Annotated in this window: 50 protein-coding genes (2 of these 50 cut by a window edge); 38 read left to right on the forward strand and 12 right to left on the reverse strand. The window is 32.9% G+C overall.

Going from position 1 to position 57,671, the window contains the following annotated elements:
- The 4 genes from EG814_RS07775 to EG814_RS07790 form a co-directional block, all read left to right on the forward strand.
- A protein-coding gene (locus EG814_RS07775; RefSeq protein ID WP_125720606.1) for a hypothetical protein crosses the window boundary here: on the forward strand, nucleotides 1–333 show its 3' portion. The gene continues 93 nt to the left of window position 1, outside the view; only the last 333 of its 426 coding nucleotides appear in the window; its start codon lies off the left edge, out of view; the stop codon is at nucleotides 331–333.
- A 143-nt stretch (nucleotides 334–476) separates the two neighbouring features.
- On the forward strand, nucleotides 477–2,243 hold the full coding sequence (locus EG814_RS07780; protein WP_235830929.1) for a hypothetical protein: 1,767 nt from the start codon (nucleotides 477–479) through the stop codon (nucleotides 2,241–2,243).
- Nucleotides 2,244–2,276: 33 nt separating this feature from the next.
- On the forward strand, nucleotides 2,277–2,816 hold the full coding sequence (locus EG814_RS07785; protein ID WP_125720608.1) for a DUF1697 domain-containing protein: 540 nt from the start codon (nucleotides 2,277–2,279) through the stop codon (nucleotides 2,814–2,816).
- A complete protein-coding gene (locus tag EG814_RS07790) occupies nucleotides 2,816–3,208 on the forward strand; it encodes a DUF4348 domain-containing protein (RefSeq protein ID WP_125720610.1) in 393 nt (130 codons plus the stop codon). The genes EG814_RS07785 and EG814_RS07790 overlap by 1 nt, the downstream gene beginning before the upstream one ends.
- Nucleotides 3,209–3,270: 62 nt before the next feature.
- On the opposite strand, the gene EG814_RS07795 is transcribed toward EG814_RS07790, so the two are convergent.
- Nucleotides 3,271–4,014, reverse strand: coding sequence for a Dph6-related ATP pyrophosphatase (locus tag EG814_RS07795; RefSeq protein ID WP_125720612.1), 744 nt, complete (start codon nucleotides 4,012–4,014; stop codon nucleotides 3,271–3,273).
- Between the two features lie 94 nt (nucleotides 4,015–4,108).
- On the opposite strand from EG814_RS07795, the gene EG814_RS07800 reads away from it, so the two are divergent.
- Entirely contained in the window at nucleotides 4,109–6,169 is a 2,061-nt protein-coding gene (locus EG814_RS07800) for a M1 family metallopeptidase (protein ID WP_125720614.1), read from the forward strand.
- Between the two features lie 191 nt (nucleotides 6,170–6,360).
- Nucleotides 6,361–7,269: a patatin-like phospholipase family protein gene (locus EG814_RS07805; protein WP_125720616.1), complete on the forward strand. Its 909-nt coding sequence runs from the start codon at nucleotides 6,361–6,363 to the stop codon at nucleotides 7,267–7,269.
- Between the two features lie 103 nt (nucleotides 7,270–7,372).
- On the opposite strand, the gene EG814_RS07810 is transcribed toward EG814_RS07805, so the two are convergent.
- Nucleotides 7,373–7,897, reverse strand: a complete 525-nt coding sequence (locus tag EG814_RS07810) for a DUF7935 family protein (RefSeq protein ID WP_125720618.1) — start codon at nucleotides 7,895–7,897, stop codon at nucleotides 7,373–7,375.
- Between the two features lie 124 nt (nucleotides 7,898–8,021).
- Here EG814_RS07810 and EG814_RS07815 point away from each other — a divergent pair, with 124 nt between their 5' ends.
- From EG814_RS07815 to EG814_RS07825, 3 genes are all read left to right on the forward strand, one after another.
- Nucleotides 8,022–8,789, forward strand: a complete 768-nt coding sequence (locus tag EG814_RS07815) for a sulfite exporter TauE/SafE family protein (protein WP_125720620.1) — start codon at nucleotides 8,022–8,024, stop codon at nucleotides 8,787–8,789.
- 506 nt (nucleotides 8,790–9,295) lie between these two features.
- Complete coding sequence (locus tag EG814_RS07820; RefSeq protein ID WP_125720622.1) at nucleotides 9,296–11,632, forward strand: ATP-dependent helicase; 2,337 nt, start codon at nucleotides 9,296–9,298, stop codon at nucleotides 11,630–11,632.
- A 76-nt stretch (nucleotides 11,633–11,708) separates the two neighbouring features.
- Nucleotides 11,709–12,329, forward strand: a complete 621-nt coding sequence (locus EG814_RS07825; RefSeq protein ID WP_125720625.1) for an L-threonylcarbamoyladenylate synthase — start codon at nucleotides 11,709–11,711, stop codon at nucleotides 12,327–12,329.
- A 187-nt stretch (nucleotides 12,330–12,516) separates the two neighbouring features.
- Here the strand turns inward: EG814_RS07825 and EG814_RS07830 are convergent, their stop codons facing one another.
- From EG814_RS07830 to EG814_RS07840, 3 genes are read right to left on the reverse strand one after another with little or no spacing between them, the layout of a single operon-like run.
- Entirely contained in the window at nucleotides 12,517–13,350 is an 834-nt protein-coding gene (locus tag EG814_RS07830) for an OmpA/MotB family protein (RefSeq protein ID WP_125720626.1), read from the reverse strand.
- A 32-nt stretch (nucleotides 13,351–13,382) separates the two neighbouring features.
- Nucleotides 13,383–14,402, reverse strand: a complete 1,020-nt coding sequence (locus EG814_RS07835; protein ID WP_125720628.1) for a glycosyltransferase family 2 protein — start codon at nucleotides 14,400–14,402, stop codon at nucleotides 13,383–13,385.
- A 20-nt stretch (nucleotides 14,403–14,422) separates the two neighbouring features.
- On the reverse strand, nucleotides 14,423–14,875 hold the full coding sequence (locus tag EG814_RS07840) for a type I restriction enzyme HsdR N-terminal domain-containing protein (protein ID WP_125720630.1): 453 nt from the start codon (nucleotides 14,873–14,875) through the stop codon (nucleotides 14,423–14,425).
- Between the two features lie 79 nt (nucleotides 14,876–14,954).
- On the opposite strand from EG814_RS07840, the gene holA reads away from it, so the two are divergent.
- The 3 genes from holA to ettA all read left to right on the forward strand — a co-directional run bounded on the left by holA (nucleotide 14,955) and on the right by ettA (nucleotide 17,974).
- Nucleotides 14,955–15,959 (forward strand): DNA polymerase III subunit delta, encoded by a 1,005-nt coding sequence (gene holA, locus EG814_RS07845; protein ID WP_125720632.1) that lies wholly within the window; start codon nucleotides 14,955–14,957, stop codon nucleotides 15,957–15,959.
- Nucleotides 15,960–16,021: 62 nt separating this feature from the next.
- Entirely contained in the window at nucleotides 16,022–16,204 is a 183-nt protein-coding gene (locus EG814_RS07850) for a CAL67264 family membrane protein (RefSeq protein WP_125720634.1), read from the forward strand.
- Nucleotides 16,205–16,282: 78 nt separating this feature from the next.
- A complete protein-coding gene (ettA, locus tag EG814_RS07855) occupies nucleotides 16,283–17,974 on the forward strand; it encodes an energy-dependent translational throttle protein EttA (RefSeq protein ID WP_125720635.1) in 1,692 nt (563 codons plus the stop codon).
- A gap of 149 nt (nucleotides 17,975–18,123) precedes the next feature.
- Here the strand turns inward: ettA and EG814_RS07860 are convergent, their stop codons facing one another.
- Together EG814_RS07860 and EG814_RS07865 are read right to left on the reverse strand one after the other, a co-directional pair.
- On the reverse strand, nucleotides 18,124–18,537 hold the full coding sequence (locus tag EG814_RS07860) for a thiol-disulfide oxidoreductase DCC family protein (protein WP_125720637.1): 414 nt from the start codon (nucleotides 18,535–18,537) through the stop codon (nucleotides 18,124–18,126).
- A 275-nt stretch (nucleotides 18,538–18,812) separates the two neighbouring features.
- A complete protein-coding gene (locus EG814_RS07865) occupies nucleotides 18,813–20,978 on the reverse strand; it encodes an endonuclease MutS2 (protein ID WP_125720639.1) in 2,166 nt (721 codons plus the stop codon).
- A 198-nt stretch (nucleotides 20,979–21,176) separates the two neighbouring features.
- On the opposite strand from EG814_RS07865, the gene EG814_RS07870 reads away from it, so the two are divergent.
- Nucleotides 21,177–21,842: a uracil-DNA glycosylase gene (locus EG814_RS07870; RefSeq protein ID WP_125720641.1), complete on the forward strand. Its 666-nt coding sequence runs from the start codon at nucleotides 21,177–21,179 to the stop codon at nucleotides 21,840–21,842.
- Between the two features lie 124 nt (nucleotides 21,843–21,966).
- On the opposite strand, the gene EG814_RS07875 is transcribed toward EG814_RS07870, so the two are convergent.
- From EG814_RS07875 to porX, 4 genes are all read right to left on the reverse strand, one after another.
- On the reverse strand, nucleotides 21,967–22,341 hold the full coding sequence (locus tag EG814_RS07875) for a DUF4258 domain-containing protein (RefSeq protein WP_125720642.1): 375 nt from the start codon (nucleotides 22,339–22,341) through the stop codon (nucleotides 21,967–21,969).
- Nucleotides 22,342–22,377: 36 nt separating this feature from the next.
- Nucleotides 22,378–23,577 (reverse strand): alanine dehydrogenase, encoded by a 1,200-nt coding sequence (locus tag EG814_RS07880; RefSeq protein WP_125720644.1) that lies wholly within the window; start codon nucleotides 23,575–23,577, stop codon nucleotides 22,378–22,380.
- Nucleotides 23,578–23,725: 148 nt separating this feature from the next.
- Nucleotides 23,726–24,133: a tRNA (adenosine(37)-N6)-threonylcarbamoyltransferase complex ATPase subunit type 1 TsaE gene (gene tsaE / locus EG814_RS07885; protein WP_125720646.1), complete on the reverse strand. Its 408-nt coding sequence runs from the start codon at nucleotides 24,131–24,133 to the stop codon at nucleotides 23,726–23,728.
- Nucleotides 24,134–24,402: 269 nt separating this feature from the next.
- Complete coding sequence (gene porX, locus EG814_RS07890) at nucleotides 24,403–25,956, reverse strand: T9SS response regulator signal transducer PorX (protein WP_125720648.1); 1,554 nt, start codon at nucleotides 25,954–25,956, stop codon at nucleotides 24,403–24,405.
- 223 nt (nucleotides 25,957–26,179) lie between these two features.
- Here porX and EG814_RS07895 point away from each other — a divergent pair, with 223 nt between their 5' ends.
- The 19 genes from EG814_RS07895 (at nucleotide 26,180) to EG814_RS07985 (ending at nucleotide 49,416) form a co-directional block, all read left to right on the forward strand.
- Complete coding sequence (locus EG814_RS07895; protein WP_125720650.1) at nucleotides 26,180–27,409, forward strand: HD domain-containing protein; 1,230 nt, start codon at nucleotides 26,180–26,182, stop codon at nucleotides 27,407–27,409.
- Nucleotides 27,410–27,448: 39 nt separating this feature from the next.
- Nucleotides 27,449–28,492: a UDP-3-O-(3-hydroxymyristoyl)glucosamine N-acyltransferase gene (lpxD, locus tag EG814_RS07900; protein ID WP_125720652.1), complete on the forward strand. Its 1,044-nt coding sequence runs from the start codon at nucleotides 27,449–27,451 to the stop codon at nucleotides 28,490–28,492.
- Nucleotides 28,485–29,873 carry a bifunctional UDP-3-O-[3-hydroxymyristoyl] N-acetylglucosamine deacetylase/3-hydroxyacyl-ACP dehydratase gene (locus EG814_RS07905; RefSeq protein WP_125720654.1) on the forward strand — a complete coding sequence of 463 codons (1,389 nt, stop codon included), beginning with the start codon at nucleotides 28,485–28,487 and terminating at the stop codon, nucleotides 29,871–29,873. The genes lpxD and EG814_RS07905 overlap by 8 nt, the downstream gene beginning before the upstream one ends.
- Nucleotides 29,874–29,947: 74 nt before the next feature.
- Nucleotides 29,948–30,733 carry an acyl-ACP--UDP-N-acetylglucosamine O-acyltransferase gene (gene lpxA, locus EG814_RS07910; RefSeq protein ID WP_125720656.1) on the forward strand — a complete coding sequence of 262 codons (786 nt, stop codon included), beginning with the start codon at nucleotides 29,948–29,950 and terminating at the stop codon, nucleotides 30,731–30,733.
- A 128-nt stretch (nucleotides 30,734–30,861) separates the two neighbouring features.
- Nucleotides 30,862–31,428 carry an elongation factor P gene (gene efp / locus EG814_RS07915; protein WP_125720657.1) on the forward strand — a complete coding sequence of 189 codons (567 nt, stop codon included), beginning with the start codon at nucleotides 30,862–30,864 and terminating at the stop codon, nucleotides 31,426–31,428.
- 121 nt (nucleotides 31,429–31,549) lie between these two features.
- A complete protein-coding gene (locus EG814_RS07920) occupies nucleotides 31,550–32,479 on the forward strand; it encodes a UDP-3-O-(3-hydroxymyristoyl)glucosamine N-acyltransferase (protein WP_125720659.1) in 930 nt (309 codons plus the stop codon).
- 1 nt (nucleotide 32,480) lies between these two features.
- Nucleotides 32,481–32,843 carry a nuclear transport factor 2 family protein gene (locus tag EG814_RS07925; RefSeq protein WP_125720661.1) on the forward strand — a complete coding sequence of 121 codons (363 nt, stop codon included), beginning with the start codon at nucleotides 32,481–32,483 and terminating at the stop codon, nucleotides 32,841–32,843.
- A gap of 86 nt (nucleotides 32,844–32,929) precedes the next feature.
- Nucleotides 32,930–33,802 (forward strand): succinate--CoA ligase subunit alpha, encoded by an 873-nt coding sequence (gene sucD, locus EG814_RS07930; RefSeq protein ID WP_057118027.1) that lies wholly within the window; start codon nucleotides 32,930–32,932, stop codon nucleotides 33,800–33,802.
- A 142-nt stretch (nucleotides 33,803–33,944) separates the two neighbouring features.
- Nucleotides 33,945–34,373: a hypothetical protein gene (locus EG814_RS07935; protein ID WP_125720663.1), complete on the forward strand. Its 429-nt coding sequence runs from the start codon at nucleotides 33,945–33,947 to the stop codon at nucleotides 34,371–34,373.
- Between the two features lie 450 nt (nucleotides 34,374–34,823).
- On the forward strand, nucleotides 34,824–35,429 hold the full coding sequence (locus tag EG814_RS07940) for an RNA polymerase sigma factor (protein WP_125720664.1): 606 nt from the start codon (nucleotides 34,824–34,826) through the stop codon (nucleotides 35,427–35,429).
- Between the two features lie 91 nt (nucleotides 35,430–35,520).
- The gene (locus tag EG814_RS07945; protein WP_125720666.1) at nucleotides 35,521–36,636 is read left to right on the forward strand and encodes a FecR family protein; all 1,116 of its coding nucleotides are present in this window, start codon (nucleotides 35,521–35,523) and stop codon (nucleotides 36,634–36,636) included.
- A gap of 217 nt (nucleotides 36,637–36,853) precedes the next feature.
- Nucleotides 36,854–40,579 (forward strand): SusC/RagA family TonB-linked outer membrane protein, encoded by a 3,726-nt coding sequence (locus tag EG814_RS07950; protein WP_125720668.1) that lies wholly within the window; start codon nucleotides 36,854–36,856, stop codon nucleotides 40,577–40,579.
- A gap of 11 nt (nucleotides 40,580–40,590) precedes the next feature.
- Nucleotides 40,591–42,069 (forward strand): RagB/SusD family nutrient uptake outer membrane protein, encoded by a 1,479-nt coding sequence (locus EG814_RS07955; protein ID WP_125720670.1) that lies wholly within the window; start codon nucleotides 40,591–40,593, stop codon nucleotides 42,067–42,069.
- A 17-nt stretch (nucleotides 42,070–42,086) separates the two neighbouring features.
- Complete coding sequence (locus EG814_RS07960) at nucleotides 42,087–42,944, forward strand: zinc-binding metallopeptidase (RefSeq protein ID WP_125720672.1); 858 nt, start codon at nucleotides 42,087–42,089, stop codon at nucleotides 42,942–42,944.
- Nucleotides 42,945–42,960: 16 nt separating this feature from the next.
- Nucleotides 42,961–44,301 carry a DUF4302 domain-containing protein gene (locus tag EG814_RS07965; protein ID WP_235830930.1) on the forward strand — a complete coding sequence of 447 codons (1,341 nt, stop codon included), beginning with the start codon at nucleotides 42,961–42,963 and terminating at the stop codon, nucleotides 44,299–44,301.
- A gap of 203 nt (nucleotides 44,302–44,504) precedes the next feature.
- The gene (gene fabG / locus EG814_RS07970; RefSeq protein WP_057119779.1) at nucleotides 44,505–45,251 is read left to right on the forward strand and encodes a 3-oxoacyl-[acyl-carrier-protein] reductase; all 747 of its coding nucleotides are present in this window, start codon (nucleotides 44,505–44,507) and stop codon (nucleotides 45,249–45,251) included.
- Nucleotides 45,252–45,365: 114 nt separating this feature from the next.
- Nucleotides 45,366–47,393, forward strand: coding sequence for a hypothetical protein (locus EG814_RS07975; RefSeq protein ID WP_125720676.1), 2,028 nt, complete (start codon nucleotides 45,366–45,368; stop codon nucleotides 47,391–47,393).
- An 85-nt stretch (nucleotides 47,394–47,478) separates the two neighbouring features.
- Nucleotides 47,479–48,375 (forward strand): LysR family transcriptional regulator, encoded by an 897-nt coding sequence (locus EG814_RS07980; RefSeq protein WP_125720678.1) that lies wholly within the window; start codon nucleotides 47,479–47,481, stop codon nucleotides 48,373–48,375.
- Nucleotides 48,376–48,450: 75 nt separating this feature from the next.
- On the forward strand, nucleotides 48,451–49,416 hold the full coding sequence (locus EG814_RS07985) for a YeiH family protein (protein ID WP_125720680.1): 966 nt from the start codon (nucleotides 48,451–48,453) through the stop codon (nucleotides 49,414–49,416).
- Nucleotides 49,417–49,418: 2 nt separating this feature from the next.
- Here EG814_RS07985 and EG814_RS07990 read toward each other — a convergent pair whose 3' ends face one another.
- Nucleotides 49,419–50,369: a hypothetical protein gene (locus EG814_RS07990; RefSeq protein ID WP_125720682.1), complete on the reverse strand. Its 951-nt coding sequence runs from the start codon at nucleotides 50,367–50,369 to the stop codon at nucleotides 49,419–49,421.
- A gap of 173 nt (nucleotides 50,370–50,542) precedes the next feature.
- On the opposite strand from EG814_RS07990, the gene EG814_RS07995 reads away from it, so the two are divergent.
- The 6 genes from EG814_RS07995 to hisH all read left to right on the forward strand — a co-directional run.
- Entirely contained in the window at nucleotides 50,543–51,541 is a 999-nt protein-coding gene (locus tag EG814_RS07995; protein WP_125720684.1) for a zinc dependent phospholipase C family protein, read from the forward strand.
- An 878-nt stretch (nucleotides 51,542–52,419) separates the two neighbouring features.
- Entirely contained in the window at nucleotides 52,420–53,277 is an 858-nt protein-coding gene (gene hisG / locus EG814_RS08000; RefSeq protein WP_125720686.1) for an ATP phosphoribosyltransferase, read from the forward strand.
- A 198-nt stretch (nucleotides 53,278–53,475) separates the two neighbouring features.
- On the forward strand, nucleotides 53,476–54,762 hold the full coding sequence (hisD, locus tag EG814_RS08005) for a histidinol dehydrogenase (protein WP_125720688.1): 1,287 nt from the start codon (nucleotides 53,476–53,478) through the stop codon (nucleotides 54,760–54,762).
- Nucleotides 54,763–54,843: 81 nt separating this feature from the next.
- Nucleotides 54,844–55,890, forward strand: a complete 1,047-nt coding sequence (hisC, locus tag EG814_RS08010) for a histidinol-phosphate transaminase (protein WP_125720690.1) — start codon at nucleotides 54,844–54,846, stop codon at nucleotides 55,888–55,890.
- A gap of 225 nt (nucleotides 55,891–56,115) precedes the next feature.
- Nucleotides 56,116–57,252 (forward strand): bifunctional histidinol-phosphatase/imidazoleglycerol-phosphate dehydratase HisB, encoded by a 1,137-nt coding sequence (gene hisB, locus EG814_RS08015; RefSeq protein ID WP_125720692.1) that lies wholly within the window; start codon nucleotides 56,116–56,118, stop codon nucleotides 57,250–57,252.
- 77 nt (nucleotides 57,253–57,329) lie between these two features.
- On the forward strand, nucleotides 57,330–57,671 hold the 5' portion of the coding sequence (gene hisH / locus EG814_RS08020; protein WP_125720694.1) for an imidazole glycerol phosphate synthase subunit HisH. 252 nt of this gene lie beyond the right edge of the window; only the first 342 of its 594 coding nucleotides appear in the window; it begins with the start codon at nucleotides 57,330–57,332; its stop codon lies off the right edge, out of view.

Below are 57,671 nucleotides of genomic sequence, written 5' to 3' on the forward strand. Positions count from 1 at the left end.
GACTATTACGGAAAATGGGTGCAGCATAATGAGCCTAAGAATGCAAACGATGCCTCATCAAATCAGTATTCTTATGTATTTAATAAAGATAATACATTTTCGAAAATGAGAGTTTATGAGAATATCAATGTAACGCTTACAGGAACTTTTGAGATTACAACCAAAGAAAATGTAACTCGTTTTGTATTAACTTATAAAGAAAAAAAGGAAAACTCATTTATTTCAAACTGTTCTGGTAGTTTGATTGAAAGTTTTACTCTAGACAAGTCGAGATATTTGGTAGATGATGCTCGTGCATGCGATGCAGCTTTTGTATTTGAGAAAGCAAATTAAAACTTTATAAGTAAAATTTATAAAACTCCGTTGGTAACTAACGGAGTTTTTATTTTTAGAGTCAGTAAAATTTTAATAAAAAAGATAATTGTTTAGATTTGTTAAAGCATTTAAATTATATCCCGAAACGTCGGGACAAAATTATGATTAAAGAAGAAAAAGTTCCATTTGAAACAATGGTGTTTTCGGGCATTACATTTAAAGTAATCAACCGACACGAAGCCCACACTATTATTGGAGATCTAACTGATTTCGGCAATAATAAAATCTACAATGTTTTTGAAGACACTTGGCGTTTTCCTGATTACGAAGAAAATCCGATATTTTTGTTAGCAGAACACGATGTCGAAATGGATTTTTTTGAAATGGATTTCAGTACAGAAGAACATCCTGATATTTTCATTTTAGGATTTATTTTTAAAGGAAACCTGACAGTTGCAAAATGGATCAGTTCTTACGACACAGACAATTCTCCCGCTTTAATTGTCTTAGGAAAAACAACCACAGTCAATATCAATTTATTCGGAAGCGTTCATTATTTGGGCGGAGGTCTGCAATGTGATACGTTAGCTGGAGAATACAATCACGGAGAACTTTTTGTAAAAGGAGATCTTAAAGCTTGGCTAGTTTACAGCGATGATATGGCGTTTCATTTTGAACGTTTTACAGACGTTCAGGCTATTATTAGTGCTGGAAGGCCAGATATTTTAATTTGCAGCAATGTTCAAGATACAGACGGATCTGTCATTACGGTTGAAAATTATTTGCCTTCAACACATCAATTATCTGATATTGTAGACAATGCATTTGTCGAAATTTCCGCTTATGGCAATGAAGTATTGGGCAATAATTATCTCGATGTTTTTAAAGACGGACTTTCCATTTTAGATTACGATAAAAAAGAGAAATATATGTATGCTGATTTCCGTAATCAGTTTATCAATATGGTCGAAGTTTTGTCTGAAAATGAGGAACTAAAAGAGAACGGCAATATTGTTAGACATATTTCTGGCACCACTTATTTATTCATTCCTTTTGATTATGAAGGCAAGAAATACAGCCAGATTTCTGAAGAAATTGCCAACGGTTTTGGTATAAGAATGCGTGCTTTATGGTGTCACGATGATCAAGAAATTATGCTTATTTTGGAATATCTTAATGAAGACGGAGATCCGAAATACCAATGGATGAATGACGAAAATGCACAAGGAATTGAGTTTTTCTGCGTAAAACAGGCGGCAATAAAAACGTTTGAAATGCTAACGGCTGAAGTTGTTGAAAATGATGAAGATGAAACTGAATATGCAGATTACAACAGCAGTTTTTCATTAGAAGAATTTGCCGTTCAATTTGGGGATTACAAACTTCCTCAAGATTTAGTTAAGTTATATGAATTCGAACAAGAATATGGCGTAGAAAGCTATTCTGAATGTTTCGGACTTACAATAACAGAGGATAAAACGGGCATAAAAACATGGTCTGAAGAAGAAGAATTCTATAACAGTTTTATCGAATTTGCAGGCGCAAACGGTTCAGGAAGTTCGTATGCGTATTGGCTTATTGATAAAGATTTGAATAATTGCCCGATTGTGGTTTTCGGCGACGAAGGCGGAGTTCACGTTGTAGCAGAGAACACTCAAAAACTGATGCAGCTTTTAACTTTGGATACTGAAATCTCTGTTGATTTTGATAAAGCTTATTTCTATAAAGACGAAGAATATTATGAAGAAAGCGAAAACAAAGAAGAATTTCAGAAATGGGTTAAAGAACAGTTCAATCTTGATGCGATAGAAGAAAACGAAGAAGCGGACGAAATTGTAGAACAAGCGCAAATAAAGTACAAGCAAAAGTTCAATGATTTCTTAGTGAAGTTTGATATTGAAATCAGCGAAGAAGACGATGATGAATAGTTTTTTTATCTTTGAATTTAAATTAGAACAAAAATGAAAACACATTTAGCACTTTTACGAGGCATCAATGTTTCTGGGCATAATATGATGAAAATGGAGGCTTTGAAAGCAATGTTGGAAAAACTTGGTTTTCAGAATATTCGAACGTATCTGCAATCTGGAAATGTATTTGTAGATAGTGAAGAAGAAGCTTCGAAAGTTGGTTTTATGATCAAACAGGAAATTTTTAAAGTTTTCGGCCATGAAGTTCCTGTTGTCATGATTACCAAAGAAAATTTAGAATCTTGTTTTGCCAATAATCCGTTTTTTAAAGAGAAAGATATTGATACCAAAATGCTATACGTTGCTTTTGTTTCAACGACTTTAAAAAAAGAAAATATAAACGATTTAAAAATTAGCCAGTTTAAGCCAGACGAAGCAAGTATTGACGAAAACAGAATTTTTATAAAATATGCAGTTGGCGCTGGTAAAACCCGTTTTGATCAAAATTATATAGAGAAAAAATTAAATGTAACCGCAACAATTCGAAACTGGAATACCGTTACGAACTTGCTTAAAATGTATAACGAATAATGAAAAAATTAATTACAATTCTATTTATTGCTGTTTTTTGCCAATTAGGAACAGCACAGCAAAAAGCCAAATCGAACAGCGAAAATTTTACCACCTTTCTTAAGAAATTCAATGAAGATAAAAACTTTCAATTGAGCCGTGTAAAATTTCCTTTTAAAATAAAAACAATTGACGATAATTTGGAAGATATTGAGGTTACAATGACTGAAAAGAATTATAGAATTCTAAAATTGGATGACAAAGGAATGGAGTTTAGACAAAAAGTTATCCTAAAACCAAACAAAGCCGTTATTGAACAACGCGGAATTGATACAGGCATTTACGCAGATTATATTTTCGAACTAAAAGATAATAAATGGTTCCTTAAAACTTGGCTTGATCAATCCATGTAATTTAATCTCGAAGCCATTTTTGCATAGCTGGAAAAGGAGATTTATTTTCTTTTTCAGCTTTTTCATTTTTTAATTAAATCACAATACCAAAATCCGAAATCAAATGCAGTTTCGTCATTGTTATCGCAGGCTGTATCTGATGAATCTTGTCTTTCTGGCTTTTCATATTTTCGATACACAATTTCGCCAATTTCAAAATCAATTGGTTTAGAAAAAATTGGACCGTCAAAAGTAAACGTATGGAATTCGCCGTTTTCACCACACACATCTACATTATTAGGCAAATCATTTATAAAATCTTGATCGATTATTCTTCCTACAAAACTTTTATCCAAATATTTTTCGTTGACGCAAACCACAATCGTTTTGAATCCCAGCGAAATAAACTCTTGAATTAAATCGTAAGTCGGAATTTTCCAAATCGGAAAAACACCTGTAAAACCAATTTTTGCCAGTTGATTTTCGCGATATTGTCGTAAATCTTCTAGAAAAATATCTCCAAAAATAGAATGTGTTATTCCGTTTTGTTTTAGTTCAATCAAAGTTTCGGTCATTACTTTTTCGTAAACTTCCATAGTCGGCATTTCGGGAACTTCGATAATTTTTAACGGAATTCCGATGCTTTCGGCTTGTTCCTGTAGTAATTCAACGCGAATTCCGTGCATCGAAATGCGCTGATATTGTTGGTTAACGCTTGTCAGTAAACATTCGATCTTAAAATCAGAATTTTGAAGCGTTTTGTATAAAGCAAGAGCAGAATCTTTTCCGCTGCTCCAGTTAAATAAGGCTTTTTGAGGTTCAGTCACGATTTGGCAGTTTTATATTGTAAACATACAAATTTCATTCTATTTGTAAAGGAAACCTTTGTAACTTTGGAATTTCGCCTTCAAATTCATTTCAATGAAATACATTTTTCTATTCTTCACCAGTTTTCTTTTTGCACAGCAAACCAAATACGTTGATTTTAAATCTGTTTCAGGTCAATTATCATTAAATCCGAAAGGAAAAACAATTTCAGGAACTGTCGATTTTCAATTTGAGGTTTTGCAGGATATTGATACCATTTCGCTTGACGCGAAAAACATGGAATTTTCGAATGTAAAAATCGATGAAAAAGAAATCATGTTTATCAATACCAATAAAGAATTGAAATTAATTTTTCCTTTCAAAAAAGGACAGAATCATTTGACTTTCAGTTACACGGCAAAACCAAAACAGGCATTGTACTTTGTTGATATGGAAAATGACGAAGTGCAAATCTGGACACAAGGGCAGGGCAGATATACCAGTAATTGGTTTCCTAGTTTTGATGATGTAAATGAGAAGCTGATTTTTAATTTAGGGATTTCTTATGATGCCACTTATCAGGTAGTTGCAAACGGAATTTTAAAAGAAAAAACGACAAAGGGAAATTTAAATCACTGGCAATTTCAAATGGAAAAACCAATGAGTTCCTATTTGTTAATGATGGCTATCGGAAAATTTGATAAAAAAGAATTTAAATCGAAAAGTAAAATACCTTTAGAATACTTTTTCGAACCTAAAGATGCCGATCGCTTTGAGCCAACGTATCGCTATTCCAAACGAATTTTTGATTTTCTTGAAAAAGAAATTGGTGTAAAATATCCTTGGAAAATTAACAGACAGATTCCGGTGAGAGACTTTCTGTATGCAGGAATGGAAAATACGACTTCAACGCTTTTTGCAACGCGCTATGTGGTAGATTCAACTGGTTTTTGCGATAGAAATTACACCAACGTAGACGCGCACGAATTGGCGCATCATTGGTTTGGCGATTTAATAACGGCCGAAAGCAGTACGCATCATTGGCTTCAGGAAGGATTTGCCACTTATTTTGCTTTATTGGCAGAAAAAGATATTTATGGAGAAGATTATTTTTACTCTAAATTGTACGACACGGCACAGCAAATTAAATTTGCTTCCCGTACCGATACTATTCCAGTTTTAAATCCTAAAGCCAGTTCGCTAACTTTTTATGAAAAAGGAGCTTGGGCGTTATTTGTTCTGCACGAATCAATTGGAGATAAAGCATTTAAAAAAGCGATTAAAAATTATCTCAATAAATATGCTTATCAAACGGTGAACACGCAAAATTTCTTTGACGAAATTAAGAAAGTCTCTGATTTTGATGTGGAAAATTTTCAGAAAACCTGGTTGGAATCTACCGCTTTTGATACGCCAAGAGCAAATGCGTTATTGAGTAAAAACAAAACAATTGAAAAGCGTTTAGAAATTGATAAACTGAAAAAAACACCTTTGGCTGAGAAAGAAGCTATTTTGAAAAAAACTTTAGAATCAGATGTTTATGAATCGGTAAAAGCAGCCGTTGTCGATCAGTTGGAAAATGAAAAATACGAAGACAAAAAAGCTCTTTTACTTTTGGCAATGCAAACTAATAATATTAGTGTCCGTCAGAATCTTGCGAGCTCTCTAACTAAAATTCCAGAAGATTTTAGAACAAATTACGAAACACTTTTGGATGATAAATCGTATCAGACACAAGAAATTGCGTTGTATTGGTTATGGAGAAATTTTCCAGATCATAGAACTGCCTATTTGGACAAATCTAAAAATTGGATTGGTTTTAATGATTTTAATCTCAAAACCTTATGGCTTTCTCTTGCTTTGTCAACACCGAATTACAGTAGCGACCAAGATTCTCTGGTAAACGAATTAATTGCATTTTCGTCTACTAAATACGAAGCCACAACAAGACAAAATGCTTTGGAAAAACTGATCGCTTTTAAAATAATTAACGATCAAGTTTTGAGCAACTTAGTTGGAGCTACAACGCATCATATGTGGCAATTTTCAAAATTTGGTAGAGATACGATTAGACTCTTGTTAAAAAATCCTGAAATGCGTGCTTCTTTTAATAGAATTTTACCTAATTTGACACCCGATGAACAGTTCCAATTGAATCGTTTGTTGAAAGAGTAAATTATAGAGGTAAGAGTATAGAAAATAGAAAATAGAAAATAGAAAATAGAATATAGAAAAGAGTTGAAAGAAGCGAGATGCAAGATTGAAGAGTAAAGAAGTCTTTGATCTATTTTCTATATTCTTTTCTCTAAAAACTATATTCTTTTCTCTAAAAAATAATCCCAAAAACAAAACCTACATTACAGTTTATGAGAGCATTGGTTATTTCAGGCGGTGGCAGTAAAGGCGCTTTTGCCGGCGGTGTTGCCCAGTATTTAATAGAAGAAAAAAAACACGAATACGACTTGTTTTTAGGAACTTCAACCGGAAGTTTATTGATTCCGCATTTAGCTCTCGGCCATATCAAAAAAATACATTCTGTATATACCAACGTAACAATGTCGAGTATTTTTAACATTTGTCCGTTTGTTGTAAAAACTAAGGATGGAGTTGATATTGTGACAATTAATCACTTTAATGTAATACGCCAATTTTTTAAAGGAAAACGAACTTTTGGAGAAAGTAAAGGTTTGAAAAAATACATTAGGAATAATTTTTCTATTTCTGATTTTAATAAACTCAAAAAGCTTAAAACAGATGTTATCGTTACGGTAACTAATTTTACCAAAAATGAGTCCGAATATAAATCGGTTAAAGATTGTACCTACGAAGAGTTTTGCGAATGGTCTTGGATATCGAGTAACTATGTTCCGTTTATGAGTTTGGTCGAAAAAAATAATTGTGAATATGGCGACGGCGGATTTTCAAGCTTGGTTCCGATCCGTGAAGCTATCAATCGCGGCGCCACCGAAATCGATGTGATAGTTCTAGAAACAGAAGTAAATACAACGAAAACTGTTATTGGTAAAAACCCGTTTTCTTTGATGATTGATTTATTCCGAATTGCTCTCGATCAAGTAGAGAAGCATGATATTGCTATAGGAAAACTTATGGCAAATAATAAGAATGTGAAACTAAATTTATACTACACTCCAATAAAACTAACTGATAATGCTTTGATCTTTAATAAAGAAGTGATGAAAGAATGGTGGGAGCAAGGTTATGAATATGCCCAAAATAAGTCTGAAACGATGAGTGATAATAAGATATTGATATAAGATATTGATATAAGATTTTAGATTGTTGATTTTAGATTTTAGATTTTAGATTGTTGCTGTTAAATGCCAGAATCTAAAATCTAAAATCAACAATCTAAAATTATTAATACCAAAGGTCTGCAACTTCAGCTTTAATAAAACTCAAAGCAGCATTACTTGGGGATTGTTTTTCTAACAAATCATTCAAAATAACTTCGCGAAGTTTATCTGCATTTTCAACTTTTTCGCTCATCGCTGCTTTACGAATCATTTGTATTGTTGCATTTTTTGCAGTTGTAATGATGGTCCAGCATTCTTCAGAAATATAAATTTGCTGTGTTAAATTATGTTCAAATTCTTGTTCAATTTGGTCGATCAGGAAATTCTCATAATCATGTTTTAATGGTGAAATTGGTGCAACTCTGATTAAAAGTTTAGTTAAATTAATACGTTCCAAAAACAAAGTCATGCGCTCGTAAGCTTGTAAACGTATTGGCAACGACTCTTTGTGCGCTTGTTTGTTTAATAAAAAAGCACGTTTTCTGTCATTGTTTTTAATGTGTAATTCAAAGAAACGATACGCTACAACTCCTGTAACTAAGGCTGGTAAAGTATAACTCGCAAGTTCGATTATTTTGTTGAAATCCATTGGAATAATTTTTAAGCAAAAATATACTTTTTGATCAAAAATCAACTTTAAATTTATGGTAATAAACAAAAAGGAAGCCGTACTTTTGCAACTTGTTTTTTACAGAGACTGAAAAATCTTTTTAATGGATTCATATATAATACTTTTTCTTTGTTTAGCGGCTTTTGCTGCAGGGTTTATTGATGCCATTGTTGGCGGCGGTGGATTGATTCAAACTCCGATGGGATTAATTTTATTGCCTAATCTTCCCGTTTCGACGGTAGTTGGAACGTTAAAAATTCCAGCGTTTAGCGGAACTGCTTTTGCTGCTTTTCAGTATTTGAAAAAAGTAGTAATTCAGTGGAAACTCTTGATTATTATGATGTGCTTAGCGGTTCCGTCGGCATTTTTAGGATCAACTATTTTGACAATGGTCAGCAATGATTTTATGAAACCGCTTTTGCTTGTGGTTTTATCTTTGCTTTTTATATATACTTACGCCAAGAAAAACTTCGGACAGCACGTTGCTAAAGATCATTCGGCAGCGACACAAATATTTTATGCAGTTGTTATCAGTATAATTATTGGATTTTACGACGGATTTATCGGACCTGGAACAGGAAGTTTTTTTGTTGTAGCTTTTATTGCACTTTTAGGTTTTGATTTTCTTCACGCTTCCGCGAATGCTAAAATGGTGAATCTCGCGACCAATTTTGGTTCGATTTGTTTGTTTATGATTAAAGGAAAAATCATTTGGACAATTGCCATTCCGATGGCAATTAGCAACGGAATAGGCGGATGGCTCGGTGCAAAACTGGCAATCAACAAAGGAAACGGATTTATTCGAATCTTCTTTTTAATTGTGGTTGTTGGGACTTTGATTCGATTTGCCTATGACGTTTTCTTTAAGTAAATTTTTAAACCATATAAGTTATATAAGATTTTATAAGTTTTTGTCTTGTTTGAAGTTAAGATCATATTAATTTTTTTAAATCATAATTAGCTCAATAAGCAAACATTATTAGTTGTGTTTGCTAAAGTTTTAAAATCATGTAAATTTTTAAACCATATAAGTTATGTAAGATATTTTAAGTTTGTTTAATAAGATTATAAATCATATAAGTTTTCCTAGTATTTAAAAATATCTAAAATGAACTTATATGACTTATATGGTTTAAAAATATTTAAAGAAAGCCAATTGTTTGTTTTTTAGCCCCGATTGAGGCGGTATCCTCGTATCCCGATGATAATCGGGAGGAGAGATATAGCCGAAAGCGGGAAACCATGCCTAATAAAATGCCTTTTGTTTGGCTTCAAAAAAAAAACTTAGTCCCGAAGCTTCGGGATAGTAGCTTAGCATCTTAGGAACTTTCTTTTTCCATCTTTAATTGCTATTTTTGCCTAAAAGGAGAAAATTTCATGCAAAAATATATTGACCAGCTCAACGAAGCGCAGAGAGCGCCTGTTTTAAAGAAAGACGGGCCAATGATTATTATCGCTGGTGCAGGTTCTGGAAAAACCAGAGTTTTAACGATAAGAATTGCTTATTTGATGCATCAGGGAATTGATGCTTTTAATATTTTGTCGCTGACGTTTACCAATAAAGCGGCGCGCGAAATGAAACACAGGATTTCGGATATCGTGGGAGCAACAGAGGCTAAAAACCTTTGGATGGGGACATTTCACTCGATATTTGCCCGTATTCTTCGTGCAGAATCTGATCATTTAGGATATCCTTCCAATTTTACTATTTATGATTCTCAGGATTCGGCTAGATTGATTTCTTCCATTATTAAAGAAATGCAGTTAGATCGGGATATTTATAAACCAAAACAGATTTTAGGACGTATATCTAGTTATAAGAATAGCTTGATTACAGTGAAAGCTTATTTTAATAATCCTGAATTAGTCGAAGCCGATGCGATGGCAAAACGACCAAGATTAGGAGAAATTTATCAGCAATACGTAGAACGCTGCTTTAAAGCTGGAGCAATGGATTTTGATGATTTGTTGTTAAAAACTAACGAATTATTGACACGTTTTCCAGAAGTTTTGGCCAAATATCAAAACCGTTTTCGTTATATTTTGGTTGATGAGTACCAGGATACAAATCACTCTCAGTATTTGATTGTTAGGGCTTTGTCTGATAAGTTTCAGAATATTTGTGTGGTTGGAGATGATGCGCAGAGTATTTATGCTTTCCGTGGTGCGAATATCAATAATATTTTGAATTTCCAGAAGGATTATGAAGGTGTGGTAATGTTTAGATTGGAACAAAATTACCGTTCGACCCGAAATATTGTGGAAGCCGCAAATACGGTAATGGAGCATAATAAAACCAAACTGGATAAAGTCGTTTGGACAGCAAATGATTTTGGACCAAGAATTAAAGTCCATAGAAGTTTAACAGATGCTGAAGAAGGGCGTTTTGTGGCAAGTACCATTTTTGAGCAGAAAATGCAAAATCAGTTGCATAATGGTGCTTTTGCAATTCTGTATCGTACCAATGCGCAATCGCGTGCCATGGAGGATGCGTTGAGAAAACGTGATATTCCGTATAGAATTTATGGCGGTTTGTCTTTTTATCAGCGTAAAGAAATTAAAGATGTTTTATGTTATCTGCGTTTGGTAATTAACCCGAAAGACGAGGAAGCTTTAATTCGTGTTATTAATTATCCAGCACGTGGAATTGGTGATACAACTGTAGAAAAATTAACCATTGCTGCCAATCATTACAAACGTTCGATTTGGGAAGTAATGGTAAATATCGATAAAATCGATTTGAAGCTGAATGCGGGTACAAAAAACAAATTGAAAGATTTTGTTACCATGATTCAGAGTTTTCAAGTTATCGACCAGAATCAGGATGCTTTTTATCTGACAGATCACGTGGCTAAAAAAACGGGTTTGGTTCAGGAATTGAAAAAAGATGCTACGCCGGAAGGAATGGCAAAAATTCAGAATATAGAAGAGCTTTTAAACGGTCTTAAAGATTTTGTTGAAGGACAAAGAGAAATTGATGGAGCAAGAGGCGCACTTTCTGAATTCATGGAAGATGTGGCTTTGGCAACAGATTTGGATAAAGATACGAGTGATGAAGATCGTGTAGCTTTGATGACGATTCACTTAGCAAAAGGATTGGAGTTTCCGCATGTATTTGTAGTGGGGATGGAAGAAGATTTGTTTCCTTCTGCAATGAGTATGAGTACGAGAAGTGAACTAGAGGAAGAGCGTCGTTTGTTTTATGTGGCATTGACTCGTGCAGAACATCAGGCGTATTTGACTTATGCTCAATCTCGTTATCGTTGGGGAAAATTGACAGATAGTGAACCGTCTCGTTTCATAGAAGAAATCGATGGACAATTTTTAGAATATTTGACACCTTCTGAAACGAATTATCGTTATAAATCTCCAATTGATGGGGACATTTTTGGCGATGTAGACAAATCAAAATTAAGGTTAAGCAAACCCGTTGGAGGAACTCCGCCAGCTTATCTTACGAATAATGAACCTAAACCAGATTTGAATATTCGTAAGCTAAAACCGGTTTCTGGAAATGCGCCATCTAGTGGAAATTCAAATTTATTTGACAGTAAATTGACAATAGGTAATATTGTGATGCACGAACGTTTTGGAAAAGGTGAAGTTATAAACCTCGAGGGAGTTGGTGCAGATAAAAAAGCAGAAATTAAATTTGAAGTTGGTGGATTGAAGAAATTGCTGCTACGATTTGCTAAGCTCGATGTAGTGGGATAAATGTAAATTTTAGTTTGAAGTATTTCGTAACTTTAAGAAACATGAAATTTGAAACCTTAAACTTAAAACAAAAAACATGGCTGAATTTATAAAAATATATCCCGATAAACCTAGTGAAGCTGCAATTGCAAAAGTGGTAAAAGTACTTCAGAATGGCGGTTTGGTAATTTATCCAACTGATACTGTTTATGGTTTGGGTTGTGATATTACTAATTCGCGCGCATTAGAAAAAATCGCAAAAATTAAAGGTGTTAAATTAGAAAAGGCAAATTTTTCATTTATTTGTCATGATTTAAGTAATCTGTCAGATTATGTGAGGCAGATCAATACTTCTACATTCAAAATATTAAAGAGAGCTTTGCCAGGTCCTTATACATTTATTTTGCCAGGAAATAATAGTCTTCCGAAGGAATTTAAAAAGAAAACGACTGTTGGTATTCGTGTTCCTGATAATAATATCATACTAGAAATTGTTCGTCAGTTAGGAAACCCAGTTGTTTCAACTTCTATTCGTGATGAAGATGACGTAATAGAATATACTACAGATCCAGAATTGATTTTTGAGAAATGGCAGCATCTTGTAGATATGGTAATAGATGGAGGCTACGGAGATAATGTAGGATCGACTATAATTGATCTATCTGAACATGAGCCAGTTATCGTAAGAGAAGGTAAAGGGGATATTGATATTTTGTAAAAAAATACACTAAAAGTATAAAAGTACAAAAAATTATGAGTAACTTTATTATGTTAAAATTTAGTTAGTTACTTAAAAATAATGCTATTCTTGATTTATATTTAATTGGTTATTAAAAAAATTAAGGATACATAAAAGCAGGTCTTTTGGACCTGCTTTTTCTGTTTTTATACTATGTAAAACAAGATTATTTAGCTTGTTTTTTCATTTCTTTTTCAATCATATCATAGAATTGATCGATTTTTGGCATAACTACGATACGAGTTCTTCTGTTACGAGCTCTATCTTCTGCAGTATCGTTAGAAACCAAAGGAACATAAGAACTTCTACCAGCAGCAATTAATTTAGCTGGGTTAACACCAAGATCGTTTGTTAATACACGAACGATAGAAGTAGAACGTTTTACACTTAAATCCCAGTTGTCTAAGATAATACCGTTGCTTTTGTATGGCACATTATCAGTGTGACCTTCAACCATACATTCGAAATCTGGTTTGTCATTTACAACTTTAGCAACTTTTCCTAAAACAGTTTTTGCTCTGTCGCTTACTTCATAGCTACCGCTTTTGAATAATAATTTATCAGCGATAGAAATAAATACAACTCCTTTTTCAACATTGATTTCGATGTCTGGATCGTTGATTCCAACAGCACCTTTTAAGCTTGTTACTAAAGCTAAAGTTACACTGTCTTTTTTAGTAAGAGCGTCTTGAAGTCTAGAGATTTTCAAATCTTTTTCTTTTAAACTTTCAAGAGATTTTTCAAGGTTTTCTGCACCTTTAGTAGTTAAGATTGTTAAATCTTTAGAGCTATTGATTAAGTCTTGATTATGTTGTTTGTAGCTGTCTGCTGTTGCAGCTAATCCAGCTTTTTCTTCTAAGCACGTGTTTAATTTTACAGTACAAGAGTTTAACAAATCTTGAGTCTCTTTGTTCTTAGCTTCTAACTCAGCATATTTCTTTTTAGAAACACATGATGTTAAAGCCATTAATACTGATAGTGCGATAACTATTTTTCTCATAAATTTAATTTTAATTAGACTTGATTACAAATTTAGTTTTTAATATTTTGAATACTGTTAAAGATTTCTTTAAATAAGCTCAGTTTCTTTATATAATAAAGGAAAACGATGCTTTTCACCGTATAGTATTGCTGTATCTGAAATTTTTTTCGTTTTTTTAAATATTTTAAAGATAAGCAATAAAAAGAGAAATGTGCCTTTAAAATGGCAAAAGTATGCTTGATTTTACCTTGTGTAAGAAAACGGATACCAGCAATCCCATCTAAAACCATGCGGAAAAATATCACAAAAAACAATCCTTTTGCAGGCAGATTTTTAACCAGCATTAATAGTGAATTTCTAAAATTCAAATACGTTTTTTTAGGATTTCCCTGTTGTAGCGTAGCGCCTCCTACATGATAAACAACAGATTGATAATTGTATTTTATAGTATGTCTTTCATTTTTGGCGCGCCAGCATAAATCTATTTCTTCCTGATGCGCAAAAAAACTTTCATCAAAGCCACCTAATTCATGAAAAACGTTCTTTCTAATGAAAAAACAAGCGCCAGAAGCCCAAAACAATTCAGCATTATCGTCATACTGGCCATTGTCTTTTTCGATAGTTTCAAATATTCTTCCTCTACAGAAAGGAAAGCCGTATTTGTCAATAAAACCGCCAGCAGCGCCAGCGTATTCAAAATATTCTTTGTTTTTAAAATCAAGAATTTTTGGCTGAATTATAGCGGTCTGTTTTTCTTTTTCGAAAGTATCAAGAATAGGTTGAAGCCAGTTTTCTGTAACTTCAATATCTGAATTGACTAATGCGTATATTTCGGCATCAATATGTTGTAAAGCATCATTGTAGCCTTTTGCAAAGCCATGATTGCCCGTATTTTTTACAACTTTTATGGTTGGAAAATTTTCTGTCACGAAAGCGACAGAATTATCTGTAGAATCGTTGTCTGCAACATAAATAGTCGCTCCTTCAGAAAATTGAATAATAGATGGTAAAAACTGCTCTAACAATTTTACACCGTTCCAATTTAAAATGACGACTGCTATTTTATCCAAAAGTTCTTAAATTATTTATTTTAATGGTTTTCTTTATAGTCAGGCAGATTTCTCAAAAACTCATATTTTTCGTTTTCAAAATCCATTTGACAATAAAAATGGTTTAGTCCGTTTGTCACTTTCAAAAACCGTGCCTGCATTGTCATATTGTAACGCGCAATTTGGTCAAAAGTTGCCTGAGATATTTTAACTTCTGGCGCTTTGCATTCTACTAATATATGTATAGATCCATCAGAATTAAATACCACAACATCATATCTTTTTCTTAATCCGTTGATAGTTAAAACTTTCTCTACGTTTATTAAAGATTTGGGGTATTTTTTTTCATTCATTAGAAAATGGACAACGTGTTGCCGAACCCATTCTTCTGGCGTAAGAATTATGAATTTTTTCCTGATTTCATCAAAAATAGACACTTTATTTTCGCTATTTTTGAATCGGAAAGTATAAGAAGGAAAATTTAGCTTTAACATAAAGCAAAAATATAAAATAAGTTTAAAGATTATAGTTTTCAATCTGAAATCTAAAATCTAAAATCTGCAATCGAGTTAAATGGACGAAGTAATAAAAATTGTTAACGATATTAAAGCCGGAGATATTAAACCGATCTATTTCTTGATGGGCGAAGAACCTTACTATATAGATAAGCTATCAGAATATATTGAGAGTAATGTTTTAGCCGAAGAAGAAAAAGGTTTTAATCAGACAGTCTTGTACGGAAGAGATGTTTCTGTAGATGATATTATTTCAACGGCCAAGCGCTATCCGATGATGGCTGAACGTCAAGTTGTTATTGTAAAAGAGGCGCAAGATCTATCAAGAACAATTGATAAAATAGAATCTTATGTAGATAACCCAATGCAAACAACAGTATTGGTTTTTTGCTATAAATACAAAACGCTGGATAAACGTAAAAAAGTTACTAAATTACTGGGCCAGAAAGGCGTAGTTTATGAAAGTAAAAAATTATACGAAAATCAAGTAGGAGATTGGATCAAACGTGTTTTAGCCGGAAAAAAATATACTATTGATCCAAAAGCCAATGCAATGCTGGTGGAATTTCTAGGAACAGATTTGAGCAAAATCAATAATGAACTAGAAAAACTGCAGATTATTTTACCGAAAGGGACAATGATTACCGCTGAGCATATTGAAGAAAATATTGGTTTTAGTAAAGATTATAATGTATTCGAACTGAGAAAAGCAATTGGAGAACGTAATCAATTGAAAGCGTATAAAATAGCTGATAATTTTGCTCACAATCCGAAAGAATATCCTTTGGTTATGACAACTGGTTTGGTATTCGGTTTTTTCGTTCAGCTTCTCAAATATCACGGACTTAAAGATAAAAGCCCTAAAAATGTTGCAACGGCTCTTGGCGTTAATCCGTATTTCTTAAAAGAGTACGATTTGGCAGTAAAAAACTACCCAATGCGAAAAGTGAGTCAGATTGTTGGAGCTTTGCGAGATATTGATGTTAAAAGTAAAGGGGTGGGAGCCAATGCCTTACCACAAGCAGATTTACTAAAAGAAATGCTTTATAAAATTTTTAATTAAGCCATTAAAATTCACGATATTTGCTTTTCTAAAATTTTGCCAATAAAAATATTTATACAATTATGGGAATGAATAAAAATACCATTTTAGGATGGGCCACTTTTATAATGGTACTTATGGGATTGTTGCTTATAGGTCTTGGAATCTTTAGATACAGTGATGTTTCGGGCTGGGGATTTGGAGCTGTTGGAGTTGGTTTTTTTGCTAATGCTTGGGTTTTCAATGCTTTGAAAGGTAGAGTTTAAAATTTAAAGATAATATCAATTGCAAAAATCAATTGCAGTTTAGTTAATAGAAAATAATCAAAATTTAAAATAAATAAAATGTCAGACGATAAGAAAGTAATTTTCTCAATGCAGAAATTGAGTAAAACCTATCAAGGAGCAGACAAACCAGTTCTTAAGAATATTTATCTGAGTTTCTTTTATGGTGCTAAGATTGGTATTTTGGGACTTAACGGTTCTGGAAAATCTTCCCTTTTAAAAATTATTGCAGGAGTTGATAAAAACTATCAGGGCGATGTTGTTTTTCAGCCTGGTTATACGGTAGGATATTTAGAGCAAGAGCCAATTTTGGATGATTCTAAAACTGTTTTAGAAATTGTTCAAGAAGGGGCTGCTGAAACAATGGCTGTTCTTAAAGAATATAACGACATCAATGACTTGTTTGGTCTTGAAGAAAATTATTCAGATCCAGACAAAATGGATAAATTAATGGACCGTCAAGCGGCTTTACAAGACAAAATTGATGCTCTTGGAGCTTGGGAAATTGATACCAAACTAGAAATTGCAATGGATGCTTTGCGTACTCCAGAAGGTGATACGCCAATTAAAAACCTTTCAGGAGGTGAGCGCCGTCGTGTAGCTTTATGCCGTTTGTTGTTGCAACAGCCAGACGTATTGTTATTGGATGAGCCTACCAACCACCTTGATGCTGAATCAGTTCTGTGGTTGGAGCAGCATTTAGCGCAATATGCGGGAACTGTAATCGCTGTAACGCACGACCGTTATTTCCTTGATAACGTTGCCGGATGGATTTTAGAATTGGATAGAGGAGAAGGTATTCCGTGGAAAGGAAACTATTCTTCTTGGTTAGATCAAAAATCAAATCGTTTGGCTCAAGAAGAAAAAGTGGCTTCTAAACGTAGAAAAACTTTAGAGCGTGAGTTGGATTGGGTTCGTCAAGGTGCAAAAGGTCGCCAGACAAAACAGAAAGCGCGTTTACAGAACTACGACAAATTATTAAATGAAGATCAAAAACAGCTAGATGAAAAACTAGAGATCTATATTCCGAATGGTCCTCGTTTGGGAACTAATGTTATTGAAGCTAAAAATGTTGCCAAAGCTTTTGGTGAAAAATTATTGTACGATAATTTGAATTTTGTTTTACCTCAGGCTGGTATAGTTGGAATTATAGGACCGAACGGTGCTGGTAAATCTACTATTTTCAAAATGATTATGGGCGAACAAGCTACTGATAGCGGAGAATTTTCAGTTGGAGAAACGGTGAAAATTGCTTACGTAGATCAGTCTCACTCTAATATTGATCCGAACAAATCTATCTGGGAAAACTTTGCAGATGGGCAGGAATTGATTATGATGGGAGGAAAGCAAGTGAACTCAAGAGCTTACTTATCTCGTTTCAACTTTGGTGGCGGTGAGCAAAACAAAAAAGTAGCAATGCTTTCTGGTGGAGAACGTAACCGTTTGCACTTAGCAATGACTTTGAAAGAAGAAGGAAACGTACTTTTACTGGATGAGCCTACCAACGATCTTGACGTAAATACACTTCGTGCATTGGAAGAAGGTTTAGAGAATTTTGCTGGTTGTGCCGTAATTATTTCTCACGACAGATGGTTCTTAGATAGAATTTGTACACACATTCTAGCTTTTGAAGGAGATTCTGAAGTTTATTTCTTTGAAGGAAGTTTCTCTGATTATGAAGAAAACAAAAAGAAACGTCTTGGCGGTGATTTAACTCCGAAACGTTTGAAATACAGAAAATTGATTAGATAAAATTCTTTTTAAATTTCAAAAACAAAAATCCCAACTTCCAATTTGATGTGAATTTGGGATTTTTGCTTTTGATTATGTTTCCGCTTTGTTCGAAATGACAAAAAAAAGAGAACTAAGTTGGAATTTGGAATTTTTAAATTAATTGGATTTTATAAAAACTTAGATTTCAACTCTGGCGTTGGAATCATACAGCTTTCTTTTTTGCCATACCAATTGTATCTATTTTTGGCAACGTAATCATAAATTCTGTCACTTATAAAAATCGGTACAATTCTAAAAATTGGAGTTAATTTCCAAAGCCCGCCAAAATTTTTCGCGATTTCGATAACAGCAGAAGATTTATAAAAATAAGCTGTTCCAGGATTGTATAAAATAATGCTATCCATTTTAGAAAAACTGATTCCCAAATGTTTGCAAATTGAAATTCCTAATTCAGATTGCAATGCTACAAATCTAAAAATATCTTTTTTGTCGTGTTTGATGATAAACTGTACAGCAGAACTGCAGAGATTACAAACTCCGTCAAAAAGAATTATTTTTTTATTTTTTGGAAGGCTTTCCATTTTATAGTTTTAAAAGTAAAGCTTTGTCAAAGTTCTAAACTTTGACAAAGCTACAATGTGTATAATTTTTTTATTAGTTTTATCTATCGATTTTTTATTTTGTATAAAACATTCTAATTAAAAACAGCTTTCATAAATTGGTTTAAATCGAATTTTAAAAATTAGTAATGATATTTTACTTTAAAATAGAAAACGTTTGTTAAATCGCTTTATTTTAATTTTGGTCTATTTTTTAGCAATTTTCATAACTGAAAACTGCCACTGAGACTGAAAATTTACTTTTTAACCGCTTCAACCAATTCCAATTCATCCAAACTTACTTTCGAAGTAAAAATGCCATAATTTACTGTTGCTTTATTTTTTTCGATAGAATCGATACTTCCAACAGATCTTCCGTCAAGCATTCTTACTCGGTCGCCAACTTTTAAAATTGGCTTTGGCTTTTCTACAACTGGTTTCAGTTTCTTTTCTTTTTTCTCTTTTCGAATTTCTTCGACTTTTACTTGAACTTCAGCAATAATCTCTTTTTGTTTTTCGACTTTTGCTTTTACTTCTTTTGGAGTTGCTTTTTTGCGTTTAGAATTTTCAATCTCAACAATTTTTAAAAATTCGCCAATCAGTTCTTTTTTATTCTTGTTGTTGAAATACTTCTCAGCAATATCATCAATTTTTTGTCCGATGTAAATAATCTTTTGATTACTGTCGTACAATTCCTGATAGCTTTCTAATTTTTGCTGAATTCTAGTATTGATGTTTTCCATCTTTTTACTTTCTTCACGAGCACGAGTTTCTTCTTCTTTTAAATTCAAAGAAGTTTTTTCCAGTTTAGATCTCTCTTTTTGAAGCGTTGCAATGGTTTTGTCAAAACGAACTTTTCCAACTTCGATTTTCTTTTTCGCACGATTAATCAATCCAAACGGAATTCCATTTTTCTGAGCTACTTCAAAAGTAAACGAACTTCCAGCCTGGCCAAGCGCTAACTTATACATCGGTTCTAAAGATTTTTCGTCGAACATCATATTTGCATTTGTAGCATAAGGTAATTCGTTCGCCAAAATTTTCAAATTAGAATAATGCGTTGTGATAATTCCGAAAGCCTCACGATGATAAAATTCTTCTAAGAAAATTTCAGCCAGAGCTCCACCCAATTCAGGATCAGAACCTGTACCAAATTCGTCAATTAAAAACATAGTTTTTCTATTACATTTCTTTAAAAAGTAATTCATGTTTTTAAGACGATATGAATAAGTACTTAAATGATTTTCAATAGATTGATTATCACCGATATCAGTAAGAATTCTATCGAACAAGAAAGTTTCACTTCTTTCGTGCACCGGAATCAAAATTCCAGATTGAAGCATTAATTGCAGTAGCCCAACCGTTTTTAAGGAAATGGTTTTTCCTCCAGCATTTGGTCCAGAAATAACAATGATTCTATTTTCTTGTTTTAGCTCAATTGTCTGCGGATGTGTAACTTCTTGTTTTTGTTTATTATTCAAATACAAAATCGGATGATAGGCTTCTCTAAAAAACAATCTTCTTTCTTCGGTAATCGTTGGTAAGATTCCGTTAATGCGGTTTGCATATTTTGCTTTTCCAGCAACTACATCAATATCACTTAAAAAATCCTGATATTCAACTAATAAAGGAAGATACGGACGAATTACATTTGATAAATTTTTTAAAATTCTCGTAATTTCTTCTTTCTCTTCGTATTCTAAATTGGCTAATTCTCGAGAATATTTCAAAGTAGCTTCAGGTTCGATATAAGCAATGCTTCCGGTTTTAGAACTTCCTAAAATAGAGCCTTTTACTTTACGACGATACATCGCTAAAACGGCTAAAACTCTACGGTTTTGCACAAAACTTTCTTTAATATCGTCCAAATACCCTAAACTATTGTATTGGGTTAATGCCACGCCAAAGCTTTGGTTGACTTTTCCGCGAACCAAATTCATATTCTGGCGAATTCCAGACAGAGTAGGAGAAGCGTTATCTTTTATTTCTCCATATTTATCTACAATAGCGTCAATTGCAGTTATGATATCTTTAGTCAATTCTACGCGAGAAGCTCTTGCATTTAGATTCGGATAATAGTCATCGAATTTTTTTAAGAAATTCAGCAAGACATTTGTGGTCGCAGAAAGATTAGCAATTTTTCTAAAACTTCCTACTTCAAGAAAACTGTCCTCAATGGCAAGAAACTTAATTTCATGCGTTATGGCATCAAATCCGTGATTCGGAATTGCGTTATTGTTTTGGAAAGAAGATACATACTCTGATGTCTGCATCAAAGATTGCATTAATTCTTCTTTGTCTCTAAATGGTTTTATCTGTAAAGCCTTTTCTTTTCCAATGTCGGTGTTGCAGCCATCTGAAATGGTTTCTAAAACTGTTGGAAATTGTAAGTCTTGTAATGTTTTTTCGGTAATACTGATCATTTAATTTCTTTATGAAAGTAAAAACAAAAGTACGAAAACATTCATCAATTGTGAATTATTAAAATTATAAGTTATGAGTTATAAGTTATGAGTTATGAATTTACTTAACTTTGGACTTTGGACTTAGGACTTAGGACTTTTGACTTTTGACTTTTTTGATTTTAAGTAATTATTTCTGAAATTCGCATAAAAAAAATTATGGACGTAAAAATGCATTCTTCTTGGAAACCTGTTTTGAATGAAGAATTTGAAAAACCATACTTCAACGATTTAATTGAATTTGTAAAATCAGAATATACAACAAAAGTTTGCTATCCAAAGGGAAACCAAATTTTCTCCGCTTTTGACCATTGCCATTTTGACGAAGTTAAAGTAGTTATCATTGGACAAGATCCGTATCACGGACCCAATCAGGCAAATGGTTTATGTTTTTCTGTAAACGACGGAGTATCATTTCCGCCTTCATTATATAATATTTTTAGAGAAATAGAAACTGATTTAGGAAAACCGCTTCCTAAAACTGGCAATTTAGAACGTTGGGCAGATCAGGGAGTTTTTCTTTTAAATGCAACTTTAACGGTGAGACAATCTGAAGCTGGAAGTCATCAAGGAAAAGGCTGGGAGAAATTTACAGATGCTGTGATTAAACAAATTTCTGCTGAAAAAGAAAATGTTGTTTTCTTGCTTTGGGGAGGTTTTGCTCAAAAGAAAGCGGCTTTGATTGACGCTTCAAAACATCATATTCTAAAATCTGGACATCCTTCGCCCTTGAGTGCCAATAGAGGATTTTGGTTTGGAAATAAACATTTTTCTCAAACAAATGAATTTTTGAAATCTAAGGGATTAAGAGAAATAGAATGGTAATTTGAGGTACAAAGTTGCAGAGTAACAAAGGAACAAAGGTGAAAAACTTGTGTCTTTGCGACTTTGCGAGAAATATTTAGCTAAAAAATCTTTTGAATCTGCGAGAAACAAAAGATTTTTTATTTTATTTTTTAATGATTTCTTCTAAAACAGCTTTATTCTCGTAGTTTACGACTTTTAAGATAATTTCTTGATCTTTAACTGTTTTGCCTTCAATGATGTAAAGTTTTCCTCCTTTTGTGGGAACGTTACTTTGATCAAAATCAACATCTCCGTACGTTAAAGTATTTTTGATATCTGCAGTATCAACCCATTTTTCGCTTAGAGTCTGAACGGCTTTTGGAGAATATTGAAAGGGTTTTGTTCTAAGATTATTTAAAACTCTTGCATTTGGAAAATAATTACAGCGAGTGTCTTTTCCTATAAAAAATCCTGATACAATAAAACATCCCATTACGAGACCAATCAGATAATATGCAAAACGGTGTACGAACTTCATGAAATAAATTTTTTGCAAAGGTACATTAAAGTTACCTTAAAATACAAGTAAATTAATATCGTTGTCTGGTAAATCGAACCAGTCGCCAATTGCTTTATTTGTTAGAATTCCGTGATAAAGATAGATTCCGTTTTTAAGGCCTTTATTACAGCGAATGGCACTTTCAATACCACCATCTTCGGCTATCTGATGCAGATAAGGGGTTAAGATGTTACTGATTGATAATGAGGCGGTTTTAGAATAACGCGAAGGAATATTGGGCACGCAATAATGTAATACGTTACTTTTTATAAAGGTTGGTTTTTCATGCGTAGTAACTTCCGAAGTTTCAAAACATCCGCCTGTATCGATGCTGACATCAACAATTACGGCACCTTTTTTCATGTGTTCCACCATTGTTTCGTTTACCACAATCGGACAGCGTTCTTTTCCGCGCATGGCGCCAATAGCGACGTCACAACGTCTTAAAGCTTTTAATAAGCCTTTTTGCTGTATAGTAGAAGTAAAAATTCTTTGATTTAAATTGTTTTGAAGACGGCGTAATTTTGTAATGGAGTTATCAAAAACTTTTACGTTTGCGCCTAATCCGATAGCGGTTTTTGCTGCAAATTCGCCAACAGTTCCAGCTCCTAAAATGACAACTTCAGTTGGAGGAACGCCTGTAATATTTCCAAATAAAAGACCTTTTCCAAATTCGTTAGTGATCATTAATTCTGCAGCAATAAGGATTGAGGCAGTTCCGGCAATTTCGCTTAAAGATTTCACAGCAGGATAAGATCCGTCTTCGTCTTTTATATATTCAAAAGCTAAGGCAGTAATTTTCTTTTTTGCTAAAGCTTCAAAGTATTCTTTCTTTTTGGTTTTAAGTTGAATAGCAGAAATAATAACCGTTTCTGGATTTATCATTTCGATTTCTGCCAATGTTGGCGGTTCTACCTTTAATAAGAACGGACAACCAAAAACTCTTTTGGTGTCTTTCGTAATTTCTGCGCCAGCATCTGCATATTCTTTATCTGTATAACTCGAACTTTCTCCGGCTCCAGATTCAATCATTACTCTGTGTCCTGCATAGGTTAAAGAATTGACAGCATCAGGCGTAAGACAGATACGACGTTCCTGATAACTTGTTTCTTTAGGAATTCCGATAAAAAGTTCTCTTTTAAAACGACCTACCTCAAGTTTTTCTTCCTGCGGTATTAATTGTTGTTTTGTAAATGGAGTTAACGTGATTGACATGGATAGCGCAAAAAATTAAGAGTACAAATTACGTAAAAAGTTTTAAAATTAATGCAAAAATTCTGCTAATACTCTAATTCAAAAGTTAAGAAATGTTTTAACATTCAATAAAGCTCTCTATATCTTTTATAAGAGTTCAAAAAAGTATTTAGACTAGTTTTAATTCTCTTTTTCCGTCCGAAAGCAATTCAATAGTAATTGTAGAATGTTGTTCTGGAATTAGATTTTCAATTTTTTCAGACCATTCGATAAAACACCAATTTCCAGAATATAAATAATCATCTACGCCCATATCCAGAGCTTCGGTTTCTTGCTTAATTCTGTAAAAATCAAAATGATAGACTTTTTTGCCGTTCGGAATCTGATATTCGTTTACCAAAGAAAAAGTTGGACTGCTTGTTGCGTCTGTAATTCCAAGGCTTTTGCACAATTGTTTGATTAAAGTGGTTTTGCCAACACCCATTTCTCCATTAAAAAGAATGATTTTATTAGGATTGGAATCTAAAATCTGCTGTGCAGTTTCCTTAATTTGATCTAAAGTAAATGTGATCGTCATTTTTGGTTATTTTTTATGCCACGAATTTCACTAATTTTCATGAATTGATAATTATAATTGCTAAAGAATTTGTAGAAATTATTAAAATTTTGATGGCTTTCGCGAAAGCGTAATTATTTTTTGCCACAGATTATAAGGATTAAAAAAGATTTTTATTTTATCTCTAAAATCTGCTAAATCTGCGAGAATAAATTTATTCTCGCAGATTTAGCAGATCAAGCGGATTTTTCTAATCCAAATAATCACTGTAATCTGTGGCAAAATTATTTTTATTTAGGATTAAAAACCAAGAATGGAATAATCATTTCTTCTAGAGAAATTCCGCCATGTTGGTACGTATTTTTATAATAGCTTACATAATGATTATAGTTGTTTACGTAAGCCAAAAAGAAATCATTTTTAGCAAAAATAAACGAACTGCTCATGTTTATTGCAGGTAAACCAATGGTTTTAGGTTCTTTAATTACGTAAACATCCTTTTGTTCGTAAGTTAAACTACGGCCAGTTTTGTAACGTAAATTCAGACTTGTGTTTTTATCGCCGACAACTTTCGACGGATTTTTTACATTTATTGTTCCGTGATCTGTTGTTAAAATCAGTTTGAAGCCCAAAAGTTGTGCCTGCTGAATAATTTCTAATAAAGGAGAATTTTTAAACCAGCTTAGTGTTAAAGAACGATACGCTTTATCGTCTGAAGCCAATTCTTTCACCACTTCCATTTCTGTTTTGGCGTGAGAAAGCATATCAACAAAGTTGTAAACCACCGTAACTAAGTCGTTTCCTTTTAAGGCTTTGAAGTTTTCGGCTAACTTTTTTCCTCCAGCGTAATTTGTGATTTTAAAATAATCTTCCTTAATATTTAAGCCTAAACGTTTTAACTGAGCCGATAAAAATTCTGCTTCATAAAGGTTTTTTCCTCCGTCTTCAACATCATTTTTCCAATATTCTGGATGCTTTTTTTCCATTTCAGCAGGCATTAAACCTGAAAAAATCGAGTTTCTGGCATATTGTGTGGCAGTTGGAAGAATAGAGTAGTATGGAACTTCTTTTTCTAGTTTGTAATAATTGGAAATTACACTTTCAAAAGCCTTCCATTGGTCATAACGAAGATTGTCAATTACAACAAAAAGAATAGGTTTTTCCTTCTTTTTAATTTCAGGAACTACCAATTCTTTAAAAAGAGTATTAGACATGATTGGTTTTTCTGCTTTTGGCTCAAACCAGTCTTCGTAATTTCTTTCGATGTATTTTCCGAATTGCGAATTGGCTTCTACTTTTTGAGACTCCAAAATTTCGATCATTGCTGTATCGTTGATATCTTCTAGCTTTAATTCCCAGAAAATTAGTTTTTTGTAAAGTTCAACCCAGTCTTCATAAGAATTAACCATCGCCAATTCCATCGAAATTTTTCTGAATTCTTTCTGATAATCTAAAGTTGTTTTTTCTGTAATTAATCTAGAATCATCCAAGTTTTTTTTCAAACTCAACAGAATCTGGTTCGGATTTACAGGTTTAATCAAGTAATCAGCGATTTTAGAACCAATGGCTTCTTCCATAATATATTCTTCTTCGCTTTTGGTAATCATAATCATCGGAATTGCTGATTTTTTTTCTTTCATTTCAGAAAGCGTTTCCAATCCGCTCATTCCGGGCATGTTTTCGTCTAGAAAAACAATGTCAAAATTATCTTCTTCAAATAGAGCGATCGCGTCAAGTCCGTTATTACAAGTGGTAACTTCGTAATTCTTTTTTTCGAGAAATAATATATGAGGCTTTAAAAGATCGATTTCATCGTCGACCCAAAGTATTTTTATCTTATCCATAAATCAATTTAATTTTACTGCAATTTAAAGTTATAGAACTTAAAAAGTATTAAAAATAGTATAAAATTACCAAATGCAAGGCATGAATTTATTTTGAATTTTAACAATTTTAAATGTATTTTATTGATAATCATCCTAATTTCAATTATTATTTTTAAATAAAAAACACCAGACTCTTTATACTTATTTACTTATATTTGTTGACCAAAAAAATAACCAGACTGTGACTCAGATCAATAAATTAAAAATATTCAATGATCCTATATATGGATTCATAACGATTCCGAACGAGCTGGTTTACGATTTAATTCAGCATCCTTATTTTCAGCGTCTACGCCGTATCTCTCAAATGGGGTTATCGTATTTAGTGTATCCAGGAGCCAATCATACCCGTTTTCATCATGCTTTAGGATGCATGCATCTCATGAAAAAAGCGATTGATACGCTTCGTTTTAAAGATGTTGTAATTTCTGAAGAAGAAGAAAATGCACTTTTAATAGCGATTTTGCTTCACGATATAGGGCATGGGCCATTTTCTCATGCAATGGAAAAAAGTATTGTAGAAGATGTGCATCATGAAGCTATTTCGCTCTTGTTTATGAATCAGTTAAATGAAGAATTTGGCGGAAGATTAAGCTTGGCGATTCAGGTTTTTAAAGGAGAATATCATAGAAAATTCATGCTGCAATTAATTTCGAGCCAATTAGATATGGATCGTATGGATTATTTAAAACGTGATAGTTTTTATACAGGTGTTGCAGAAGGAAATGTTAATTCTGAACGTTTGATTCAGATGATGAATGTTGAAAATGATGTTTTGGTAATCGAAGAAAAAGGAATTTATTCTGTTGAGAAATTTCTACTTTCTAGAAGATTAATGTATTGGCAGGCTTATTTGCATAAAACAAGTTTGGTTGCGGAGTTAATTTTGATGAAAGTCTTAAAAAGAGCCAAAGAACTGGTTTTAAAAGGAGTAGATCTTCCTTGCAGTGAACCGCTTTCTTATTTTATGCACAATAAAGTTACTCTTGAAGATTTTGATGCCGAAAAATTAGATTTATTTTCGCAATTAGATGATTTTGATATTATTAGTGCCTTAAAAGCTTGGCAGAGACAAGACGATTTTGTTTTAAGCACTTTGAGTAAAATGATCATTAACAGAGATTTGCTTAAAATTAAAATGAGTGCAGAGAAAGTCCCGATGGAAGAATCTCAATCATTAAAAGAGCAGTTTGCCGCTAAACATCATATTTCACAATTAGAAGCAGGATATTTCATTTTTAGAGGAAAAATTAAAAATCAAGCTTACAGTAAAGAAGCAGAACCTATCCGTATTTTGAAAAAAGATAAAACAATTGAGGATGTCGTTGAAGCTTCTGATCAGCTGAATTTGAAATCGTTATCTAAATTGGTAACAAAATATTATATCTGTTTCCCAAAACAACTTATATAAAATTAACATTTAAATCCTATTTTTTATATTTTTGTCGCGATGAAATTTACAGCAGAACAAATAGCAGGAATTTTAGAAGGAGAAGTTGTTGGGAATCCCAATGCAGAAGTTTCTAAGCTTTCTAAAATCGAAGAAGGAGACGAAGGATCGCTTACTTTTTTGGCTAACCCAAAGTATATCAACTTTATATATACTACAAAAGCGACAGTGACAATTGTTAACGACAGCTTTATTCCAGAACAGGAAATTACAACTACACTAATTAAAGTGGAAGATGCTTATGCAGCGTTTTCTAAACTTCTACACTTTTATAATCAGGTAAAATTAAATAAAACAGGTATCGAACCTCAGTCTTTTATGTCTGAAGGTACTAAATACGGTGAAAATCTTTATTTAGGAAGTTTTAGTTATATCGGACAAAATGTAGTTTTAGGTAATAATGTAAAAATCTATCCAAACAGTTTTATTGGAGATAATGTTGTGATAGGTAATGATGTGTATGTTTTTGCAGGTGCAAAAATTTACTCAGAAACTGTTATTGGTAACAATTGTACGGTACATTCTGGCGTTATTATCGGCGCTGATGGTTTCGGATTCGCTCCAAACGAAAATGGTGAATACAGTAAAGTGCCTCAAATTGGAAATGTTATTATTGAAGATAACGTAGATATTGGTGCTAATACTACGATAGACAGAGCAACTCTTGGTTCTACTATAATTAGAAAAGGAGTGAAGCTAGACAATCAGATTCAGATTGCCCATAATGTAGAAATTGGAAAAAATACTGTGATAGCTGCTCAAAGTGGTGTTGCAGGTTCTACAAAAATTGGCGAAAATTGTATGATTGGTGGGCAAGTTGGTATTGCAGGTCATTTAATAATAGGCAATAATGTTAGGCTTCAAGCACAGTCGGGTGTAGCCAGAAACATCAAAGATGATGAAGTTTTACAAGGAACTCCATCTCTTGGATATACTGATTTTAATAAATCGTATGTTCATTTTAAGAATCTGCCTAAAATTGTGGCTGAAGTTGAAGAATTAAAAAAACAAATAATAAACCCAAAAAATGGAAATAATGGTTAAACAGAAGACCATCAAAAATGAAATTTCGCTAACAGGAGTTGGTTTACACACTGGAAAAGAAGTTACAATGACTTTTAAACCTGCACCCGTTAATAATGGTTTCACTTTTGTAAGAGTAGATTTGCAAGGTCAACCAGTCATTGAAGCTGATGCTAATTATGTTGTTAATACTCAGAGAGGAACAAATCTTGAGAAACTTGGTGTAAAAATTCAGACACCAGAACACGTATTAGCTGCAGTTGTTGGATGTGATTTGGATAATGTCATTATTGAATTGAATGCTTCTGAACTACCTATTATGGATGGTTCATCAAAATATTTTGTTGAAGCTATAGAAAAAGCAGGAATCGAAGAGCAAGACGCTAACCGTAATGTGTATGTGGTAAAAGAAGTTATTTCATTTACAGACGAAGCTACAGGAAGCGAAATTCTTGTGATGCCTAGCGATGAATATCAAGTTACAACTATGGTAGATTTTGGTACAAAAGTTTTAGGTACTCAAAATGCTACTCTTAAAAGTCTAGCCGATTTTAAATCTGAAATTGCAAGCTCTAGAACTTTTAGTTTTCTTCATGAATTAGAGTCTTTGTTAGAACACGGTCTTATTAAAGGTGGAGATTTAAACAATGCAATCGTTTATGTAGATAAAGAAATCTCTGAATCTACAATGGAAAATTTAAAGAAAGCTTTTGGTAAAGAAGAGATTTCTGTAAAACCAAACGGCGTTTTAGATAACCTTACTTTGCATTATCCAAACGAAGCGGCAAGACACAAATTGCTTGATGTAATTGGAGATTTATCTCTTATTGGAGTGCGTATTCAAGGAAAAATCATTGCTAACAAACCAGGTCACTTTGTAAATACTCAGTTTGCAAAAAAACTGGCAAAAATTATCAAAATAGAGCAGAGAAATCATGTTCCAACTTATGATTTGCATCAAGAACCATTGATGGATATTCATAAAATCATGTCTATGCTTCCTCATAGACCGCCATTCTTGCTAATTGACAGAATTATAGAAATGTCTGATCGTCATGTAGTAGGATTGAAAAATGTTACGATGAACGAGAATTTCTTCGTTGGTCACTTTCCAGAAGCTCCAGTTATGCCAGGTGTATTAATTGTTGAAGCAATGGCACAAACAGGCGGAATTTTAGTATTAAGCACTGTTCCAGATCCTGAAAATTATTTGACATACTTCATGAAAATTGATAATGTTAAATTTAAACACAAAGTATTGCCTGGTGATACTTTAATTTTCAAATGTGAGTTAATTTCTCCTATCAGAAGAGGAATTTGCCATATGCAAGCCAATGCTTATGCAAATGGTAAATTGGTAACTGAGGCTGAATTAATGGCACAAATAGCAAGAAAACAATAATAAATTATCAAATTTATTGTTTAGGTTTGTTGCTTCAAATCAGAATATTTTAATTAAAAATATAAAACATACAGATGAATCAACCATTAGCATATGTTCATCCAGGCGCGAAAATCGCTAAAAACGTTGTAATAGAGCCTTTTACAACAATTCACAATAATGTTGTTATTGGTGATGGTACTTGGATTGGTTCAAACGTGACCATTATGGAAGGAGCTCGAATTGGAAAAAATTGTAATATTTTTCCAGGAGCTGTAATTTCTGCAGTGCCACAAGATTTAAAATTTGGAGGTGAAGATTCTCTTGCTATTATCGGTGATAATTGTACTATTAGAGAATGCGTAACAATAAATAGAGGAACAGTTGCTTCTGGTCAAACTATAATTGGAAACAATTGTTTAGTAATGGCTTACGCTCACATTGCCCATGACTGCGAAATTGGAAATAATGCCATTATTGTAAATGGTGTTGCTCTAGCAGGTCACGTAGTTGTTGGAAATCACGCTGTTATTGGTGGTTTAGCTGCGATTCACCAGTTTATTCATATTGGAGATCATGCTATGATTTCTGGAGGATCTTTGGTAAGAAAAGATGTTCCGCCATTTACAAAAGCAGCAAAAGAGCCTTTGTCTTATGTTGGAATTAATTCTGTTGGTTTAAGAAGAAGAGGATTTACTACTGAAAAAATTAGAGAAATTCAGGAAATTTATAGAATTTTATACCAAAAGAATTACAATACAACTCAAGCTTTAAGCATTATTGAAGCAGAAATGGAAGCGACTCCTGAAAGAGATGAGATTTTAGATTTTATCAGAAATTCGTCTCGAGGAATTATGAAAGGTTACTCGGGTAATTATTAAATTTTAGAGTTTAGATTTCTGATTTTAGATTTCTAAACTAAGAATAAAGAAACATTTAAAAATGTGTTGATTTTAAGTCTTAAATGAATCTAAAATCTACACTCTAAAATCTAAAATAAATAAACAAAATGGCGTCTACATCAGATATTAGAAACGGATTGTGTATTAAATTTAATCACGATATCTATAAAATTATTGAATTTCTTCACGTAAAACCTGGAAAAGGTCCAGCTTTCGTAAGAACAAAACTAAAAAGTTTAACTTCAGGTAAAGTATTAGACAATACTTTTTCTGCAGGTCATAAAATTGATACTATTAGAGTTGAAACACATACATTTCAATTTTTATATCCAGAAGGAGATGAGTTTCACTTTATGAACGCTGAGACATTTGAACAGATTTCTTTAAACAAAAATATTTTGGATGCTCCAGATTTGTTAAAAGAAGGAACAAACGTAATGGTTCAAATTAATACTGAAACTGATTTACCATTATCAGTAGATATGCCAGCATCTGTAATTCTTGAAGTTACTTACGCAGAGCCGGGAGTAAAAGGAAATACTGCTACTAATGCAACTAAAAATGCTACTGTAGAAACTGGTGCTAATATCAACGTTCCGTTATTTATTAACGAAGGTGATAAAATTAAAATCGATACTGCTTCAGGTTCTTATATGGAGCGTGTAAAGGAATAGTTATTTTAATTAAGATAATTTGACAATGAGTCAATTAGATAATTTGTGAGTCGGCATAATTTTGTATATTCACATTCTAATTGACTCATTTTCTAATTTACAAGTTTTCTAATTATACTATATGAAATTTCCAAAGAGTCATTCTTTACAAGAAATTGCCAATTTGCTTAACTGCAAATTTATTGGAGACAAAGACTTTCAAGTTTTAGGCATGAACGAGATACACGTTGTGGAGCCTGGAGATATTGTTTTTGTCGACCACCCAAAATATTATGATAAAGCCTTACAATCGGCAGCAACTATTGTTTTGATAAACAAAGAAGTAGAATGTCCAGAGGGTAAAGCGCTGTTAATATCTGATGATCCATTTAGAGATTTCAATATTCTTACGAGACATTTTAAGCCATTTCAGTTTGCTAATGTTGCTATTGCTTCTTCTGCAGAGATAGGAGAAGGAACTGTAATTCAGCCCAATACTTTTGTGGGTAACAATGTGAAAATCGGTAAAAACTGTCTAATACACTCTAATGTCTCTATTTACGATCATACTGTAATTGGCGATAATGTTATTATACATGCTGGAACTATTTTAGGAGCCGATGCTTTTTATTATAAAAAACGTCCAGAAGGTTTCGATCAGCTAATTTCTGGCGGAAGAGTTGTTATTGAAGATAATGTTGGTATTGGTGCTTTGTGTACAATTGACAAAGGTGTTACTGGAGATACAACAATTGGTGCGGGAACTAAACTAGACAATCAAGTACATGTTGGACACGATACTGTAATTGGAAAAAAATGTCTGATTGCCTCTCAAACTGGTATTGCTGGCTGTGTAATTGTAGAAGACGAAGTTACCTTATGGGGACAAGTAGGAACTACAAGCGGTATTACAATAGGCGCAAAAGCCGTTGTGATGGGCCAGACAGGGGTTACTAAATCTGTTGAAGGAGGAAAATCTTATTTCGGTACTCCAATTGAAGAATCTAGAGAAAAATTGAAACAATTAGCCAATATCAAGAAGATTCCTGAAATTTTAAGTAAATTGAAGTAATATGTCTATTAAAGAATTTGTTCAGAAATTTTATAAGTCAGATGCCTTAATTGATAGTGAAATTTTAAAAACTTATCTGCATCCTGACGTTATACTGGAATGGAATAGCAGTAAAGGTTTTATTCAGATGGACTATGGTGCCATAGTTGAAATGGCTAATGATCTAAGTCGCGCATATGTGCGTTCTAAAGTTAGGATAAGCCATATTATTTCTGAAGATGATTTAGTATCAGTACGTTACTCTCATTTTGTAAAAACAATAGAAAATCCGCGAGAAGAAATGCTCTTAGCGCATTTTGCAACAATTTGGCAGATAAAAGATGATAAACTTTATAGAGGTTATCAAATGAGTCAATTTTCTTAATATTTTTTTGACAATAAAAGAGGCAAAATACATTACAAAACCTTATTTTTGCAACACAAATTTAAAAACTACATAAAATATATATCATGAGTGTTTTAGTTAATAAAGATTCCAAAATAATTGTTCAGGGATTTACAGGGAGCGAAGGAACTTTCCACGCTTCTCAAATGATTGAGTACGGTACTAATGTTGTTGGAGGTGTTACTCCAGGAAAAGGTGGTACAAGCCATTTAGATCGTCCAGTTTTTAATACAGTAAAAGACGCTGTTGATCAAGCTGGTGCTGATACTTCTATCATTTTTGTTCCGCCAGCTTTTGCTGCTGATGCAATTATGGAAGCTGCTGATGCTGGAATTAAAGTAATTATTGCTATTACAGAAGGAATTCCTGTAGCAGATATGATTAAAGCAAATAATTATGTTAAAGAAAGAAATTCAAGATTAATTGGTCCTAACTGTCCAGGTGTAATTACTCCAGGTGAAGCTAAAGTTGGTATTATGCCAGGTTTCGTTTTCAAAAAAGGAACAGTTGGTATCGTTTCTAAATCAGGAACTTTAACTTATGAAGCTGCTGACCAAGTTGTAAAACAAGGTTTAGGAATCACTACAGCAATCGGTATTGGTGGAGATCCAATTATTGGAACTACAACTAAAGAAGCTGTTGAATTATTAATGAACGACCCAGAAACTGAAGCAATCATTATGATTGGTGAAATTGGAGGTCAGCTTGAAGCTGATGCTGCAAGATGGGTAAAAGCTGATGGTAACCGTAAACCAGTTATTGGTTTTATCGCTGGAGAAACTGCTCCTGCTGGTAGAACAATGGGTCACGCAGGTGCAATTGTTGGTGGTTCTGATGATACAGCTGCAGCTAAAAAACAAATCATGAGAGACAACGGAATTCACGTTGTTGATTCACCAGCTGAAATTGGTAAAAAAGTAAAAGAAGTACTTGGATAATAAACTCCAATCTTTAAAATAATAAATTCCAAAAAAGTCTCAATATTTAGTTGAGACTTTTTTACATTTTAAAAGACTGAGGTATAAAATAAAAATCTTAGCATCTTGGAACCTCAGTATCTTAGAGGCTTAAAAAAGAAATATGTACAAAGAATTAGAAAAATTTAAATCAACAAACAGTTTTACTTTTACTGTAAATGATAGTTTAGAGGAAGCTTGCAACGCTCCAGAAGGTAGTGCTGGAATTTTTGTTGTTTACGCTGTTGAAGGTGATGCAAAAGAACTTATTATGGTTGGTTCTACAGGAACTGTTCAGAATGACGGAACTTTAAAAAGTAAAAATGGCGGATTGTACGATAAAATCGTAAACGGACATCAGTTTGCTAAAACAGGAAGAAAATATTCTTGGCCAGCTCAAATGAAATTAGAAAACATTTCTGAGCTTGAAGTAGCTTGGTATGAAACGTTCAATGCCGATGCAAAGGCAATTCCAACTGCTGTTGAAGGACAGGTTTTACAAAATTTCTTAGATGAAAATGGTAAGCTTCCTAGATGGAATGTAGCTTTTTAAACAAACTTAAAAATAAAATCGAAGCCCTGCTGTTTTACAGTAGGGCTTTTTTGTTAGAAACAAGTAAACAATTCTGTAATAGATTTTCAGAACAAGAACAAATAAAAGCACATTAGTTAATTAAAATTTAAATTATGGTAAATTTAAGTTTAATCAAAAAATGAAGGGCAAATATTGATAAATTTAGAAAAAACTACGATTTTTTGTAATTAGTTAGAGTTTGATTGTTTGATTTTCCTATATTTATAACACAAAAACAAAAAATAATGTTAAAATTGTATCCTTTCTGATTTTCGGTAAATAAAATAAAATGTAAAACAGTTGTTTAAGTTTTGTTAAATTTATATTAACCATTGAAAAGCAAAAAGAAATCAAAATTTTAAGTGATAATCTCATGTAACGAATCGAATTGTTGTAACGAATTGATTTTTACGCCCCAAGCATTTTTATATGAGTCAAATTTTAAAAAATAAAGTTTTAGACGATTTTATTCTGTGGAATAATTTGAAGAACGGTAACGAGAAATCATTCTCTTTACTTTTTGAAAAGTATTATAGAGACTTAATCAGTTATGGCAATTCGCTTTGTCCATATGCTGAAAAAGTTCAAGATTGTATTCAAGATGTTTTTGCCGATATCTGGCTTTATCGCGATGCTCTGCAGGATAATGTTATTGTTAAGGCATATTTGCTTTCTAGTGTTCGCAAGAGAATTGCGCGTCTAAATGAAAGAGATCATGTGTTTAGAAAAACCACTACTACTGATGTTTTAGAATTTCTTTTTGACTTTTCTATAGAAAATGAATTGGTTGAAGATGAAGTAACAGCCGAACGTGTTTTACTGTTGAATAAATTATTAAATGATTTGCCTGGCCGACAGAAAGAAGCTTTGTATTTGCGCTACCACCAAGGATTAAGCGTAGATCAAATAGCCGATTTATTAGATGTAAACTATCAGTCAGCTAGTAATCTTTTGCATCGTGGTCTGCTAAGTCTTCGCAAAGAATGGAAAGGCAGTATTCCGCTTCTAGCCCTTTTATCCTCAGGGGTTTTTTAAAAATTTAAGAAAAAATCAAAAAAAAATCTTAAATAGGTGAGTATATAATAAAAAAACTGTCCTCTATGTTTTTGTAACCCTTAATAGTGTGATGCAAAAACGTAACAATTATACTGAAATAGAAGACTTCTTAGCCGATGAATCTTTTCAATTATGGATTCTTTCTAAAATTGATGAACAAGGCTGGGAAGAATGGACTTTAGAAAATCGTCAAAGAGCTAAACTTGTAGAAGATGCAAGACTTGTTTTGTTGGCGATGCGAGTTCCAGAAGCTAACTTATCTACAAATGAAGTTCATGAAGCCTTACAGGAAACTTGGCGTAAAATTGAACAAAGAGAAGAACTTTCTCAAAAAACTGCAAAAAACAAAAAACTTAAACTGCAGAGATACTGGATCAGTGGGATTGCAGCTGCGATTCTAGTTGGTATTTTCTCTATTTGGTTTTTTAAAAATAACATCATAACGACTGATAATGTTGTTACTTACAACGAACTGATTGATGATAATGATGAAGGTTTGGTAGAACAGACTAACAATTCTGAAAAATCACAGATCATTTCTTTGTCTGATGGAAGTTCTGTCTTATTACAGCCCAAAAGTAAATTAAGTTACCCTAAAATCTTTACCGGAAACGAAAGAAAGGTGTATTTATCCGGCGAAGGTTTCTTTGAAATTAGTAAAAATCCTAAAAAGCCTTTTTTTGTTTATGCTAACGAAATTGTAACTCGAGTTGTCGGTACAAGCTTTAGAATAAAAGCGTATCCAGATCAGCAAAATGTTGAAGTTTTAGTTCGCACCGGTAAAGTTAAGGTAAAGTCTAATGATTTAGTTCGTGCTACAGAAAACAAAGAAATTGTTTTACTGCCTAATCAAGCATTACGTTTTACTCGTAAGGAATTGGTTTTTAATAAAATAACCAATATTACAGAAGATCGAATTTTAGTAAATAGTGTTAGAAATATCGAGCAATTAAGTTTTGAATTTACTGATATTCCTGTAGAACAAATTCTGGAAACCATAGAGCAGGCCTATTTAGTAGATATCGATTTTCCGCATGATAAATTAAAAGATTGCCGATTGACGACTTCTTTAAGCGATCAGCCACTAGCTGAGAAACTGAAAATAATTTGTAAAAGCATTGGCAATGATACCAATTATGAAATGAATGGAAATCAGATTGTAATTACGACTTCTGGCTGTAACTAGAGTTCGAAATTCGATTCAATAACTACCAACATTTAACCAATTAAAAAACTAAGAATAAAATGTAACTGCCTATGTAAAAAATGAATACATAAAAAAGTGCCGAGAATGCTGTAACATTACCGACACTTAAATGTGAATAAATTACACTCTGTAAAGTGTAATTTATGATGTTTCTTAAAATACACTCGAATAGTATTAATCAAAACAAACCAAAATTATGAAAAAACCTGTTGTTAAGCAACGATTACTTCACCAAATCATGAAAATAACGCTGTTTCAGTTTGTGTTAGCGCTTGTGTTTTCAAGCGTTACTCTCGCAAATAATGTAAATGGGCAGAAAAAATTAGATACTAAAGTAACTATTACAGTTAACAACCTAACTTTAGACAATGCTTTATCAAAAATTGAAAAGTCTGCTCATGTAAAATTTTCTTATAACTCAAGACTTCCCCAATTGGGAGAGAAGGTTAGTATAGAAGCAAATCAAGAAACTCTTGCTAGTATACTTAGCAGAATATTGGTTCCTTTTAATATTAATTTTTCAGAAGTAAGCAATCAGATTGTGCTTCAAAAGAATACAATTAATTCTTTTTCTTACGCAAACAATCATGATTCTTTGTTTGAGGCTTTAGCTTTTGGACCTATTATTAAAGGAAAAGTAACAGACCAGACAGGGAGTCCGCTTCCTGGTGCTACTGTTATGGCAAAAGGTACAAAAACGGCTGTTTTAACAGATTTTGATGGAAACTTTGCTATCGAAATGCCTGCTAATGTAGACCGTCTAGTTATTTCTTATGTTGGTATGGAAACTAAAGAAATTGGTATCGATAATACTACGCCAACAATTGTTTTGACCGAAGCAGGACAGAATCTTAAAGAGGTAGTGGTTACAACAGGATACGAAAAAACTTCAAAAAGAACATTTACTGGAGCGATTAGTAAAATTTCTGGTACAGAATTAAAAATAGATGGTGTAGTTGACGTAAGCCGAATGATCGAAGGAAAAGCAGCGGGGGTTACAGTACAAAATGTTACAGGAACTTTTGGTACAGCTCCTAAAATTACAGTTCGTGGATCGTCTTCCATTTTTGGAGATACAAAGCCACTGTGGGTGATTGATGGTGTTGTTCAAGAAGATATTATCAATATGTCATTTGCTGATCTAGCATCTGGAAATTCAGAGACATTATTAAGTTCATCTGTAGCAGGTTTAAGTGCAAACGATATTCAAAGTATTGAGATTCTTAAAGATGCATCGGCTACGTCAATTTATGGTTCAAGATCGTTAAACGGTGTTGTGGTTGTAACAACAAAACAGGGGCGAAGAGATTCTCCGCTAAAAATTAGTTACGGATTGGAGCAAACCGTAAGAACGGTTCCGAATTATAGCCAGTTTGATATTCTAAATTCTCAGGAATCAATGAGTATTTTTAAAGAAATGGAAGCCAAAGGATATTTGGATTTGCCTACAACAGTAAATGGCAGATATGGGGGAGCATACAATATTTTAGGAAGAGCGATAAACACTTATAATCCTGAAACAGGAACTTATTTAGTAAATAACGATCCTGTAAGCCGTAATAATTTCTTGAAGAAGTATGAGCAGGCAAATACAGATTGGTTTAGCGTTTTGTTTAGACCTTCAATTACACAAAATCACTCTTTAAGTTTTTCTGGAGGTGGAAAAAACAATACGTTTTATGCTTCTTTAGGCTATTATACAGATCCAGGATGGACTATTGCTGATGATGTAAAACAAATCTCTAGTAATATAAAAGGGACTTTTTATGTAAACGATCGATTAAATGTTACGCTATCTACATTAGCGTCTATTAGAGATCAAGGCGCTCCTGGAAGTTACGAAAGTGAAAAAGATGTTGTTTTTGGAAAAGTAACTCGTGATTTTGATATCAATCCATTCAATTATGTATTAAATACAAGCAGAACATTCCGTCCTTATGATGAAAATGGTAATTTGGAATACTACAGAAATAACTGGGCGAAAATGAATATCATAAACGAATTGGCCAATAATTTCATGGAAATTGAGGTAAAAGATATTCGTTTTCAATTGGATTTAGATTATAAAATTACTCCGCACTTAACTTATAATTTGACCGGTTCAGCTCGTTATGCCAATACAAGTCGTGAGCATAAAATCTTAGAAGGTTCAAATGTTGTCGGAGCTTATAAAGCAGGTACTGCTGATGGAGAAGACGGAGTAAATACCTTAGTAAGAGACCAGAATATCTTTTTATATCAAGATCCAAATGATTTAACTGCACCAAAAGAATCTGTTTTGCCAAATGGAGGATTCTTAAGAAAGTTTACAAATGACATGACTTCTTATAATTTAAGAAATAGTGTGAACTACAGAAATATCTTCAACGATAAGCATGAGGTTGAAGGTTTATTTGGAACTGAAATGAGAGTGGTAGACAGAACCAGCGACCAATTTACAGCTGCAGGTTTACAATATGATAGAGGTTTAACTGCTTTTACAGATCCGAGAATTATTGAAAAAATAATTAATGCTGGTGATTCTTATTATGGATTTAATGAAGAGAAAGAAAGAACGGTAGGTTTTTTTGGTAAAGTAGGTTATACTTATGATAGACGTTATACAGCTTCTATTACAGGGCGTTACGATGGATCTAACAGACAAGGAGACAGCGATTCGTCTAGATGGTTACCAACATATACTTTTAGTGGAAAATGGAATGTTGCTGAGGAAAGTTTCATGAAAGATGTTCAGTCGGTAAATACTTTGGCTTTACGAGCTTCGTATGGTTTAACAGCAACTGCAGGACCTGCAACCAATTCTTTGGCAATTTATAAAAGTGCTATTACAGACCGTTTCGGACTTGATGATAGAGAATCTGGTATTAGAATCGAAGAACTGCAAAATGGAAGTTTAACTTGGGAAAAACAATTTGAAACTAATATTGGGATTGATCTTGGAATGTTCAATAACAGACTTCAATTTACAACAGACGTTTACCAACGTAAAGCTTTTGACCTAGTTGATTATGTAATTACATCTGGAATTGGAGGTCAGAGAATTAGACAAGGAAACAATGCCGATATGGAAACTAAAGGTTTGGAGGTTGCTTTTACAACTAGAAATATCGATACTAAAAATTTTAAATGGTCTACAAATCTTAATTTCTCTATTTACCATCAAGAAATTACAAAACTGCAAAACACGCCAACTGCATTTGATTTGATTGATGCAAATGGTGGAAATACGGTTGGGCATCCTAGAAATTCATTGTATTCTTATCAATTTACAGGTTTGAATAATCAAGGTCTTCCAACATTTATCTTACAGGATGGAGCAGAAAATAATATTACAGAAGCTAATTTTCAGGATAATCTAGATGTAACCAAATATTTGAAATACGAAGGATCAATCGAGCCTAATAAGTCAATTGGTTTAGCCAATACCTTTACATACAAAAACTGGTCTTTATATGTATTTTTTGTAGGCTCAGGAGGAAATAAAGTTCGTTTAAATCCTGTATACGATAGTACTTACGATGATTTGACAGTATTTACAAAAGATTTTACAAACCGTTGGATTAATCCTGGAGACGAGAATTTTACAAATGTACCAGTTATCGCAGACAAACGTCTGAATGCAAATTATGGTGGAGAACGTACATTGGCTAGAGCGTACAACACATACAATTATTCTGATGTGCGTATTGCAGATGGAGATTTTGTTAGATTAAAAAACATATCATTGAGCTGGGAATTTCCTAGTGATTTTAAGAAAAAACTAGGAGTGAGCACTTTTACATTAAAAGGTTCGGCAGTAAACCCTTGGCTAATTTATTCTGACAAAAGATTAAATGGGCAAGATCCTGAGTTTCGTAATTCTGGAGGAGTTGCTTTACCTGTAACAACTCAATATACATTTACTTTAAACCTTTCATTATAATAGTCAAAATCATGAAAAATTTAAAAATAGCATTATCTCTAATAATACTTATTTGTATTACGAGCTGTGATGATTTCTTATCAGAGAAACCAGATAATAGAACAGAAATTGATACACCAGAAAAAATAAAAGAATTACTTGTAGAAGCATATCCTCAAATGAGTTATTTTGAGATTGCAGAAACGATGTCTGATAATGTTTTTGATAGTGGACTGCCTACCACATTAATCAGAAATGAACAAAATTACAATTGGGAAATTAACACAGAAGCAACTGATATTGATACTCAAGCGTATTATTGGGATGCTTGTTATAAAGCAATAGCACATGCAAACAAAGCATTAGAAGCAATTGAGGAATTAGGAAGCCCAGCAACTTTAAATCCGCAAAAAGGAGAAGCATTAATAGCTAGAGCTTATTCTCATTTTATGTTGGTTTCATTTTGGTCAAAACGTTACAATCCTGCAACAGCAGCGACAGATTTAGGAGTTCCGTATGTAACAAAACCAGAAACTGATTTGGTTACAAAATATACCAGAAATACAGTTGCTGAAGTTTTTGATTTTATCGAAAAAGACATTGAAGAAGGCTTAAAATATGTGACAAACGATTATAAAGAACCAAAATTTCACTTTAATGTGGCAGCTTCAAAAGCTTTTGCTAGCAGATTTTATTTAGTAAAAGGAAACTGGGATAAAGTAATCTCATTGTCTGATGATTTGGGTTCAAGACCAGAAGGAAAACTAAGAGATTTTTCAACTTACGAATCTCTTGGTGTAGAAGATCAGCAATTAAGATATGGCGCTAGTGATGTAGAAACGAATTTATTAATCGTTTCCGCAAATACTATTGTTGGGAGATTGTATTATTTAAACCGTTTTAATTTATCAGGTTTACGTCGTCCAGAAATTTTTGGAACAAGTACAAACCTTTTTGGAAAAGCTTACTATTATAACTTTTATTCCTCTAATGGAAGTATCACATTATTTCTTCCAAAATTCTACGAATACTTTAAATATTCTAATGTAACAGCTGGAATTGGAGATCCTTACGTTGCAGAGGTTTTATTGAGTAATGACGAGTTTTTCTTAAATAGAATTGAAGCTCACGTAATGAAAGGAGAAATAGCGACTGCCAATGACGAATTGGAATATTTTTTAGCAACAAGAACTCCGACCTATAATCCGACAACAGATCAATTAACTGAGGAAAAAGTAGTGGCAAAATTCCCTGTAATTGCAGATGAATATACTCCATTTTACACCATGACACCTGTGCAGACCTCTTATGTAAAAGCAATTGCAGAAACAAGAAGAAGAGATTTTATACACGAAGGACTTAGATGGTTTGATATTAAGCGTTTTAATATTGTAGTAAAACACGAAACATCAAACAAACCAGCCAACACTTTAGTAAAAGATGACAACAGAAGAGCTTTACAGATTCCGTTGCATGCTTCAAGTACTGGTTTAGAACTAAATCCTAGATAATCTTAAAATTGAAAATTATGAAATTATTAAAATATAATAAAATTGCAGTTTTAGCACTAGTTTCAATAACGCTAATTTCATGTGGGAGTGACGACCTGCCAGGAGAAAGCCAGTTAGATTTTACTCAGCCTACAAAAACAAGTTTAGATAACTGGATTGACGCTACATACTTAAGCCCGTACAATATAAATGTGCAATATAAATGGAATCAGAATACGGTAGACAACAGCCGTTTTTTGTTTCCGCCTGAAGTTGATAAAGTAAAACCAGCACTAGAAATAGTTCAAACAATATGGCTTAAAAGTTATGCCGCAATTGGAGGGCCAGATTTTGTAAAGAAAATTGCGCCAAGAGAAATTGTTTTAATTGGAGGAGTCAATTTAAATAGCGTAGGAACAAGAACTTTAGGTTTAGCCGAAGGAGGACAGCGAGTTACTCTGTTTGAAACCGATTATATCGATAAGACAGATCGCGCAAACGTATCAGAGTTTATACATACCATTCAGCACGAATACATTCATATTTTAAATCAGAATAAACCTTTTGATGAAAAAACATGGAAAACATTAACGCCGGGTGGTTATACAGCAGATTGGTACAATTACGAAATCCCAGAATCAAACGAGCTTGGATTTATTACAAGTTATGCAAGATCAAATATTAACGAAGATTTTGCAGAAACAGCTTCAATGATTTTAATTTATTCGAAAGCAGAATATGCTGATTTTTTAGCAGGTATTCAAAGTCCGTTTGCTTTGCAGGCTTTAAAAGCAAAAGAAGCAATTGTAGTAAAATATTTCAAAGAAGCATTCAATATGGATTTTTATGCTTTAAGAGATGAAGCAGAAAAAAATACAACATCTGTACTAAATTAAAATAAGCATTATGAAAATGAAACAACTATATAAGTATTTATTTGCAGCTATTTTAATCCTGCAATTGGTAGCGTGTAATAACAATACAGATGCCGAACAACTTTTTAATGAAACGCCAACAACTCGTTTAAATCAGCAAAAAACAGAGTTGAATGACGCATTGCTTTCATCGCAATACGGATGGAAAGCTGTTTATTTCACAGATAACACCGTTTTGGGCGGGTATACTCACTTGTTTAGGTTTGCACAAGACGGAACTGTACAAATGGCATCAGATTTTGATGCTGATACAGCTACTTATAAAAGTGAATATGCCATTCAAGTAGGAAGCACAGTGAGCTTGACTTTTACAACGAAAAACAGAATTCACCTTTTGTCAGATTCTAACAGTTATCCAATTCCAGCATTGGAAGCAGAAGGATATTTAGGAGATTTTCAATTCTTGTATTATGGACAAGAAAATGATGAGATCATTTTTAGAACCAACAGAAACAATCGAGAACTACGATTTGTAAAAGCTACTGCCGAAGATTGGGCAGATTTGCCTAAAAATCTCGTAATGGAACAAAACGTGATTGGAGGACAAGAAAGACCCCTTTTTAGATTACTTGAAACAAATGATGGTACTGCTGTTCATAAATTTGACTTTTCGTTTACGCCGGCTACTCGTTTTGCCAATTCAAATTCTATAGAAAGCGGTTATTCTGTAAGTTATGACATGGGAATAGGATATACGCCAACAGGAATCGTAGTAAGTCCAGCGGTTGAAGTAGGCGGACAACAATTAACAGATTTCACCTACAATGATGCTGATGGAAGTTTTACAGCAACGGGAACAAATGGTGTCTCTGCAGTAATAAAATATACAGATAAACCTTTGGTTCTTACAGATGATTATAAATTTTTACTTCCTGCACAGCCAGCTTCATGGTTCGGTTTTTTTGTTGACGATTATACCATAGATTCTCCTGCAAATTCACCATTGTTTTATGCTGAATTAGAAAAAGTAAATGCTGCATTGCCAGCAGGACAAAGAATTGCTACTATCGAGATATATGGAAATCAAGGTATTGGAACTCTTATTTATTACTCATTCATAGGAAGAGGTCCTATACAGCATCGTGTAACGGTTGAAGAAGACGCGGTAGGAAAAAAAATAATTCTGAAACACAAATCATGGGGCACAAGTACTACTGCAGCCACACCAGCTTTCTTGGCAAGTATAGATAAGTATTTTATGGATCCAGAAGGAATTTATGTAAAAGCAGAAAGCTTCAGATTATTTTATTCAGACCCTGTTTATACATTTACAAGTGCATCAAGCCCGTTTAGAATGACAACTTGGAAACTTCAATAATTTTTAAAATACTTCAACCTTATAAAAGAGATTATAATTTTAGTTTTAGTTTTTTTATTTTGGGGAAACAGCTCATTTTTAATGGGCTGTTTTTTTGTTTGAGCCATATAGAAAATTCTAAACCAATTTTCGTATTACAAATTTTATTAAACGCTCAAATAATCTATATTTGTATTTCAAAAAATAAAAACGAATACCTCAATATGAAATTACTAGAAGGAAAAGTTGCAATTATTACTGGTGCAAGCCGTGGAATTGGAAAAGGAATTGCAGAAGTTTTTGCTAAACATGGAGCAAATGTAGCTTTTACATACAGCTCGTCTGCAGCATCTGCAGAAGCTTTGGAAGCAGAATTAAATAGTTTAGGAGTAAAAGCTAAAGGATACCAATCTAATGCAGCAGATTTTAACGAAGCTCAGACTTTTGTTGATGCTGTTTTAGCAGATTTTGGAACTGTTGACATTTTAATCAACAATGCCGGAATTACAAAAGACAATTTGTTGATGCGTATGTCTGAGGCAGATTTTGACCAAGTAATTGATGTGAACTTGAAATCGGTTTTTAATATGACAAAAGCGATTCAGAAAACTTTCTTAAAACAAAGAGCAGGATCAATCATCAACATTAGTTCTGTTGTTGGAGTTTCTGGAAACGCAGGTCAAACCAATTATGCAGCGTCTAAAGCCGGTGCAATCGGATTTACAAAATCTGTAGCTCTTGAGTTAGGTTCTCGTAACATTCGTTGCAATGCAATCGCTCCGGGATTTATCGAAACTGAAATGACTGCAAAATTATCTGAAGACGTAGTAAAAGGATGGAGAGAAGGTATTCCGTTAAAACGTGGAGGAAGCCCGGAAGATGTTGCAAATGCTTGTCTTTTCTTAGCTTCAGACATGAGCGGTTACATTACCGGACAAGTTCTTAACGTTTGCGGAGGAATGTTGACCTAGTTTGCAGTGTTCGGTTTTTTTAGTATTCAGTTTTACTCGATTCTAAATAATTACTGAATACTATTTAAAAGCAAATAAACTGATCACTAAATACTGATTACTGAATACTAAAACATGACTACAAACACGATTCTTTTATTATTGCTTTCTTTAGTAATTGCTGGTGGTTTGTCGTATTTTCAATATTTTTATAAAGCCAAAAGTAAATCCAATGTGATGATACTTTTGGCTTTTTTACGTTTTTTAGCCATTTTCGGACTGTTGGTTTTATTGATCAATCCGATTATTTCTAAAAACTCACTCGAGATTACCAAAACGCCTTTGGCTATTGTGGTAGATAATTCGAGTTCTATCGTTGCTTTAAAATCAGATAAAAAAGCAGTTGAATTATACCAAAAACTGGTTTCAAATCCTGCTTTAAAAGAAAAGTTTGATATTCAAACCTATCAATTTGATAATGATTTTAAAACTTCAGACAAATTTGATTTTAAAGGCAATCAAACCAATTTAGACGAAGTTGCCAAAAATCTAAAAAGCATCAATAAAAACCTGATTTTCCCAACCGTTATCATTACCGACGGAAATCAAACTACAGGAAACGATTATGTATATCGTTTTGATCCTGTCAATAAAGTTTATCCTTTGGTTGTGGGAGATACAACCACTTTTTTCGATTTAAAAATCAATCAGCTCAACGTAAATAAATACGCTTTTCATAAAAATAAATTTCCAGTTGAAGTTTTTCTGCAATACGCTGGAGATAAAACAGCCAACGCAGAATTTACTATTTCGCAAGGAAATACCGTTGTTGCCAAAGAGAAACTATCTTTTTCGCCTTCTAAAAAAACAGCTTCTTTAAATTTATTGCTGCCAGCAGACAAAGTTGGACTGCAGATTTATAAAGCAAGCATCCAATCTTCTGCAAAAGAAAAAAACAGCTATAATAATATTAAAAACTTTGCGGTAGAAATTATTGATCAAAAGTCGACTATTGCAATTGTTTCTGCTATAAATCATCCAGATATTGCGGCTTTAAAGCGTTCGATAGAGGTTAATGCACAACGTAAAGTAATCTTGGCTAAGCCAAACCAAATTAATGAATTACAAGATATTTCAGTTTTGGTTTTATATCAGCCAACAACTGCTTTTAGAGCTATTTTTGACAACAATAGATTAAAAGGAACAAACACTTTTATTATTACAGGAAACAATACTGATTTTAATTTTTTAAATCAGCAACAGAACAATTTAGTTTTCAAAATGAGTAACCAGCGTGAAGATTTTCTTAACGAATTTCAACCGGCTTTTAATTTGTTTGCGATAGATAATATTGGTTTTGAAAATTTTCCGCCTTTGCAAAATCCATTTGGAAATATCAGCACGAACGGGAATGTATCTGTTTTACTTTCTTCAAAAATCAGAAACGTTTCTACCAATGCGCCTTTATTGGCTTTCGCCGAAAATCAAGGAAAAAGAAACGCTTTTCTTCTAGGAGAAAACAGCTGGAAATGGCGTTTGCAAAGTCATGTTGACAATCAGTCTTTTGAAAAGTATGATGTTTTTATTGATAAAATTATCCAGTATTTAGCATCGTCGGCTTCAAAAAAATCTTTGGTTGTAACTCATGAAAGTTTCTACAATTCTGGAGAAGAAATCATTATCAACGCGCAATATTTCAATAAAAACTACGAGTTTGACGAAAAAGCCAGATTAACAATCACCGTTGTTAATGTAGCTACGAAACAAACCAAAAATTACGATTTACTAAAAGGAAGCAACTCTTTTTCAGCAAACTTAGAAGGACTTCCAGCAGGAAAATATAACTTTACAGTAAAAGAATTGAATTCAAATACTTCATACGCAAGCCATTTTGAAATATTAGATTTTGATATCGAAAAACAATTCGTAAATCCAGATGTTGTTAAACTACAGCAATTAGCGCAGCAAACAGGAGGAAAAGCTTTCTTTGAAGACCAAGCCGATCATTTGATTAATACACTTTTAGAAAATAAAGAATACAAATCAATAGAAAAAAACATCTCAAGCAAAACGCCAATTATTGACTGGGTTTGGTTATTGATTTTGATTGCTGCTTTACTTACAATTGAATGGTTTGTTAGGAAGTATAATGGATTACTTTAATTAAAGGAACAAAGGTTCAGAGTGGCAAAGAGACGAAGTTTGGTTAACTTGAAACCTGAAACTTCAAACTTTAAACAAAAACAAAATGGACTTTAGGCTAAAAGTATTTTATACCGTTGCGCTCCGCCTTAATTTTACTAAAGCGGCAACGGAGTTGTATATCACACAGCCAGCAGTTTCCAAACATATTCAAGAATTAGAAGAGCAATATAAAACCAAACTTTTTGAACGAAATGGTTCTAAAATTGCTTTAACCCCAGCAGGAAAAATTCTCTTAAAGTATACTAAAAGTATTTTTGACATTTACCGCGAAATAGACTTTGAAATGAGTTCCTTCAATAACGAACGTCAAGGTTTATTGCGTTTGGGAGCAAGTACAACCATTTCGCAATATATTATTTCTCCCGTTTTAGCTAGTTTTCATCAGAAGCAAAAAGATATAAAAGTCAATTTGCTGAACGGAAATACCGAACAAATCGAAAATGCTTTACTCAATAAAGAAATTGAAATTGGAATTGTAGAAGGACAATCTAAGAATCAATCCATAAAATACATTCCATTTTTAAAAGACGAATTGGTTTTGGTCTGCAATAGTAAAAATCCTTTCGTAAAGCAAAATGAAATTTCGGTAAACGATTTAAAATCAATGAAATTCATTACCCGTGAACGCGGATCTGGAACACTTGAAGTTATAGAATTTGCGTTAAAAAAAGTAAACTTAAAACTAGCAAATTTGCAGATCGAAATGCAATTAGGAAGCACAGAAAGTATAAAATCGTATTTGCTAAACTCTGATTGTTTTGCCTTTATGTCTATTCATGCTGTAAGTAAAGAATTGACAAACAAAGAATTGATTATTTTAGATGTTGAAGAATTATCCATAGAAAGGTACTTTTATATTATAACCTTACAAGGAAAATCAGATTCATTGTCAGAACTATTTGTACAAAATTTAGCTTCTCATTATAACTTAAAGTTATAGTCAATTGTAATATACGATTGGCGATTTCGAAATAAACGGCAGAACTTTGCAGGGTAAATATGAATACCTTTTATTTTGAAAACAAAAGAACAAACAACGGCACAATTATTTGAAATTAATCAGTCACTTCAGCAGATCCTTTTTCTTGTTGTGATATTTTTATGTTTATTTTCAATCATTTCTCCGCCGATTGCGCTTTTGTTGGGCGTTTTAATTGTTAATCTTTTTGGAAATCCTTTCGTAGAATTCAATCATAAAGCCATTACATTTTTATTGCAGTTTTCTGTAGTAGGTTTAGGATTCGGAATGAATGCGAATAGCGCAGTTTCAGCGGGAAAAGAAGGATTTGTTTTAACTGTTTTCTCCATATTCAGCACTTTACTTTTCGGATTCCTTTTAGGAAAATGGCTTAAAACAGAGAAAAAAACATCTCATTTAATCTCTTGCGGAACAGCAATTTGCGGAGGAAGTGCTATTGCGGCTATTTCTCCCGTAGTCAAATCAAACGAAAATCAAACTTCAATTGCTTTAGGAGTAATTTTTATACTCAACTCAATTGCCTTATTTGTTTTTCCGTTTATCGGACACCAATTAGATTTATCTCAAAAAGATTTTGGCTTATGGTGTGCAATTGCAATTCATGATACGAGTTCTGTAGTAGGCGCAGCCAATAAATACGGAGCAGAAGCACTGCAGGTAGCGACAACAGTGAAATTAGCCAGAGCTCTATGGATTATTCCAATTTCAATTTTAACTGCTTTTTTGTTTAAAAGTAAAAATGCGAAAATCAAAATCCCTTATTTCATAGGTTTGTTTATTGTAGCAATGCTAGTAAACACATATATTCCATCAACAGCAATTTTTGCACCGCATATTGTAGGCATTGCAAAAATCGGTTTAACGATAACTTTATTTTTAATTGGTGCGACTTTAAACTTTGCCACTTTAAAAGCGGTAGGAGTGAAGCCTTTGCTTCAAGGTGTTTTTCTTTGGGTTTTTATAGCAGTTTTGGCTTTAGTATCAATACTTTATTTAGGATAATACTATTTTATATTGGAGAATTTTACAATTGGTTTGTCAATCATTTTGTAGAATTTTCCTTTGAAAGCGTAACGCCTTTCAATTACAAAATCAAATGATTTTTTTGTTTTTGCCATTTCTGCAAGCTCTGACGGCAAATCAACTTCAAAATCATCTTCTGTACCTTTGGCTTTTTTGTAAGAACCTTTAGTCACAATTTTAAAGTCTCGGAAATACTTTTTATTGTTATCTGTAACTACTGTATAAGAACTAGACCATTCTGAACTGCTACTATTGGTAAGTGAATAATTATCAATTTCCATTAAAGGCTGGTATTTGCCATCAAATCCGGCGATTAAATAAAAATAACCATTGTATGGAGCGCCTGCGCCACCGTTAGCATGAACAAGCGATAAAGCATACTGATCTTCTCCAATTTCAACCAATTTAGGAGTTGGGCAACTCGCAAATGCCCCAAATGCTGCAACTGCAGGTTGAAAAGATCTCATTTCCCAAACGTTATTATTTTTTGCGAATTTCGCTATACCTAATAAACCGCCAGAAAAGCGTCCAGTTTGTAATCCATCTTCATCGTGAACAGAATGATTGAAGACTAATATTTTAAACTGATTTCCTTTGGAATCACTATAATCAATATTTGCTAGAAGTCTCGTAGCTACGCCTTCTGTATAAGGAAATAGTTGATCGCCTTCTACACCATTAACATCAATAAATGAAGAGGGTTTGCAAGATTTACATTTCCAGCTTATGAAAGTGTTTTTATCCGCAAAATGATATAAGTTGCCAGGAAAGAGTTTTTGCATTGTTTTCTCAGCGTTTAGCGGATCAGAAACTTTAAGAACTCTTTTTGGGTTTAATATGGTGTCGCTAACGTTTTTAAGCTGTAAATCAGTTTCTTGTGCAAAGCATAAAGTAGAAAATAATAGAAATATATTTAAGGTAATCTGGCGCATAAAATTGAATTTTGTTGGTCAAACAAACATACAAAGAAAAATATTGTTAATATGAACTTCTCTCATTTTTAGGGTTGTAAATCATAAAAATTAAAATTGTAGAATCTTATTGATAGTATTTTTTGCGTATTCTTTAATTAAAGCTAAATTTGCTCCCTCTAATAAAAAAACAAATGAAAAAAATCCAAATGAGACCAAAATTAATCGCTTTCGGTGCTTTAATTATTGGCTTTATTACCTTATCATGGGGAACTGTAGGCCATGAGCGTATTAACAAAGCTGCTGTAATGGCTTTACCAAAACAATTGCAGATCTTTTTTTACAATCACATTGATTTTATTACACAAGAAGCTTCGGTTCCAGACATCCGTAAGTATGCTTTAAATTATAAAGAAGAAGGCCCAAGACATTATTTTGACATGGAAAACTTTGGTCCAGCTGACACTTATCCAAAAACTTTAGAAGAAGCAAAACAAAAATACGAGCCTAAATTCTTAAGCGATAATGGAATTTTGCCTTGGTATATGGAAGATATGATGGCAAAATTGACCAAGGCTTTTAAAGAAAAAAATAAAGCTGAAATCTTATTTCTTGCTGCAGATTTAGGTCATTATGTTGGTGATGCACACATGCCATTGCATACTTCTGCAAATCATGATGGACAATTAACGGATCAGAAAGGAATTCATTCACTTTGGGAAAGCAGATTGCCAGAATTGTTTGTTAAAAACTACAAATTAAATGTTCCTGAAGCTCAGTATTATCCAGATGTTCACAAAGCAATTTGGGACTTGATTAATGATACTCATAGTTTAGCACAGCCTTTATTGGATATCGACAAAAAGTTGAGAACTGCCACTCCAAAAGACAAAGTGTTTAAAATGGATGCAGAAGGAAATGTTTTGAAAACGAAATATAATACTTCCGTTTTCTCTGATGAATATGCTAAAAAACTGCATGAACAATTAAACGGAATGGTAGAAAGCCAAATGAAAAAAGCTATTGCTGCAACGGCAAGTTTTTGGTTTACTGCTTGGGTAAATGCTGGAAAGCCAGATTTAAGCGATTTAGATGCACCAGCAGTAACTCAAAGAAATTATCAATTTTTGCAGGATGATTTAAAAATGTTCCAAAAAGGAGATTTATTTGGAATGAAAAATCAGAATGACTAAAATATTTTGTTTCAAGTTTAAGGTTTAATGTTACAAGTTACTTTGAAACCTATAAAAGCCTCAGATCTTTTGGATTTGAGGCTTTTTTAGTTTGTTATTTTTTTAACGCAGTGAGCGCTAAGTTTTTTTTGTAAAGCTTGTTTTTGTTTTTGTTTTTACGTTGAATAAGTTCGCAAAGCTGTGTTTGTTAAATCTGGCTGTATTTTAATATCAAATCCTTTTAATCTTTTTAATCTGTGGCTAAAATTTTTAACGCAAAGTACGCTAAGAAATTTTCAAAGGTTGTATTTTTCTTTGAGTTGAATAAGTTCGCAAAGCTGTGTTTGTTAAATCTGGCTGTATTTTAATATCAAATCCTTTTAATCTTTTTAATCTGTGGCTAAAATTTTTAACGCAAAGTACGCTAAGGAATTTTTCAAAGGTTGTGTTTTTCTTTGAGTTGAATAAGTTCGCAAAGCTATGTTTGTTAAATCTGTCGGTATTTTAATATCAAATCCTTTTAATCTTTTTAGTCTGTAGCTAAATTTTTTAAAGCAGAAAACATTATGATAATTCGTTAAAGTAATTTTAAAATCATTAAGTAAAATGTTGTCTAAAACGATTTTTAACAATAAACTACCGTTAAGTTAAAATAAAAATTGCTTTTTAATTATTTTATCTAGTATATTTGCAACCGAATCAAAGAAGTAAAACACAAACCGAATCATGATTTCAATTCAATTACATCATCATCATTTACATTATTGCTCTCAAGCGATGTGTTAATGGTATGCGTGTAAATCATCATATTTTAAAACCCGTTTGAGTACATCAAACGGGTTTTTTAATTCTAACTCTCTTTGTACTCAAACTATTAATCCAACAAACAACTAAAAAAAATGAGTACTTTAAAAATTGCAATTCAAAAATCTGGACGTTTAAACGAAGACAGCATTCAAATTCTAAAAGATTGCGGTATTTCAATCAACAACGGAATCGATCAGTTAAAAGCAGAAGCTTCAAACTTTCCTCTTGAAGTTTTATATCTAAGAAATTCAGATATTCCGCAATATTTAATTGATGGAGTAGTAGATTTAGCTATCGTAGGTGATAATCTTTTGGTAGAAAAAGGAAAAGGTATTGAAGTGGTTCAAAAACTTGGTTTTTCAAAATGTAAAGTTTCTGTTGCTGTTCCTAAAACCTTCGAATACAATTCAGTACAAGATTTAGCTAATTTACGTGTAGCAACATCATATCCGAATACGGTTACTGAATATTTTAATAAATTTGGTTTAACAGTAGATATTCACCAAATTTCTGGTTCTGTAGAAATCGCACCAAATATCGGACTTGCAGATGCAATTGTAGATATTGTTTCAAGCGGAAGCACACTTTTCAAAAACAATTTAAAAGAAGTTGAAGTAATCTTAAAAAGCGAAGCCGTTTTAGCAGTTTCTCCAAAAGTTTCTCCAGAAATTCAAAAACACATAGATACTTTAAAATTCAGAATTCAAGCCGTTTTAAGAGCTAGAAATTCTAAATATATTCTAATGAACGTTCCAAACGATAAAATTGAAGCAGTTGGAAAAATTCTTCCAGTTTTAAGAAGTTTAACAGTTCTTCCTTTGGCGCAAGAAGGCTGGAGCAGCGTTCACTCTGTAATCGATAAAGATACTTTTTGGGATGTAATTGATCAATTGAAAGAAGTAGGAGCAGAAGGAATATTAGTTTGCCCGATTGAGAAAATGGTACTTTAAAAAGAAATTCCAAATTTTTAAATTCCAAATAAAAAGAAATTCCAATATAAAAATTCCAAATTCCAAGCACAGCTTTGCGAACTTAGCGTTTTATATACAAAAAGAATAAAAAAACCTTGCGCCCTTTGCGATAAAATTTTAAGACAAAAAATTGGAATTTGGGTTTTAAAAAATTGGAATTTAATATTGAAAAATATTATGAATAAAATAGACAATCCAAAACCAGAAAACTGGTCAGAAATATTAAAAAGACCAACTCAAACCATTGATGATATTGAGGTTACGGTAAAAGAAATCTTTAGAGAAGTTCAGAAAAAAGGAGATGATGCTGTTGCGAAATATACTTCAATATTCGATGGAATTTCATTAGATAATTATGAAGTTTCTAAAGAAGAAATTAACGAAGCAATCAATTTAATTTCAAACGAATTAAAAGAGGCTATCGAACTAGCAAAAGAGAATATTTATAAATTTCATAATGCTCAAAAAACAGATAGAGTTTCGGTTGAAACAATCGAAGGCGTAAATTGCTGGCAAGAAAAAAGACCAATTCAGAAAATTGGTTTATATATTCCGGGTGGAACTGCGCCTTTGTTTTCTACTGTTTTAATGCTGGCAGTTCCGGCTGAAATTGCAGGATGTAAAGAAATCGTATTGTGTTCGCCTCCAGATAAAAAAGGAAAAATTAATCCAGCAATTTTATATGCTGCCAATTTATGCGGTGTTACTAAAATTCTAAAAGTTGGTGGAATTCAGGCCATTGCAGGAATGACTTTCGGTACACAATCAATTCCAAAAGTATATAAAATTTTCGGGCCTGGAAATCAGTTTGTAACTGTGGCAAAACAGTTGGCAACTCAATTTGGCGTTGCAATCGATATGCCCGCGGGACCTTCAGAATTATTAATTGTAGCAGACGATACAGCCGTTCCAGCTTTTGTAGCTTCAGATTTATTGTCTCAGGCAGAACACGGAACAGACAGTCAGGTGATTTTGGTTTCGACTTCAAAAAAACTGATTGCAGAAGTAGAAAAAGAAGTTCAATCGCAATTGGAAATGTTGCCGAGAAAAGCAATTGCTGAAAAAGCTATCGAAAACTCTAAACTGATTTATGTTGAAAGCGATCAAATTGCTTTAGATTTAATCAATGAATATGGTCCAGAGCACTTTATTATATGTTCTGAATATGATGATTTCTATTGCAACGGAATCATAAATGCGGGTTCTGTTTTTATTGGAAATTATACGCCAGAAAGTGCAGGAGATTATGCTTCGGGAACCAATCACACTTTGCCGACAAACGGTTACGCAAAGAATTACAGCGGTGTAAATCTGGATAGTTTTATGAAATCGATGACATTCCAGAAAATTTCAGAAAAAGGAATTCAAAATATAGGAAAAGCTATTGAATTTATGGCTGAAGCCGAAGGTTTGCAGGCACATAAAAATGCTGTAACGTTACGCTTAAAAAAGATAATAGAATAAAGAACACAGAAAATAGACTCTGAGATTAGATGGTAAAATCTATATTCTTTTCTCTATTTTCTATACTCTAAAAATACAGAAATGAAATTCGACATAAATACAATAACGCGAGAAAACGTAAAAACGTTAAAACCATATTCGTCTGCAAGAGATGAGTTTGAAGATTTTGACACAGCCCAAATGATTTTTTTGGATGCGAATGAAAACCCGTTTCAAAATGGTGTAAATCGTTATCCAGATCCACAGCAAATGTCTGTAAAAGCGATTTTAGCTAAAAATAATTTAGTAAAACAAAGCCAAATTTTATTAGGAAATGGAAGTGATGAAGTTTTAGATTTACTTTTCAGAGCTTTCTGCGAACCGAAAACAGATAATATCATTTCATTGCCACCAACATACGGAATGTATAGCGTTTTGGCGAATATTAATAATGTAGAAAACAGAGAAGTTTTACTTTCTACAGATTTTCAGCCGCAAGTAGAAAAGATTTTAGAGGCTGTTGACGAGAATACAAAAATCATCTTTTTATGTTCGCCAAACAATCCAACAGGAAATTCTTTTTCTGACGAAAGCGTGGTAAAACTGCTCCAAAACTTCAAAGGTTTAGTTGTGATTGATGAAGCTTATATTGACTTCTCGGACAAAGAAAGCTGGCTGACAGAAATTGATGAATATCCGAATCTGATCATCACGCAAACACTTTCTAAAGCGTATGGATTGGCAGGAATTCGTTTAGGAGTTTGTTACGCTTCCGAAGCTGTAATTTCAATTTTAAATAAAATCAAACCACCTTATAACGTAAACGAATTAACGCAGCAAAAAGCAATCGAGCGTTTAAGAGATTCAGGTAAAATTAAGCAAGAAATAGCTTCAATTATTGAACAAAGAGAGGGATTGCTTAAAGTATTACTTGAAGTAGATTTTGTAGAGAATGTATATCCAACCGAAGCTAATTTTATTTTAGCAAAAGTGGATGACGCTAATAAAAGATACGATCAGTTAATTGAAAAAGGAATCGTAATTCGTAACAGAACTACACAACCTTTATGCGAAAATTGTCTTCGTTTTACAATCGGAACAAAAGAAGAAAACGCAGTTGTGATTAAAGAATTAAAATTGTTGAGCTAAAAAAAAATATAGCCACAGATTATAAAGATTAAAAGGATTTTATAATGTTTGTGTTTTTAGCCACGAATTCACGAATTTTAATTAGCGAAAATTCGTGAATTCGTGGCAAAAGAAAAATCATTTTAATCCTTTTAATCTGTGGCAGAAAAATACTAGTACAAACATTAGCAAATTAAGCATATAAAAAATTAGTGCCATTCGTGAAATTCGTGGCAGAAAAAAAATATGAAAAAAGTACTTTTTATCGATCGTGACGGAACGATTGTTTTAGAACCTGAAAATTATCAATTGGACAGCTTAGATAAATTAGAATTTTATCCGAAAGCGTTTCAATATTTGGCAAAAATTGCTGCCGAATTAGATTACGAATTAGCCATGGTGACCAATCAAGACGGATTAGGAACGGATTCTTTTCCTGAAGATACATTCTGGCCAACTCAAAATTTTATTCTAAAAGCTTTTGAAAATGAAGGAGTAAAGTTTGATGAAATTTTTGTTGACAGAAGTTTTCCGGAAGAAAACGCGCCAACACGCAAACCAAGAACCGGAATGCTAACGAAATATTTAAACAATTCAGCATATGATTTGGCAAATTCTTTTGTTTTAGGAGATCGTTTAACTGATGTAGAATTGGCTAAAAATTTAGGTGCAAAAGCAATTTTCATGAATTTAACAGACGGAATTGGAAGTACAGAAATTGCGTCAAAGAGAGAAGAGTTGAATGATACAATAGTTTTGCAGACTTTGGATTGGAAAACAATTTATGAGTTTTTAAAATTAGAAGCACGTTCTGCTTCGATTACGCGAAAAACTAACGAGACCGATATTTACATCAATTTAAATCTTGACGGAACCGGAAAAAGCAAAATCGATACTGGAATTGCATTTTTCGATCATATGTTAGATCAAATTTCGCGTCACGGTCAAATGGACTTAGAAATCCTTGTAAAAGGAGATTTAGAAGTTGATGAACATCATACAATCGAAGATACGGCAATTGCTTTGGGTGAAGTTTTCGCGAAAGCGTTAGGAAACAAATTGGGAATCGAACGTTACGGATTCTGTCTTCCAATGGACGATTGTTTAGCACAAGCTGCAATTGACTTTGGAGGAAGAAACTGGCTAATCTGGGAAACCGAATTTAAACGCGAAATGGTTGGAAAAATGCCAACAGAAATGTTTTATCACTTCTTTAAATCATTTACAGACGGTGCAAAAGCCAACTTAAATATCAAAGCAGAAGGAATCAACGAACATCATAAAATTGAAGCGATTTTTAAAGCTTTCGCGAAAGCAATAAAAGTAGCGGTAAAACGCGATACAGAAAAGATGATTTTGCCTTCTACGAAAGGAATGCTTTAATAATTGTTTCAAGTTTCAGGTTTCAAGTTACGCAACAGAACTTGAAACTTGAAACTTGAAACTTCAAACAAACAAAAATGAACATTGTTATAATAAATTACGGAGCAGGAAATATTCAGAGCATTATGTTTGCTATTGAAAGATTAGGTTTTAAAGCTGTTCTGAGTAATAATCCAGAGGAAATAAAAGCAGCTGATAAAGTGATTTTTCCTGGTGTTGGCGAGGCGAGTTCTGCAATGGCGAAACTTCGTGAAAGCGGTTTAGATTGTTTGATTCCGCAATTGAAACAGCCTGTTTTAGGAATTTGTCTTGGAATGCAGTTAATGTGCAACAAAACCGAAGAAGGAAATACACAAGGTTTAGGGATTTTTGATGTTGATGTTTTGAAATTTTCAAGCAATGTAAAAGTGCCACAAATG

The organism is Flavobacterium ustbae (assembly GCF_003946915.1).
Lineage (GTDB): Bacteria > Bacteroidota > Bacteroidia > Flavobacteriales > Flavobacteriaceae > Flavobacterium > Flavobacterium ustbae.

Coding starts and splice junctions, on each gene's coding strand:
- EG814_RS07825 (WP_125720625.1), top strand. CDS start 11,709: ATGGCTGAATTTATAAAAATATATCCCGATAAACCTAGTGAAGCTGCA.
- EG814_RS07820 (WP_125720622.1), top strand. CDS start 9,296: ATGCAAAAATATATTGACCAGCTCAACGAAGCGCAGAGAGCGCCTGTT.
- lpxD (WP_125720652.1), top strand. CDS start 27,449: ATGAAATTTACAGCAGAACAAATAGCAGGAATTTTAGAAGGAGAAGTT.
- EG814_RS07875 (WP_125720642.1), bottom strand. CDS start 22,341: ATGAAGTTCGTACACCGTTTTGCATATTATCTGATTGGTCTCGTAATG.
- EG814_RS07955 (WP_125720670.1), top strand. CDS start 40,591: ATGAAAAATTTAAAAATAGCATTATCTCTAATAATACTTATTTGTATT.
- EG814_RS07935 (WP_125720663.1), top strand. CDS start 33,945: ATGTACAAAGAATTAGAAAAATTTAAATCAACAAACAGTTTTACTTTT.
- sucD (WP_057118027.1), top strand. CDS start 32,930: ATGAGTGTTTTAGTTAATAAAGATTCCAAAATAATTGTTCAGGGATTT.
- EG814_RS07865 (WP_125720639.1), bottom strand. CDS start 20,978: ATGATCAGTATTACCGAAAAAACATTACAAGACTTACAATTTCCAACA.
- EG814_RS07840 (WP_125720630.1), bottom strand. CDS start 14,875: ATGTTAAAGCTAAATTTTCCTTCTTATACTTTCCGATTCAAAAATAGC.
- EG814_RS07995 (WP_125720684.1), top strand. CDS start 50,543: ATGAAAAAAATCCAAATGAGACCAAAATTAATCGCTTTCGGTGCTTTA.
- fabG (WP_057119779.1), top strand. CDS start 44,505: ATGAAATTACTAGAAGGAAAAGTTGCAATTATTACTGGTGCAAGCCGT.
- EG814_RS07880 (WP_125720644.1), bottom strand. CDS start 23,577: ATGTCAATCACGTTAACTCCATTTACAAAACAACAATTAATACCGCAG.
- EG814_RS07785 (WP_125720608.1), top strand. CDS start 2,277: ATGAAAACACATTTAGCACTTTTACGAGGCATCAATGTTTCTGGGCAT.
- tsaE (WP_125720646.1), bottom strand. CDS start 24,133: ATGACGATCACATTTACTTTAGATCAAATTAAGGAAACTGCACAGCAG.
- EG814_RS07940 (WP_125720664.1), top strand. CDS start 34,824: ATGAGTCAAATTTTAAAAAATAAAGTTTTAGACGATTTTATTCTGTGG.
- EG814_RS07810 (WP_125720618.1), bottom strand. CDS start 7,897: ATGGATTTCAACAAAATAATCGAACTTGCGAGTTATACTTTACCAGCC.
- hisG (WP_125720686.1), top strand. CDS start 52,420: ATGAGTACTTTAAAAATTGCAATTCAAAAATCTGGACGTTTAAACGAA.
- EG814_RS07860 (WP_125720637.1), bottom strand. CDS start 18,537: ATGGAAAGCCTTCCAAAAAATAAAAAAATAATTCTTTTTGACGGAGTT.
- EG814_RS07905 (WP_125720654.1), top strand. CDS start 28,485: ATGGTTAAACAGAAGACCATCAAAAATGAAATTTCGCTAACAGGAGTT.
- EG814_RS07800 (WP_125720614.1), top strand. CDS start 4,109: ATGAAATACATTTTTCTATTCTTCACCAGTTTTCTTTTTGCACAGCAA.
- EG814_RS07950 (WP_125720668.1), top strand. CDS start 36,854: ATGAAAAAACCTGTTGTTAAGCAACGATTACTTCACCAAATCATGAAA.
- EG814_RS07870 (WP_125720641.1), top strand. CDS start 21,177: ATGGACGTAAAAATGCATTCTTCTTGGAAACCTGTTTTGAATGAAGAA.
- EG814_RS07790 (WP_125720610.1), top strand. CDS start 2,816: ATGAAAAAATTAATTACAATTCTATTTATTGCTGTTTTTTGCCAATTA.
- EG814_RS07960 (WP_125720672.1), top strand. CDS start 42,087: ATGAAATTATTAAAATATAATAAAATTGCAGTTTTAGCACTAGTTTCA.
- EG814_RS07975 (WP_125720676.1), top strand. CDS start 45,366: ATGACTACAAACACGATTCTTTTATTATTGCTTTCTTTAGTAATTGCT.
- EG814_RS07830 (WP_125720626.1), bottom strand. CDS start 13,350: ATGAGAAAAATAGTTATCGCACTATCAGTATTAATGGCTTTAACATCA.
- EG814_RS07945 (WP_125720666.1), top strand. CDS start 35,521: ATGCAAAAACGTAACAATTATACTGAAATAGAAGACTTCTTAGCCGAT.
- hisB (WP_125720692.1), top strand. CDS start 56,116: ATGAAAAAAGTACTTTTTATCGATCGTGACGGAACGATTGTTTTAGAA.
- EG814_RS07965 (WP_235830930.1), top strand. CDS start 42,961: ATGAAACAACTATATAAGTATTTATTTGCAGCTATTTTAATCCTGCAA.
- efp (WP_125720657.1), top strand. CDS start 30,862: ATGGCGTCTACATCAGATATTAGAAACGGATTGTGTATTAAATTTAAT.
- EG814_RS07805 (WP_125720616.1), top strand. CDS start 6,361: ATGAGAGCATTGGTTATTTCAGGCGGTGGCAGTAAAGGCGCTTTTGCC.
- EG814_RS07815 (WP_125720620.1), top strand. CDS start 8,022: ATGGATTCATATATAATACTTTTTCTTTGTTTAGCGGCTTTTGCTGCA.
- EG814_RS07990 (WP_125720682.1), bottom strand. CDS start 50,369: ATGCGCCAGATTACCTTAAATATATTTCTATTATTTTCTACTTTATGC.
- porX (WP_125720648.1), bottom strand. CDS start 25,956: ATGGATAAGATAAAAATACTTTGGGTCGACGATGAAATCGATCTTTTA.
- holA (WP_125720632.1), top strand. CDS start 14,955: ATGGACGAAGTAATAAAAATTGTTAACGATATTAAAGCCGGAGATATT.
- lpxA (WP_125720656.1), top strand. CDS start 29,948: ATGAATCAACCATTAGCATATGTTCATCCAGGCGCGAAAATCGCTAAA.
- EG814_RS07780 (WP_235830929.1), top strand. CDS start 477: ATGATTAAAGAAGAAAAAGTTCCATTTGAAACAATGGTGTTTTCGGGC.
- EG814_RS07850 (WP_125720634.1), top strand. CDS start 16,022: ATGGGAATGAATAAAAATACCATTTTAGGATGGGCCACTTTTATAATG.
- hisD (WP_125720688.1), top strand. CDS start 53,476: ATGAATAAAATAGACAATCCAAAACCAGAAAACTGGTCAGAAATATTA.
- EG814_RS07980 (WP_125720678.1), top strand. CDS start 47,479: ATGGACTTTAGGCTAAAAGTATTTTATACCGTTGCGCTCCGCCTTAAT.
- ettA (WP_125720635.1), top strand. CDS start 16,283: ATGTCAGACGATAAGAAAGTAATTTTCTCAATGCAGAAATTGAGTAAA.
- hisC (WP_125720690.1), top strand. CDS start 54,844: ATGAAATTCGACATAAATACAATAACGCGAGAAAACGTAAAAACGTTA.
- EG814_RS07925 (WP_125720661.1), top strand. CDS start 32,481: ATGTCTATTAAAGAATTTGTTCAGAAATTTTATAAGTCAGATGCCTTA.
- EG814_RS07920 (WP_125720659.1), top strand. CDS start 31,550: ATGAAATTTCCAAAGAGTCATTCTTTACAAGAAATTGCCAATTTGCTT.